This window comes from Treponema bryantii, assembly GCF_900111035.1.
Taxonomy (GTDB): Bacteria; Spirochaetota; Spirochaetia; order Treponematales; family Treponemataceae; genus Treponema_D; species Treponema_D bryantii_C.
On the sequence record NZ_FOFU01000002.1, the window covers coordinates 230,686 to 288,356 of the forward strand.

Annotated in this window: 56 protein-coding genes and 2 tRNA genes (2 of these 58 only partly in view); 17 read left to right on the plus strand and 41 right to left on the minus strand. The window is 40.2% G+C overall.

The features are described 5' to 3' along the window. From rpoC to BMY21_RS04375, 11 genes are all read right to left on the minus strand, one after another. Positions 1–3,162 carry the 5' portion of a DNA-directed RNA polymerase subunit beta' gene (gene rpoC, locus BMY21_RS04325; protein WP_074641257.1) on the minus strand. 1,143 nt of this gene lie to the left of the window's left edge, so the window shows 3,162 of its 4,305 coding nt (coding positions 1–3,162); it begins with the start codon at positions 3,160–3,162; its stop codon lies off the left edge, out of view. Then, positions 3,155–6,712, minus strand: coding sequence for a DNA-directed RNA polymerase subunit beta (gene rpoB / locus BMY21_RS04330; RefSeq protein ID WP_074641258.1), 3,558 nt, complete (start codon positions 6,710–6,712; stop codon positions 3,155–3,157). Before rpoB ends, rpoC begins: the two co-directional genes overlap by 8 nt. Before the next feature lie 172 nt (positions 6,713–6,884). Beyond that, a complete protein-coding gene (gene rplL / locus BMY21_RS04335; protein ID WP_074641260.1) occupies positions 6,885–7,265 on the minus strand; it encodes a 50S ribosomal protein L7/L12 in 381 nt (126 codons plus the stop codon). Positions 7,266–7,417: 152 nt separating this feature from the next. Beyond that, entirely contained in the window at positions 7,418–7,933 is a 516-nt protein-coding gene (rplJ, locus tag BMY21_RS04340) for a 50S ribosomal protein L10 (RefSeq protein ID WP_074641262.1), read from the minus strand. After that, the gene (rplA, locus tag BMY21_RS04345; RefSeq protein ID WP_074641264.1) at positions 7,933–8,610 is read right to left on the minus strand and encodes a 50S ribosomal protein L1; all 678 of its coding nucleotides are present in this window, start codon (positions 8,608–8,610) and stop codon (positions 7,933–7,935) included. The genes rplJ and rplA overlap by 1 nt, the downstream gene beginning before the upstream one ends. Position 8,611: 1 nt before the next feature. Next, on the minus strand, positions 8,612–9,043 hold the full coding sequence (gene rplK, locus BMY21_RS04350; RefSeq protein WP_074641266.1) for a 50S ribosomal protein L11: 432 nt from the start codon (positions 9,041–9,043) through the stop codon (positions 8,612–8,614). A 157-nt stretch (positions 9,044–9,200) separates the two neighbouring features. Beyond that, on the minus strand, positions 9,201–9,779 hold the full coding sequence (gene nusG, locus BMY21_RS04355; protein ID WP_074641267.1) for a transcription termination/antitermination protein NusG: 579 nt from the start codon (positions 9,777–9,779) through the stop codon (positions 9,201–9,203). Between the two features lie 12 nt (positions 9,780–9,791). Then, the gene (gene secE / locus BMY21_RS04360) at positions 9,792–9,974 is read right to left on the minus strand and encodes a preprotein translocase subunit SecE (protein ID WP_074641269.1); all 183 of its coding nucleotides are present in this window, start codon (positions 9,972–9,974) and stop codon (positions 9,792–9,794) included. A gap of 21 nt (positions 9,975–9,995) precedes the next feature. Beyond that, positions 9,996–10,068 (minus strand) — tRNA-Trp (locus BMY21_RS04365). A 39-nt stretch (positions 10,069–10,107) separates the two neighbouring features. Next, positions 10,108–10,284: a 50S ribosomal protein L33 gene (gene rpmG, locus BMY21_RS04370; RefSeq protein WP_074641270.1), complete on the minus strand. Its 177-nt coding sequence runs from the start codon at positions 10,282–10,284 to the stop codon at positions 10,108–10,110. A 45-nt stretch (positions 10,285–10,329) separates the two neighbouring features. Then, a tRNA-Thr gene (locus BMY21_RS04375) sits at positions 10,330–10,402 on the minus strand. Between the two features lie 222 nt (positions 10,403–10,624). On the opposite strand from BMY21_RS04375, the gene epsC reads away from it, so the two are divergent. The 3 genes from epsC (at position 10,625) to BMY21_RS04390 (ending at position 13,869) form a co-directional block, all read left to right on the plus strand. Beyond that, positions 10,625–11,494, plus strand: a complete 870-nt coding sequence (gene epsC / locus BMY21_RS04380) for a serine O-acetyltransferase EpsC (protein ID WP_074641272.1) — start codon at positions 10,625–10,627, stop codon at positions 11,492–11,494. 266 nt (positions 11,495–11,760) lie between these two features. Next, the gene (radA, locus tag BMY21_RS04385; RefSeq protein WP_074641274.1) at positions 11,761–13,107 is read left to right on the plus strand and encodes a DNA repair protein RadA; all 1,347 of its coding nucleotides are present in this window, start codon (positions 11,761–11,763) and stop codon (positions 13,105–13,107) included. A gap of 342 nt (positions 13,108–13,449) precedes the next feature. After that, complete coding sequence (locus BMY21_RS04390; protein WP_074641276.1) at positions 13,450–13,869, plus strand: Hsp20/alpha crystallin family protein; 420 nt, start codon at positions 13,450–13,452, stop codon at positions 13,867–13,869. A 55-nt stretch (positions 13,870–13,924) separates the two neighbouring features. On the opposite strand, the gene pgsA is transcribed toward BMY21_RS04390, so the two are convergent. Next, positions 13,925–14,521 (minus strand): CDP-diacylglycerol--glycerol-3-phosphate 3-phosphatidyltransferase, encoded by a 597-nt coding sequence (gene pgsA, locus BMY21_RS04395; protein ID WP_074641277.1) that lies wholly within the window; start codon positions 14,519–14,521, stop codon positions 13,925–13,927. Positions 14,522–14,599: 78 nt separating this feature from the next. After that, a complete protein-coding gene (locus BMY21_RS04400; protein ID WP_074641281.1) occupies positions 14,600–15,421 on the minus strand; it encodes a cytidylate kinase-like family protein in 822 nt (273 codons plus the stop codon). A gap of 125 nt (positions 15,422–15,546) precedes the next feature. On the opposite strand from BMY21_RS04400, the gene BMY21_RS04405 reads away from it, so the two are divergent. Beyond that, positions 15,547–16,116 (plus strand): NUDIX hydrolase, encoded by a 570-nt coding sequence (locus BMY21_RS04405; RefSeq protein ID WP_083379678.1) that lies wholly within the window; start codon positions 15,547–15,549, stop codon positions 16,114–16,116. Between the two features lie 44 nt (positions 16,117–16,160). Here BMY21_RS04405 and BMY21_RS04410 read toward each other — a convergent pair whose 3' ends face one another. Beyond that, positions 16,161–16,850, minus strand: coding sequence for a LysM peptidoglycan-binding domain-containing protein (locus BMY21_RS04410; RefSeq protein ID WP_074641283.1), 690 nt, complete (start codon positions 16,848–16,850; stop codon positions 16,161–16,163). Between the two features lie 2 nt (positions 16,851–16,852). Beyond that, the gene (locus BMY21_RS04415) at positions 16,853–17,857 is read right to left on the minus strand and encodes a hypothetical protein (RefSeq protein WP_074641285.1); all 1,005 of its coding nucleotides are present in this window, start codon (positions 17,855–17,857) and stop codon (positions 16,853–16,855) included. Between the two features lie 130 nt (positions 17,858–17,987). Here BMY21_RS04415 and BMY21_RS04420 point away from each other — a divergent pair, with 130 nt between their 5' ends. Then, complete coding sequence (locus BMY21_RS04420; RefSeq protein ID WP_074641287.1) at positions 17,988–18,215, plus strand: YdbC family protein; 228 nt, start codon at positions 17,988–17,990, stop codon at positions 18,213–18,215. Here BMY21_RS04420 and holA read toward each other — a convergent pair. The 4 genes from holA to hprK are packed head-to-tail and all read right to left on the minus strand — an operon-like array spanning position 18,193 to position 21,107. Then, positions 18,193–19,179 carry a DNA polymerase III subunit delta gene (gene holA, locus BMY21_RS04425; RefSeq protein WP_074641289.1) on the minus strand — a complete coding sequence of 329 codons (987 nt, stop codon included), beginning with the start codon at positions 19,177–19,179 and terminating at the stop codon, positions 18,193–18,195. The two genes, BMY21_RS04420 and holA, sit on opposite strands and share 23 nt — an antisense overlap. A gap of 21 nt (positions 19,180–19,200) precedes the next feature. Next, positions 19,201–19,812, minus strand: coding sequence for a transcriptional repressor LexA (lexA, locus tag BMY21_RS04430; RefSeq protein ID WP_074641291.1), 612 nt, complete (start codon positions 19,810–19,812; stop codon positions 19,201–19,203). 2 nt (positions 19,813–19,814) lie between these two features. Further along, positions 19,815–20,081: an HPr family phosphocarrier protein gene (locus BMY21_RS04435; RefSeq protein ID WP_074641293.1), complete on the minus strand. Its 267-nt coding sequence runs from the start codon at positions 20,079–20,081 to the stop codon at positions 19,815–19,817. A gap of 36 nt (positions 20,082–20,117) precedes the next feature. Continuing rightward, positions 20,118–21,107, minus strand: coding sequence for an HPr(Ser) kinase/phosphatase (gene hprK / locus BMY21_RS04440; protein WP_074641295.1), 990 nt, complete (start codon positions 21,105–21,107; stop codon positions 20,118–20,120). A gap of 185 nt (positions 21,108–21,292) precedes the next feature. Here hprK and BMY21_RS04445 point away from each other — a divergent pair, with 185 nt between their 5' ends. Then, positions 21,293–21,580: an HPF/RaiA family ribosome-associated protein gene (locus tag BMY21_RS04445; protein WP_074641296.1), complete on the plus strand. Its 288-nt coding sequence runs from the start codon at positions 21,293–21,295 to the stop codon at positions 21,578–21,580. Between the two features lie 41 nt (positions 21,581–21,621). Here the strand turns inward: BMY21_RS04445 and BMY21_RS04450 are convergent, their stop codons facing one another. Further along, on the minus strand, positions 21,622–23,067 hold the full coding sequence (locus tag BMY21_RS04450; RefSeq protein WP_177177712.1) for an RNA polymerase factor sigma-54: 1,446 nt from the start codon (positions 23,065–23,067) through the stop codon (positions 21,622–21,624). Between the two features lie 41 nt (positions 23,068–23,108). On the opposite strand from BMY21_RS04450, the gene BMY21_RS04455 reads away from it, so the two are divergent. Beyond that, positions 23,109–24,443, plus strand: coding sequence for a DUF1015 domain-containing protein (locus tag BMY21_RS04455; protein ID WP_074641299.1), 1,335 nt, complete (start codon positions 23,109–23,111; stop codon positions 24,441–24,443). A 118-nt stretch (positions 24,444–24,561) separates the two neighbouring features. On the opposite strand, the gene BMY21_RS15790 is transcribed toward BMY21_RS04455, so the two are convergent. From BMY21_RS15790 to BMY21_RS04525, 13 genes are all read right to left on the minus strand, one after another. Next, complete coding sequence (locus BMY21_RS15790) at positions 24,562–25,866, minus strand: hypothetical protein (RefSeq protein ID WP_177177713.1); 1,305 nt, start codon at positions 25,864–25,866, stop codon at positions 24,562–24,564. Between the two features lie 26 nt (positions 25,867–25,892). Beyond that, a complete protein-coding gene (locus BMY21_RS04470; protein WP_074641304.1) occupies positions 25,893–26,540 on the minus strand; it encodes a hypothetical protein in 648 nt (215 codons plus the stop codon). Between the two features lie 93 nt (positions 26,541–26,633). Further along, positions 26,634–27,503, minus strand: coding sequence for a glycoside hydrolase family 16 protein (locus tag BMY21_RS04475; protein WP_074641306.1), 870 nt, complete (start codon positions 27,501–27,503; stop codon positions 26,634–26,636). Positions 27,504–27,506: 3 nt separating this feature from the next. Further along, positions 27,507–30,647 carry a glycoside hydrolase 5 family protein gene (locus BMY21_RS04480; RefSeq protein ID WP_074641308.1) on the minus strand — a complete coding sequence of 1,047 codons (3,141 nt, stop codon included), beginning with the start codon at positions 30,645–30,647 and terminating at the stop codon, positions 27,507–27,509. Further along, on the minus strand, positions 30,640–31,431 hold the full coding sequence (locus BMY21_RS04485) for a sugar-binding protein (protein ID WP_177177714.1): 792 nt from the start codon (positions 31,429–31,431) through the stop codon (positions 30,640–30,642). Before BMY21_RS04485 ends, BMY21_RS04480 begins: the two co-directional genes overlap by 8 nt. A gap of 30 nt (positions 31,432–31,461) precedes the next feature. After that, positions 31,462–33,102: an extracellular solute-binding protein gene (locus BMY21_RS04490; RefSeq protein WP_074641311.1), complete on the minus strand. Its 1,641-nt coding sequence runs from the start codon at positions 33,100–33,102 to the stop codon at positions 31,462–31,464. 164 nt (positions 33,103–33,266) lie between these two features. Beyond that, entirely contained in the window at positions 33,267–34,409 is a 1,143-nt protein-coding gene (locus tag BMY21_RS04495) for a site-specific DNA-methyltransferase (RefSeq protein WP_074641313.1), read from the minus strand. Between the two features lie 138 nt (positions 34,410–34,547). Next, positions 34,548–35,825, minus strand: a complete 1,278-nt coding sequence (locus tag BMY21_RS04500) for an O-acetylhomoserine aminocarboxypropyltransferase/cysteine synthase family protein (RefSeq protein ID WP_074641315.1) — start codon at positions 35,823–35,825, stop codon at positions 34,548–34,550. Positions 35,826–35,870: 45 nt separating this feature from the next. Beyond that, positions 35,871–37,046: a phosphoribosylaminoimidazolecarboxamide formyltransferase gene (locus BMY21_RS04505; protein ID WP_074641316.1), complete on the minus strand. Its 1,176-nt coding sequence runs from the start codon at positions 37,044–37,046 to the stop codon at positions 35,871–35,873. Positions 37,047–37,164: 118 nt separating this feature from the next. Beyond that, positions 37,165–37,788, minus strand: a complete 624-nt coding sequence (locus BMY21_RS04510; RefSeq protein ID WP_074641318.1) for a DUF624 domain-containing protein — start codon at positions 37,786–37,788, stop codon at positions 37,165–37,167. A gap of 24 nt (positions 37,789–37,812) precedes the next feature. Next, a complete protein-coding gene (locus BMY21_RS04515) occupies positions 37,813–38,937 on the minus strand; it encodes a serine hydrolase domain-containing protein (protein WP_074641320.1) in 1,125 nt (374 codons plus the stop codon). Between the two features lie 109 nt (positions 38,938–39,046). Next, positions 39,047–39,778 carry an IMP cyclohydrolase gene (locus BMY21_RS04520; protein ID WP_074641322.1) on the minus strand — a complete coding sequence of 244 codons (732 nt, stop codon included), beginning with the start codon at positions 39,776–39,778 and terminating at the stop codon, positions 39,047–39,049. 15 nt (positions 39,779–39,793) lie between these two features. Beyond that, positions 39,794–40,684: a lysophospholipid acyltransferase family protein gene (locus BMY21_RS04525; protein ID WP_074641323.1), complete on the minus strand. Its 891-nt coding sequence runs from the start codon at positions 40,682–40,684 to the stop codon at positions 39,794–39,796. Positions 40,685–40,770: 86 nt separating this feature from the next. Here BMY21_RS04525 and BMY21_RS04530 point away from each other — a divergent pair, with 86 nt between their 5' ends. From BMY21_RS04530 to BMY21_RS04545, 4 genes are all read left to right on the plus strand, one after another. Then, on the plus strand, positions 40,771–42,441 hold the full coding sequence (locus BMY21_RS04530) for an endo-1,4-beta-xylanase (RefSeq protein WP_074641325.1): 1,671 nt from the start codon (positions 40,771–40,773) through the stop codon (positions 42,439–42,441). Positions 42,442–42,507: 66 nt separating this feature from the next. Then, positions 42,508–43,356: a hypothetical protein gene (locus BMY21_RS04535; RefSeq protein WP_074641327.1), complete on the plus strand. Its 849-nt coding sequence runs from the start codon at positions 42,508–42,510 to the stop codon at positions 43,354–43,356. A 61-nt stretch (positions 43,357–43,417) separates the two neighbouring features. After that, a complete protein-coding gene (locus BMY21_RS04540) occupies positions 43,418–44,575 on the plus strand; it encodes a THUMP domain-containing class I SAM-dependent RNA methyltransferase (RefSeq protein ID WP_074641329.1) in 1,158 nt (385 codons plus the stop codon). A gap of 12 nt (positions 44,576–44,587) precedes the next feature. Continuing rightward, positions 44,588–45,181: a TetR/AcrR family transcriptional regulator gene (locus BMY21_RS04545; protein ID WP_074641330.1), complete on the plus strand. Its 594-nt coding sequence runs from the start codon at positions 44,588–44,590 to the stop codon at positions 45,179–45,181. Positions 45,182–45,313: 132 nt separating this feature from the next. On the opposite strand, the gene pheS is transcribed toward BMY21_RS04545, so the two are convergent. The 8 genes from pheS to BMY21_RS04585 all read right to left on the minus strand — a co-directional run bounded on the left by pheS (position 45,314) and on the right by BMY21_RS04585 (position 53,292). Then, positions 45,314–46,870 carry a phenylalanine--tRNA ligase subunit alpha gene (pheS, locus tag BMY21_RS04550; RefSeq protein WP_074641332.1) on the minus strand — a complete coding sequence of 519 codons (1,557 nt, stop codon included), beginning with the start codon at positions 46,868–46,870 and terminating at the stop codon, positions 45,314–45,316. Between the two features lie 124 nt (positions 46,871–46,994). Next, entirely contained in the window at positions 46,995–47,408 is a 414-nt protein-coding gene (locus tag BMY21_RS04555; RefSeq protein ID WP_074641333.1) for a hypothetical protein, read from the minus strand. A 22-nt stretch (positions 47,409–47,430) separates the two neighbouring features. After that, positions 47,431–48,138, minus strand: coding sequence for a hypothetical protein (locus tag BMY21_RS04560; RefSeq protein ID WP_074641335.1), 708 nt, complete (start codon positions 48,136–48,138; stop codon positions 47,431–47,433). Next, positions 48,114–48,773, minus strand: a complete 660-nt coding sequence (locus tag BMY21_RS04565; RefSeq protein WP_074641336.1) for a rhomboid family intramembrane serine protease — start codon at positions 48,771–48,773, stop codon at positions 48,114–48,116. The genes BMY21_RS04560 and BMY21_RS04565 overlap by 25 nt, the downstream gene beginning before the upstream one ends. Continuing rightward, positions 48,760–49,881 (minus strand): diguanylate cyclase DgcA, encoded by a 1,122-nt coding sequence (gene dgcA, locus BMY21_RS04570; RefSeq protein ID WP_074641338.1) that lies wholly within the window; start codon positions 49,879–49,881, stop codon positions 48,760–48,762. The genes BMY21_RS04565 and dgcA overlap by 14 nt, the downstream gene beginning before the upstream one ends. After that, complete coding sequence (locus BMY21_RS04575; protein WP_074641339.1) at positions 49,874–51,463, minus strand: DUF5312 family protein; 1,590 nt, start codon at positions 51,461–51,463, stop codon at positions 49,874–49,876. Before BMY21_RS04575 ends, dgcA begins: the two co-directional genes overlap by 8 nt. 15 nt (positions 51,464–51,478) lie before the next feature. Then, on the minus strand, positions 51,479–52,516 hold the full coding sequence (dusB, locus tag BMY21_RS04580; RefSeq protein WP_177177715.1) for a tRNA dihydrouridine synthase DusB: 1,038 nt from the start codon (positions 52,514–52,516) through the stop codon (positions 51,479–51,481). Further along, entirely contained in the window at positions 52,516–53,292 is a 777-nt protein-coding gene (locus BMY21_RS04585) for a TatD family hydrolase (RefSeq protein WP_074641343.1), read from the minus strand. The genes dusB and BMY21_RS04585 overlap by 1 nt, the downstream gene beginning before the upstream one ends. A gap of 397 nt (positions 53,293–53,689) precedes the next feature. Here BMY21_RS04585 and BMY21_RS04590 point away from each other — a divergent pair, with 397 nt between their 5' ends. The 6 genes from BMY21_RS04590 to BMY21_RS04615 form a co-directional block, all read left to right on the plus strand. Continuing rightward, complete coding sequence (locus BMY21_RS04590; protein WP_074641344.1) at positions 53,690–54,715, plus strand: M23 family metallopeptidase; 1,026 nt, start codon at positions 53,690–53,692, stop codon at positions 54,713–54,715. Between the two features lie 6 nt (positions 54,716–54,721). Continuing rightward, complete coding sequence (locus tag BMY21_RS04595) at positions 54,722–55,132, plus strand: bactofilin family protein (protein ID WP_074641346.1); 411 nt, start codon at positions 54,722–54,724, stop codon at positions 55,130–55,132. Next, a complete protein-coding gene (locus BMY21_RS04600) occupies positions 55,133–55,726 on the plus strand; it encodes a DUF327 family protein (RefSeq protein WP_074641348.1) in 594 nt (197 codons plus the stop codon). 23 nt (positions 55,727–55,749) lie between these two features. Further along, positions 55,750–56,673 (plus strand): PSP1 domain-containing protein, encoded by a 924-nt coding sequence (locus BMY21_RS04605; RefSeq protein ID WP_074641349.1) that lies wholly within the window; start codon positions 55,750–55,752, stop codon positions 56,671–56,673. Between the two features lie 148 nt (positions 56,674–56,821). Further along, complete coding sequence (locus BMY21_RS04610) at positions 56,822–57,559, plus strand: hypothetical protein (RefSeq protein ID WP_074641351.1); 738 nt, start codon at positions 56,822–56,824, stop codon at positions 57,557–57,559. Positions 57,560–57,584: 25 nt separating this feature from the next. Then, positions 57,585–57,671, plus strand: partial view of a proline--tRNA ligase gene (locus tag BMY21_RS04615; RefSeq protein ID WP_074641353.1) — the 5' end (the start) only. Its footprint extends 1,725 nt past the window's final position; the window shows 87 of its 1,812 coding nt (coding positions 1–87); the start codon lies at positions 57,585–57,587; the stop codon falls past the right edge of the window.

Genomic DNA, 57,671 nt, shown 5'->3' on the forward strand with positions numbered 1-57,671 from the left:
AATTACTTCGCCCTTCTTAACCATAGCGCCAGCCTTTGTGAAGATTGTAGAACCGTTAGAGATTTCAATCTTCTGCTCTTTACTTGTGATGTAAATTACACCGTCGCCCTTAACAACCTTACCGTTAACACCGGCAATAACTTCCTTGCCCTTGTGCTTGAGGATTGGGTCACCACGCATAAGGCTCTTTCCATCTTCAATAAGAAGTTCATCTTCTGAAGTGAACTTAATCTTATCAAGGATACGGATAACAGTCATGAAACCTTTACGTGTAAAGAGCCACTTGTCATTCTTAACAACGTGTGTACCTTCAATATTCTTAATGAAAGCATCGAACTTAAGAACGATCTTGTTATCGTTTGTTGACATCTCAGCCGCACCACCCGAGTGGAAGGTACGAAGTGTAAGCTGTGTACCTGGCTGACCGATTGACTGAGCAGCGATAATACCAACTGCTTCACCAATTTCAACAATCTTATTACGTGCAAGGTTCTTACCATAACACTTAACACAAATACCGTGCTTAGCTTCACATGTAAGAACTGTGCGGAGCTTAACCTTTTCAACACCAGCAGCTTCGATCTTCTTAGCCATAGCTTCGTCGATGTACTGGTTTACGTCGCAGATCAATTCACCCTTAGCGTTTACAACACGCTCAATTGTATAGTGACCTTCAATACGCTTGCTGAGAGGAACCTTAATTTCATCTCCCTCTTTGATAGCTGTGTAGTCAATACCGTTGATTGTACAGCAGTCTTCTTCGTTGATTACTACATCCTGTGCAACATCAACAAGACGACGTGTCATGTAACCAGCATCGGCTGTCTTAAGCGCTGTATCCGAAAGACCCTTACGAGAAGCGTTAGTTGAAATAAAGTATTCAATAACGGAAAGTCCTTCGTAGAAGTTTGACTTAATAGGGAGCTCGATAATATCTCCGTTAGGCTTAGTCATCAAACCACGCATTGCGGCAAGCTGAGAAATCTGTCCACGAGAACCGCGGGCACCAGACTTAGCCATCATGTAGATTGTGTTAAAGCCCTGCTTATCTTTCTCAAGATTATCCATCATGAGGTTTGTAAGCTTTTCGTTAGTACGAGCCCAGATGTTTGTTACACGCTGATATCTTTCTTCTGCTGTAATAACACCCTTTCCATACTGGTTGATAATATCTTCAACATCCTTGTTAGCCTGTGCCATGATTTCTGGCTTTTCATCAGGAACGAGGATATCCTTCATACAAAGTGTTGCACCGTAGAATGTAGCGTTCTTGTAACCAACATCCTTGATTGCATCGTGCATCTGGATTGTGAGCCAGGAACCCTTTGTATGATATACATGTTCGATCATCTTCTTCAAAGACTTATCGAACATCTGGCGGTTTACATATTCAATTTCTGCAGGCATTGCTTCGTTGAAAGCAAGACGTCCTGCTGAAGTTTCAATAAGATCACCCTTCTTGAATGTCTGAGTTCCACCAAGGAATCCGTCATCACCCTTAACCTTAAGAGCATCAGCATCGAATGAATCCTTAGGAGCTGGAACCTTAATAAGAGCCTGCCATTCAATAGCACCAAGTTCAGCAGCCATACGTACTTCATCTGGTGTAGAGAAGCGCTTGCCTGTTCCCTTAGCATTAGGTTTGATAGCAGTCATATAGTAGATACCAAGTACCATGTCCTGAGATGGAGCAACGATTGTGTTACCGTTAGCTGGGTCAAGGAGGTTTCTGGCAGAAAGCATCAATGTCCAGCATTCCATCTGAGCAGCCTGTGTAAGTGGTACGTGAATAGCCATCTGGTCACCATCGAAGTCGGCGTTGAAAGCTTTACATGCGAGTGGGTGAAGCTTAAGAGCTTTTCCTTCTACAAGTACAGGTTCGAATGCCTGGATACCAAGACGGTGAAGTGTAGGCGCACGGTTCAACATAACTGGGTGCTCTTTAACTACTTCATCAAGAATTGCATATACTTCTGGAGACTCAGACTCTACGAGAGCCTTAGCCTTCTTAATATTAAATACTACGTCCTTGTCTACGAGCTTCTTCATAAGGAATGGCTTGAACAATTCAAGAGCCATCTTTGTAGGAAGACCGCACTGCCAGAGCTTCAATTCTGGTCCAACAACGATTACCGAACGTCCAGAGTAGTCAACACGCTTACCAAGAAGGTTCAAGCGGAAACGTCCCTGCTTACCTTTGAGCAGGTCAGAAATTGACTTAAGTGGGCGGTTTGAAGCACCCTTAACAGCACGCTTTCTCTTTGTGTTGTCGAACAATGCATCAACTGCTTCCTGAAGCATACGCTTTTCGTTGCGGATGATGATGTCTGGAGCAGAAAGCTGCTGAAGTCTCTTAAGACGGTTATTACGATTAATAACACGGCGGTAGAGGTCGTTCAAGTCAGATGTAGCGAAACGTCCACCATCGAGCTGTACCATTGGACGAAGCTCAGGAGGAATAACTGGAATTACGTCCAGAATCATCCATGAAACTTTGTTTCCAGAAGCGCGGAAGTTCTCAACGATTTCAATACGGCGGAGAAGTCTCTTGTCAGACTTAGCACCCTTTTCAATCATCTTTGCGCGGAGTTCTGCAGCAAGTTCATCGAGGTCAAGGCGTTCAAGCATAGTCTTGATAGCCTCAGCACCCATATCTGCTGTGAAAGCAGAACCTGCATAGTGCTCCAATGCTTCCTGATATTCTTCTTCTGTAAGGAGCTGTCCTTTCTTAAGGTCAGTATCTCCTGCATCAATTACGATATATTTTTCGTAGTACAAAACCGAACGGAGTGCTGCAACCTGGAGGTCGAGCAAAAGACCCATACGGCTTGGAACTGAACGATAGTACCAGATATGGCTTACAGGTGCTGCAAGCTCAATGTGTCCTGTACGTTCACGGCGAACCTTGAAGTGAGTAACTTCAACACCACAGCGGTCACAAATTACACCCTTATAACGGATAGACTTGAACTTACCGCAGTAACATTCCCATTCCTTAGTTGTACCGAAAATTCTTTCACAGAAAAGACCGTCTTTCTCTGGGCGGAGAGTTCTGTAGTTTATAGTCTCAGGCTTTTTTACCTCACCATAAGACCATGAACGAATAGTCTCTGGAGAAGCCAGTTTAATCTTTAAGCTGTCAAAATCCTGCACATCACGCATTTGCATCCTCCTTATCAAAACCGGAAGCATTCTTGTCAATCAGTTCCTGATCACGTTCTGTAAGAGCAATCTGCTTACCCTTAGCATCATAAATTGTGAAATCAAGAGCCAAACCACGGAGTTCCTGTACCAATACGTTGAATGATTCTGGAATTCCGATTGGAGATGAAGGGTCGCCCTTAACGATAGATTCGTAAATCTTAGAACGTCCGTTCATATCATCAGACTTAATAGTCATCATTTCCTGGAGTGTGTTAGCAGCACCGTAAGCTTCGAGTGCCCAAACCTCCATTTCTCCAAGACGCTGACCACCAAACTGTGCCTTACCACCAAGAGGCTGCTGTGTAACGAGAGAGTAAGGACCAGTAGAACGAGCATGCATCTTGTCATCAACAAGGTGATGAAGCTTCATATAATAGATAACACCAACGAAGATTGGGTTTACGAAAGGTTCACCTGTACGTCCGTCGTGTACAATCTGTTTACAGTCTGTAGAAATCTTAAGTCCTGTTCCGGCAACTGCCTTGTTAGCTTCTTCGAGCTTAGCTTCGATCATCTTCTGAGAAGGTGATTCGAATACTGGAACTTCAAAGAACTGGTTGAGGTACTTACCTGCAATACCAAGTTCAGACTCAAGAATCTGTCCGATGTTCATTCGGGAAGGTACACCAAGTGGGTTCAAACAAACGTCGAGTGGAGTACCATCTTCGAGATATGGCATATCTTCAACAGGGAGAATACGAGAAACAACACCCTTGTTTCCGTGGCGTCCGGCCATCTTATCACCTTCGCGAAGCTTACGCTTGTTAGCAATAAGAACCTTAACTACCTTATCTACACCTGGGAGCAGATCGTCACCTTCAAGGCGGCTCATCTGCTGAATATCAATTACAACACCTTCAATTCCGTGTGGAACGCGAAGTGAAGAATCACGAACTTCCTTAGCCTTCTCACCGAAAATTGAGTTCAAAAGCTTGAACTCTGGAGTTGTTTCTGTTTCAGATTTTGGAGTAACCTTACCAACAAGGATATCTCCAGAACGAACCTTAGCACCAATACGGATGATACCTTCTGAGTCGAGGTTAGCAAGAGCTTTCTCGGCTGTATTAGGAATATCACGTGTAATACGCTCTGGTCCGAGTTTTGTCTCACGGATTTCAATCTGGAACTCTTTAATATGGATAGAAGTGTACATATCTTCGCGAACAACGCGCTGAGAAATAAGTACAGCATCCTCATAGTTGTATCCGTTCCAAGGTACGAATCCTACGAGAATATTGCGTCCGAGAGCAAGCTCTCCGTTGAATGTTGCTGGTCCATCAGCAAGCACATCACCTGCTTTTACCTTTTCACCAACATTAACTGTAGGGCGCTGGTGGTTACATGTATCATTGTTAGTTCTCTGATACTTCAGGAGGCTGTATTCATCAACTGCCTTAGAACCATCAACTTTAACCTTAATCAATTCACTTGAAACGAAGATTACTTCACCATCATGCTTAGCCTTGATAAGAACACCAGAGTCATAAGCACACTTTCTTTCCATACCAGTACCAACGTGTGGTGGTTCTGGGAAGAGAAGAGGTACAGCCTGACGCTGCATGTTACAACCCATGAGCGCACGGTTAGCATCGTCATGCTCAAGGAATGGAATCAAAGAAGCAGATACAGAAATTACCTGACGTGGAGAAACGTCGATATACTGTACATCCTTTGGAGAACGCTGAGTATAGTTACCACGGTTACGGCAAGAAATTGTTTCAGTTGGGAAAGAACCATCTTTCTTCATACCTTCAACAACCTGACCAATGTAGTACTTATCCTCATCCATAGCAGAAAGGTATTCAACTTCGTTTGTAGCCTTTCCGTTTACTACCTTGCGGTATGGAGCTTCAAGGAATCCGTAATCATTGATGCGTGTGTACATAGCGAGAGATACGATAAGACCGATGTTCGGACCTTCAGGAGTCTCGATAGGACACATGCGTCCATAGTGTGAATAGTGTACGTCACGAACTTCGAAGCCGGCACGGTCACGAGAAAGACCACCAGGTCCGAGAGCGTTAAGACGACGTTTATGAGTAAGTTCAGCCAGAGGGTTAATCTGATCCATGAACTGTGAAAGCTGAGATGAACCAAAGAACTCTTTGATAGCAGCTACGATAGGTTTGATAGAAATCAAATCCTGTGGCTTCATTGTATCAGTTTCTTTGAGACTCATTCTTTCCTTAGCAATACGTTCCATTCTTGCAAATGCAGACTTAAGCTGATTTGTCATCAACTCGCCTACAGAACGGATACGGCGGTTTCCAAGGTGGTCGATATCGTCAATCTGTTCTTCACCAATGTAAACCTTGATAAGGAACTTCATTGTGTTGATGATATCATCCTTAATAAGAGTGAAGTCTTTTACATCATCTGAGTAATCAAACTTCTTGTTGAGTTTGTAACGACCAACACGACCGAGGTCATAGCGGCGCTCAGAGAAGAACAATGAGTTGAGGTCTTTTTCAGCCTGCTCAACTGTCATTGGCTCACCTGGCTGAAGGATTGCATATACAGCAGCGAGACAATCTTCTTTAGTTGGTTCGTTATCTACAGAACCTTCTTTTACAAACTTAACTTCCTCACGTTCGAAACAGTTGATAATCATCTGTGAATCGAGAGAAGTATTCTTTTCATCACCATTAGAATTGCTGCGTGTATCGAAACGGATTACGCAGATTTCTTCGATTTTGTTTGCAACGAGGTCATCGATATCATGTGGATGAAGCTTTGTTCCGGCATTGAAAAGTCTCTTTTCGTTACCTTCTTCATCTTTAATAAGAACTGCAGAAGCAAGAACCTTGTCTACAAGTTCATCACCCTTTACAACTTTTACATCTTCTACATCGTAGAAGCAGCGGATGATTTCTTCACGTGTTGAATAACCAAGTGCGCGAAGGAATACTGTACCAAGAATCTTCTTTTTGCGGTCAATCTTTGCAAAAATAAGCTCTTTTTTCTGGTCAATTTCAAATTCAAGCCAAGATCCGCGGTACGGAATAATACGGCTTGAGTAAACACCCTTGTCATGGCAGAAAATTACGCCAGGCGAACGGTGAATTTGGGAAACAACTACGCGTTCAGCTCCATTGATAACAAATGTACCACGGTCTGTCATAAGCGGAATGTCGCCCATATAGATATCTTTCTGGAGGATTGCTCCAGTCTGAAGGAAATTCAAATTGATACGGGCTTTTAAAGGAACCGAATAAGTAAGTCCCTTCTGCTTGCACTGCAACTCGGTGAACTTCTGGTTCTCCCAGTCGAGCTCATAAAACTCATACTCCAATGACATATCGCCGTTAGGACTTTCGATAGGGAATGTTGAAGTAAATACGTCCTGAAGTCCCTGATTAAGAACTTCTTTCTGCTCTTTCAAGGCTCCTGCCTGAAGGAAATCATCATACGATTTTGTCTGGATTGCGATAAGATCAGGAACATCCATAGCGTGCTGGATGGCCTTTCCATAATTCTGACGGTTGATTGTTCGAGTCTTTGCGAACATCAGATCCCCCTGATGATATTGTGTTTCGGTTTGTTAACTGCTACATGCTGGAAACTCCGCACAGCACAGAAAACACCGATATAAAAAAATGCCATAAATACGACTAAAGGGGATACCCGACACTTTTACATGCCAGACATCCCCTATAGATAGATTGTCAGATTATTCTGACTTATTTCTTGCTAGCCTTTCCACCAGCTTCTTCGATCTTCTTGATCATTTCGTCAGCGTCAGCCTTGCTTACGCCTTCTTTAAGAGCCTTTGGAGCACCTTCTACGAGTGCCTTAGCTTCACCAAGTCCGAGACCTGTGATTTCACGAACAGCCTTGATTACTGGAATCTTCTTTGCTGCGTCGAATGATTCGAGAGTTACTGTGAACTCTGTCTGCTCTTCAGCACCACCAGCTGCTGCACCTGCTGCAGGACCTGCTGCTACTGCTACTGCTGCTGTTACGCCGAATTTTTCTTCCATTGCTTTTACGAGTTCTGAAACTTCAAGAACTGACATAGATGCGATTGCATCAAGAATCTGATCATTTGTGAGAGCTGCCATATTGTCTTCTCCACTATAAATTAGTTATATTTTCCACCTTTCAGGTGGCCGCAGTTTTAGCTCAACTGAGCCGTTCTGCATTTTACACACGACAGTCGACAGCTATGAAGCCTGAAGTGTGTTATTGTTTGTTGTTTTGAAAGTCAAACTAATTAGTTTGCACCTTCTGCTGCTTTCTTGTCTGCATAAGCCTTCAATGTAGCGGCAAGCTTCTGAGCTGGACCGTTCATTGCAGACATAAGCATAGCGTAAAGCTGCTTCTTTCCAGGAACCTTTGAGTAAGCCTCAATCTTAGCCTGGTCATAGATTTCATTAGCGATGCTAGCACCCTTTACTGCGAGAGCTGGAGCATCTTTTGCAAAGTCGAAAAGAACCTTTGCAACTTCGTTAGAATCTTCTTTAGCCATTGCTACTACAGTAGGGCCTTTGAGATAGTCAGCAACATTTTCTACTTTCATATCTTCAAAAGCGATACGTGCGAAGTTGTTCTTTACAACTTTAAGCACAGCATTCTTCTCACGAAGTTTATCACGAAGAGCAGTAATCTGCTCTACTGTAAGACCGCGATAGTCAGCGAAAATGAAGTCGCTGTAATCAGCAAATGTCTTTTTTGCTTCTTCAATAGCCTGAGCCTTAGCTGGCTGAATTTTCTTTGCTCTTACTGCCATTATTCGCCTTCCTTATAGTCAACCCATACGCCTGGGCCCATAGATGAACTTACAGAAACAGACTTAACAAAACCAGCAGCTGCACCAGCAGGCTTCTTCTTGCTTACTTCAGAAAGAAGAGTATTTACGTTTGCAACAAGCTTATCTGTATCCATAGAACACTTACCAACAGCAATGTGTACGATACCAGTCTTATCAGCACGGAACTCTGTACGACCCTTCTTGAGTTCTGCAACAGCCTGAGCTACGTTAGGAGTTACAGTACCAGTTTTAGGGTTAGGCATCAAACCTTTGCGTCCAAGAACCATACCAAGACGACCTACGTCTTTCATCATATCAGGTGTAGCAACAGCAACGTCGAAGTCCAACCAGCCGTCCTTTACCTTTTCGATATATTCTTCACCTGCGAAAGCAGCACCAGCATCAAGAGCTTCCTTTACCTTGTCTCCCTTACAGAAAACAAGAACTTTCTTTTCACCCTTGAACTGATTTGGGAATACCAATGTATCACGTACAGTAGCATTTTTCTCAAGACGAAGTACTACGTGAGCTTCTACAGTCTCATCGAAGTTAGCAAACTTCATGTCCTGAACCATTTTACAAGCTGAAGCTACATCATATTTCTTTGAAAGATCATACTTTGCAGCAGCTGCGTTATATTTCTTTCCATGTTTCATATTACTGCTCCACCTCTACACCCATACTGCGAGCAGTACCGGCAATGATTTTCTTTGCTGCTTCGATATCGTTAGCATTGATATCTGGCATCTTTGTCTTAGCGATTTCTTCCAGGTCTTTCTTAGAAAGAGTAGCAACCTTGTTACGAAGAGGGTTTCCTGAACCCTTGTCGAGTTTACAAGCTTTCTTAATAAGAACTGCTGCTGGAGGAGTTTTAAGAATGAATGTGTAAGATTTGTCCTGATATACTGTAATTACTACAGGGATTACAAGACCTTTTTCCATTGACTTAGTTCGATCGTTGAATTCCTGAACGAACTTTGGAGCTGAAACTCCGTGAGGTCCAAGAGCTGGTCCAATTGGAGGAGCTGGTGTTGCTGCTCCTGCAGGACACTGCAATTTGATCACGGCAGTTACTTTCTTTGTAGCCATTTTATTTCTCCCAATGTTGGTGTGAAAGCTTCATATAGAAGTCTTTCTAACGAAATGCCTATGTCCAACGGACTTGCATCTCTCCCAAAAACAGGATCAAACGGTTTGTACTTGGGATACAAACCCCTGAATTTGCTAAATATAAATTATAAAGAACTTAGGCTTTTTCAGCCTGAAGGAAGCTTACTTCTACTGGAGTTGGGCGACCAAAAATCTGAACCTCAACACTAAGCTTCTCTTTTTCCATATTGATTTCTTTTACAGTACCTGTGAATGATGCGAAAGGACCGTCGGCAATCTTAACTACATCGCCAACATTGAATGACTGACGTACACGAACCTGCTTATCACCCTTGATAACACCAGACTTCTGAAGAAGATTCATAGCCTCATCTTTTGTGATTGGCATTGGACGATTCTGACGGCTTACATTTCCAACAAAACCAGTTACACCCTGAATCTTGTACAATTTAGCACAAGTATCTTTCCAGCCAATTTCTGGAAGATCCATTTCAAGCATAATGTAACCAGGAAGAAATTTATTAGAACGAGTTCTTTTTTTACCGTCTTTGATTTCTACAACTTCTTCAACAGGAACCCTTACATCAATTACAACTTCAGGGTCAATTCCCGCATTCTTATCTGTTGGATATTTTTCAAGAAGTGATTTTATTGTACGTTCAATCTTTCCTTCATATCCAGTATAGGTATGAAGAATATACCAGCTTTTAGACATCCCTTTACCGTCCTATTTCATTACAATACGGAACAGCTGAGAAAAACCAAGATCAAGTAAACCAAGTATTACAGCTACTACAATTGTAGAGATGATAACAACTTTAATTGAAGAAATGACATCATCTTTAGTAGGCCATACAACCTTCTTCAACTCTGCTCTGCTTTCTTTAAAAAACTGAATTACCTTAGCCATAACACCTTTCCTTTATAAAATCAGGGCAGGTAGGATTTGAACCCACGACAGGCGGTTTTGGAGACCGCTGCTCTACCAGCTGAACTACTGCCCTATATATCTAAACCGACCGAAGCCGGATAAATATCAAAAATTATTTTGCTTTTGTTTCTTTGTGAAGAATGCTCTTCTTGCACCATGGACAATACTTATTCTTCTCAAGTTTGCCTGTGATGTTCTTACGGTTCTTGTAAGTAGTATAATTCTTTCTCTTACATTCTGTGCACTGCAAAGCGATAATTTCAACAGCACCTTTCTTCTTGCTTCCCATATTTAACTCCTAAATATATTCGCTCAAAAAATTTTCAATTTCAAAAGCCCACGTGCAGAATCGGACTGCAGACCTCCACATTACCGATGTGGTGCTCTACCAACTGAGCTACGGGGGCATCATGCAGTATTCCACACTAACTCATAGAAAACATGCGTTCTACGAATATAAACTAAGAAATAATTTTAGTCAATAAAATTCTTCATGAATTTATGAAATTTCACCTGAATTTTTCATAAATTTTATAACTTTTATTTCTATAAACCTATAGAATATATAGATAGAATATTTATATATTCTATGATATTATTTATCATCATTTAAAACAATGGGGTTTTCTATGAATATTGATATGCTGATAGATGGAATTCTGGATTCCTATGACAGATACGGACTCATCAACAGAAACCATACCGAAGATTTTCCAAACAGACAGAATGTAGTTTCGATTCTTTCTGATATTCAGACTGTAATTTTTCCAGGCTTTAAAACTGCAGAAGATATTGATTCAGTAAATATCCGTTACATTACAGGACAGAAAGTAAACAATATAATCGCTAATCTGACACGCGAAATTCAGAAGGCATTGATTTATACAAAGGCCCAGACCTGCACACATGACGAAATCAATAATATTGCAGAATCACATTGTTTTAAGCTGGCTGAAAAAACAGCTATTGCATTAATAGAAGAAATACCAGAAATCCGCCGCAAGATTCAGCTTGATGTAAAAGCAGCCTTTAATGGCGATCCTGCTGCTAAAAGCAACGAAGAAGTTGTTCTTTCTTATCCTGGTCTCGAAGCAATTCTTGTATACCGTATTGCGCATTTCCTTTATGAAAACGGTGTTCCTATTATTCCTCGAATTATGAGTGAACACGTTCATGGCAAGACTGGTATTGATATTCATCCAGGTGCAACAATCGGTGAATCATTCTTTATTGATCATGGAACTGGTGTTGTTATTGGTGAAACCTGTATTATTGGAACAAACGTTAAGATTTATCAGGGGGTAACACTTGGTGCTTTAAGTGTTAAAAAGAATCTTCAGAACAAGAAGAGACACCCTACTATAGAAGATGATGTAACAATTTACGCAAATGCAACAATTCTCGGTGGTGAAACTATTATTAACCGCGGTTCAACCATTGGCGGTAACACCTGGGTTACAGAAAGCGTGGCAGCCGGATCAGTAATTACACAAGGATAGGTAGACCTAAAAATTGCTTTCGCAATTTTTTTAACGGTCTGCTATTGAACAACGCCCGCCAGCGGGCTTACACAGGTTAAAAAAACAAGGTTCCCAGACAGTAACACTAAAAGGGAACCTTGCCGTCCAGCGTTGCTGGACATCGGAGAGAGTTTATCAGCTTATTTACAAGCTGACTTTAATATAATACCATCTTATTCAGATGTCAATAGTTTTGTGAAAATTTCACAAAAATTCCTTAAAAAAATCCGACCGAATGAGGTACTATGGCAAAAAAAAGTGGATCTGTAAGCTACAGATGTTCTAACTGCGGTTATACACAACCAAGATGGCTTGGCCGCTGCCCGGAATGCGGAGAATGGAATTCTCTTGAAGAAATCATAATCGACAAAAACAATGTTACACCCGCAGGACGTGGCAGTGAAGCAGTTGAAAAGCAAAAGCCTGTCGGTCTTGCGTCGGTAAAAGCACAGGAAAACAGCCGTCTTTCTACAGGAATAGACGAATTTGACCGTGTTTTAGGAGGCGGAGCCACAAAACGTTCTGCAATCCTGCTTGGAGGAGAACCTGGAATCGGAAAATCTACTCTGCTTTTACAGACAGCAGCCAGTGTTGCACAGTCTGGAGCAGTAGTTTTGTATATAAGCGGCGAGGAATCAGCTGCACAGATAAAAGAAAGAGCTGACCGACTGGAACTTTCCTGCAATGGAATCAGTATTTTATGTACTTCCCGCCTGGAAGACTCTTTAGATGCCTTAGATTCACTTAATCCAGCCTTTGTTATTATAGATTCTATACAAACAATATACAGCGCAGAAGCCGGAATTATACCTGGTACCGTTAATCAGCTTAAATATTGTGCAAATGAGTTCATTTCCTGGGCAAAAGAACGTGATACAGTGCTTATTATGACAGCTCATGTGACAAAAGAAGGTACAATCGCCGGTCCAAAGTCACTTGAACACATGGTTGATACTGTAATTTCGTTCGAACGCAATGCAGATGACATAAGATTCCTTCATGCACAGAAGAATCGCTTTGGTTCTGTAGATGAAATAGGTATTTTCAGCATGAGTGAAAAAGGATTAACACCTGTTTTAAATCCCGCATCTCTCTTTTTAACCCAGAGAAAAGAAAATCAGCCTGCCGGAGTAGCCTGTACACCAGTTTTTGAAGGCAGCAGAGTCTTTTTAGTAGAGATTCAGGCCCTTACAGTACCTGCAAAAGCCAGTGTTTCACGTATTTACAGTGAAAAAATTGATTCCGGACGAGTTGCAAGGGTTGCTGCCGTCATCGAAAAACGATGCGGACTGTGTTTTTCCGATCAGGATATATATGTAAACGTTGCCGGTGGCATAAAATTAAGCGAAAGTGCCATAGATGCAGCCTTAGCAGCAGCACTTTATTCTGCCAGAACTGATATTCCGGTAAAAAACGGCACCGCAGTATTCGGGGAATTAAGCCTCGCAGGTGAAATCCGCCCGGTAAATAAAGCAAAACAACGTATCAAAGCCGCAGAAAGCCTTGGTTTCAACCAGATTTTATCCCCACAGGACGGCAATAACCAGGGAATTGCGGACATAAAAACACTCATTAAGACTATTTTCCGCTAAAAGCGTGCACTTTTAACCTAAAGTGTGTCATTTTATTTATAGAAACTGCGTAATTATGACACACTTAATTATCATAAAATAAACGTAAACTTGGCTTCCGGTCACGTATTTGGGTACAAAAAACGCGCCATAAGGCGCTACACGTTGTGAGTTGTAGAGAAACTATAAACTGCCGCTATCGCGGCAGCAACTCACAAAGTGTTTTTTGCACCCAAATCCGCTCCCTTGCGCCAGATTCGCTGTTATTTTAAATCAATCCTGTATACTTGGCACGATATTTGCTATATATAAAAGTGTAAGCTAAACACTTACAAACAAATCTAAATACAAAGAGGTATAGATATGAACGAACTTTCATTTATTGATTCACTTTTTAATGACATGATGGGTAACACTCCAAGTGTTATGTATTGTACAAATACTCCACGTGTTGACGTAAAAGAAGAAGATAACGCCTACACTCTGGAAATGGAATTGCCTGGCCGTTCTGAAAAAGACGTAAATATCGAGCTTGACCACGACAATCTTACTATTGCCTCTAAGGTTGAAGAGACAAAAGAAACTAAAGAGGACAAGAAAGATAAAAAGACTAAGTACATTCTTAAGGAAAGACGAAGTTCAAGTTTTGAACGCCGCTTTACACTTCCTACAGATGTTGATGCCGAGTCTATCAAAGCAAACTTTAAGAACGGTATTTTGACTATCAACATGGCTAAAAAAGCAATTGCAGCTCCTAAAAAGATTGCAATTGAAGCCTGCTAAAGAACAAAAGGCATAAACAAAAAGCGCGGTGGATAACACCGCGCTTTTTGTTTTATCATATATCTTTTAAGATTTTTCCGAAATGAATCAAATAATCTATAAATGATGCATAACTTAAGATTACACAGATTCCAAAAAGGACATAAACTCCAATTTTAAGACCACCCCAGAATTCTGGAACTATATCCATACGAAGCATAAGTTCAAGAAGAATTCCGTAGAACTCAGCAATTATATAAACCACTGTCTTAAGCTTTCCGCCTTTTCGCGCTGCAATTGCAGTTCCCTGTTTTGCTGCAACCATTCTTAAAAAGTTCTGAGAGAACTCACGAAGCATGATTAAAACAAAAAACAAAACCGGCATATATGAAATACCGCTTTTTACAGAATGCATGAGACATACAAAAGCAGTCAGATGAAGCACAACATCAGCAAACGGATCAAAAAGTTTACCGAAGTCACTTACTTCATTATGCTTGCGGGCATAGTGTCCATCAAGGTAGTCTGTAAATTCCGCAAAGACAAGACAAGGAATAGCAATCAACAAAGAGAACTTTGTACCGCAGCCTGTCCAAATCGGGATGAAATATAATAAGAAGAAAATAGGTGCAAAAATAATGCGAGTAAAAGTAAACTTGTTAGATAGTTTCATACAAATATTATCTAATTTATAGAAAAGAAAGTCAAGTTAGAAGGACTTACTGCAGTCTATAAGAGTCGCTCGATAATCCTACTGGAAAGTCTTGAAATCATGAATAATGCTTACTGCGGACTTTGCATCGTAGCCTGGCATCTCTTCGCGTATCAGCTGCAAAGCCTGTTCTACAACTGCCGGAGAATCAGATACTCCATGAAGAACAACTGTATTTCCCTGAATTGTAGCATGCATGAACTCAATATTAAGTTTTCTTTCCATTGAAAGCTTATTTACAACAGTCTGAGCCTTCAAAAGATCATCAATAATCTTATTCCCCTCTTCTTCCTGCTTAATAGTAACCTTCTTTTCTACGAGCTCAGCTATAACATCAACAGCAAGTTCAAGGCTCAAAAGACCGGTATTAAGAACTGCATGATAATTTACAGGATCATTGATATCTACGTTATAAAAACTTGAATGAAAACCAGCTCTGTTTGCATCACTTTCCTGAATACGCTGAAGAGCCTGTTTTTCATCCCAGTTAAATTCTTTACGTAGACGATCGATACGGGTTGCTTCATCAGCTATAAGACGCACAGAAATATTATTCGGTACATTCTGAAGCACAGCAAAAGCACCACGTCCTATAATCACCACATTCTTCTTCTCTGCGGCTTCCAGGATTGCATATTGAGCATAATTCAGATATTCATCGCGGTCTTTTGTAAGAGATGCAAAGAATCCGGGTTTACGCTCGTCAAACTTCGGCATTTTGTTCTCAGAAAAGCCAAGTTCAACAATTCTCTTTTCAATTTCTTTTCTTGTGATGAACTTATAGCCGAGTCTTTTTGCAAGCTCGCCGGCTACTTCATCACCCAATGCTGCTACCTGTCTTGAAATTGTAATTACTGCCATAAGTTCACCTCTCGAAATAAAAATTTGATTAAAAACAGGCTGTTGATATTTCAATAATCTGTTTATAACCCTATAATATGATAAAACGAGAATTTGAATCTGTCAAAAAGTAACGGAGATTTTTTATGAAAAATTATTTTCTGCCTGAAGACGAAAAACTTAAATGGAAAGAAGGCCCTTCCGAACCACTTTTAAAAACCGTTGTCTGTACTGTTACAAAACGACATAACGTTTCTTCTGATGGAACAGAAGGTGATTACATCATAATGGATGCTCCTGACTGGGTAATTGTAATTCCAGAACACAATGATAAGTTTCTTATGGTAAAACAGTGGCGTCATGGTGAATCTGCATTAAGCGTTGAATTCCCAGGTGGCGTAATTGATAAAGGAGAAGAACCTGAACAGGCTGCCCGCCGAGAACTGGAAGAAGAAACAGGTTTTAAGGCAGGAATGCTTATTAAACTCGGTTCAGTAAATCCAAATCCGGCTCTTTTTAAGAATCATGTTCATTTCTACCTCGCTCAGGATTTAAAGGCTACAGGAAAACAGAATCTTGATGATGATGAATTTATAAACTGTATGGAATTATCTAAAGAAGAAGTTCTTGAAGGAATGGGTACTGAGCAGTTCCCACATGCCATTATGGGAATGGCGTTGAGCCTTTATATTAAGCATAACGGCGGAAAGATATAGATATAAAAAAAGACCCTCGGATCAAGTCCGAGGGTATCTGAAAATTACTTACCGTAAGTTTCGTATTCCTTCTTAGGATCGTAAGTACCTTTACGGTATTCACCAGTAAGGCTTGGAATCTTCATCTTCATACCTGGATGGATAAGGTTTGGATCCTCAGGCTTTGGCATGTTGTTTTTGTTTGCCTGATAAAGATTTTCCCAAAGCAACGGGTTGTTGTAAACATAAGGACGACCAGAAATATTCCAGTAACAGTCTTTTGTTTCTGCCCAAGGTTTTACAATGTAGAACTCTGGAAGTGGAGTAACTTCTCTGATTCCATCAAGAGCGGCAAGTGAAGCCTTTGCATAAGCATTTGCCTTTTCAAAATCTTCACCTTCGAAAGAAGTTTCTGCCTTTTCAAGATTATCTTTTGCTGAAGTATAAGCCATTGGGAATGTGTTTGGAGCATCAATCTTTTCTGCCCATGCAATCTGATTCTTTGCAAGCTTAATATTGTTTTCTGCTTCACCACGAGCCATCATCATTCTGATATAAGCTTCAGAAAGAGCGGCATTTTCTTCTGCTTTCTTTGAATACTCTACAGCATCATCATACTGTCCTGCATCAAGTGCAATTTCAGCCTTCTTTGTATACTCATCTGCAAGCTTCTGGAATGTATTATTCTTGTAACTAACTGCAAATACAGAAGCTGCAAGTAATGCTATTACTAAAATCGAAATAATCTTTTTCATAATTACTTAGCCTCCGATTCATCAATATCATCCTCAAGTTCTTCAGCAATATCAGCCTCGGCCTTTTCTGGATCTTCATAATCATCAGCTTCAAGAAGAACAGCATCTTCATCTTCGATACCTTCAACTTTTTCTGTGATTGGAGCCTTAACATCTGCTTCTTCAGCAAACTTCTCACTTTCTGCTACACGCTTTTTAGCTTCTTCAATTGCAGCCTGTGCAGCAGCACGCTTAGCAGCTACATCTTCATAAAGATATGTAAACTTTGTTTTTGCATCTTTATATTTGTCAACAGCTTTCTTTGCATTCTGCATTGCATAGAGTGAATCACCAGTCTGAATAAGATCTGCTGCTTCTTTATACTCTGCTTTGCGGGCAACACCAGCTTTAACGCTATCAGCCTTTTTCTTTGCTTCCATTGCAGCATCGCGTTCTTCTTTTGCAAGCTTCTTATAAGCTACGTTGATAACTGTATTAAAATCTTTAAGTGCATTTTCTGCTTCTGCAAAAACTGACTTATCAAAATCATCTGAATCTGCTTCAAAAGCAGCTTCTACCTTATTGAGGCTGCTAACACCTCTATCGTAGTTATTCTGTGCATAAGAAGCAAAACCGCTTTCGTCAATTTCTTTCTTTGCATCAACTGCCTTGCTGTAATTTGCAAGAAGGTTATATCTGTCAATGATTGACTGTGCAGCCTTTTCCGGATTGTCACTGTCTTTAAGACCAGAAAGAAGGTAATCGAGCTTACTCATCTGCTCCGGACAATTTCTATCAGCACCTGCTTCAATAGCAACTTTTCTCGCATCATTGATTTGTTCCATAAGCTGAGCAAGTTTAGCAGCTTTTGTAAGACTCTCATCTACAACATTTTCTGATACATCTTCTATAGCTTCCTTTACCTCGGGAGCTGCTGGCTTCTGTTCTTCAGCAGCAGGTTTTGAACCGCAGGAAATAAAGAACAAAAGAGTGAAAATAGAAAGAAGAATTATACTAACTTTCTTCATATTTTACCTCACAATAGTTATTTTATTATATTTTACTATAATTACGCCAATCTTACAACGATAATTAAAGTATACAGAATTATAACAACTCAATGTAAAAAAAATTACAATTTTTTTTAAGGAGGCAGTCATGGCAGATGATTTCTCTTTTAAGATTGAAAAAAATCTTGGAACTGTTGCCGAAGGAAAAGGCGGCTGGAATCTTGAACTGAACCTTGTATCATGGGGTGGCAGACCTGCTAAATATGATTTACGCAGCTGGTCCCCTGACCACCAGAAAATGGGAAAAGGTTCTACCTTTACAGCAGAAGAGCTGAAGGCATTAAAAGAACTGCTTAGTACTCTTGCGATAGAGTAGACAACTGAGCTCCATTTTTAATAACTATTTCATAAAGCATTTTCTGAAGAAGAACATCTTCCATTTGAGAACCACCGGAACGAATCTCCATATCTGTTGAGGCAAGCACTGCAAGAATTGCCGCAGACTGTCCCATTGTCCACACCTTAGCTGCACTCCTGTACTGTTTCTGAAGCATTGCTTGCGGAATTGCCTGCTCTCCGCGTTTATGCCAGTCCTGAAGTTTTCTAAAGCATGAAGCGAGTCCTGCAATAATCATTACAGAAGAATTTTCTTTTGAAAGTCTGATTTTCTGAAGAATCTGAAGGCCTTTTTCAAGACGAACAGGCGCAGCATCGGCGCTGTTGGCCAGCTCACGGAAAAGGCTGAAAGCGTTTTCTTCACGGCTGTGAGTTAGAACAGAGTCTACATCCGCCTCGGTGATTTCGTGGTCTTTTGGGAAAAGAACGAAGAATCTTGAGCACTCGGCAGCGAGAGACTGCGTATTATTTTCTATTAACTCTAAAATCAGTTTGGCCGCGCCCTGCTGTATACGGTATCCGTTTTTGCTGAAATAACTTGTTACCCAAGGCAGCTTATCGCTCTCAAACATTTCCCAGAACTTTTTGCGGTTTGCAGTTGGAATAAGTTTTTCGAGTTTTGAATCTACACTGATTTCATCTGATACAAGAATCAGAATTGCAGATGGCTCTGGATTTTTCAGCCAGTCCGAAATCATCTGAATCTCATCTTTCTTCTTTATAAGTTCTGCATTCTTACAGACAACACAAACACCATCAGAAAACAAAGTGCCGCTCTGAAGAATTGTCATAACTTCACTGAAAGGAGTTTCGAGAAGATAGAATGAATGCTCGTCTATTACACCGAACTGTTTTTTATGAGCGGCTTTTACAGCGTCAACTGCTTCGTTGCGCTTACCGAACTCCGGACCAGTGTAAAGATAAATAGGACCTGCTGCTGCCATATAATTCTGCTGCCTGATATTTTAGTAAGTTCTTACGATATTTGACAGAATTCCAACAATACGAACGTCTGTACAATAAATAGCCTGGAAATCTGGATTTTCCGGCTGAAGACGAATTCTTGCAGACTCTTTATAATAACGTTTAAGGGTAATAGCATCATCTATTACAGCCACAATAATCTGTCCGTCAACAGCAGTTGAAGCCTGCTCTACTACAGCAAGATCACCATCAAGAATTCCGGCATTTATCATACTCTGGCCGCGAACTCTAAGAGCAAAATAACTTTTACCCGGGCGAACAAAAGGTTCTGTAAGATTTACATATCCATCAAGATTTTCTTCACTTAAAAGAGGTTTACCTGCAGCAACGTTTCCCAAAAGAGGAACTTTGCTGATAAAAGTCTGAGGTTCTTTTTCACGACAATCAGAAAGCACACGAATTGAGCGGGCTTTTTTCTGACTCTGAGAAAGGAAGCCTTTTTTCTGGAGGGCAAGAATATGATCCTGAACTGCACGAAGAGAAATACCAAAATGTTCACTTATATCGCGTACAGTTGGTGGAAATGAGTTTTCTTCAGTGTAAGAGGAAATATAGTTTAAAACTTCCTTCTGACGATCTGTAATTCCTCTCATTATTAGTCCTCCTCAAAACGACTGTTAAACAACTCCTCAATAACCGAGGCTGCTTCAGATTCATCGGGACCAACAACCTGCATTGTAAGCTGAGTATTATAACCAGCCCCCATAGCTATTACACCCATAATTGATTTTGCATTTACAGTTGCTCCATCTCGGGTGAGGGTAATTTCGCTTTCAAACTTGTTTGAAGTCTGTGCAATAATTGCCGCAGGTCTTGCGTGAATTCCTGCTCTGTTCTGAACTGTTAAAATCTTCTCGATCATTTGAATTTCCTTGGCAGCCTCTCTGCCGCATTTATTTTAGTAAGAATCGTCATTACCGTTGTAAACAGTCTGCGCTTCTCCTGTCTCAATCCACTTAAGAACGTTCTGATTGAAGTCCTTTGCAGAGTTATATCCCATATTCTTAAGACGCTCGTTCATAGCGGCAGCCTCAATAATAATAGGAAGGTTTCGACCCGGACGAACCGGAATCTCAAGTACAGGAACCTTAACTCCAAGCAGTTCCTTATATTTCTGTTCTGTACCAAGACGGTCATAAGCCTTGGCAGAGTTCCAGTCTTCAAGCTGAACAATAAGCTGAACTTCCTTCTGGTCGCGGATGGCACCAACTCCATAAAGCTGGGAAATATTGATGATACCCAGACCTCGGATTTCCATATGGTGGCTGATAACTGTATTTGCACCGCGTCCCAGAATAATATTTCCGTTTACACAGCGGATTTCAATAATATCATCAGCAACAAGACGGTGTCCGCGTTCTACAAGCTCAAGGGCTGTTTCACTTTTACCAACACCGGAATGTCCAGAAAGCAGAATACCGATACCGTAAACTTCTACAAGAACTCCATGCAAAGTCTGTCGCGGCGCAAACTGATTTGCAAATACACGAATTATACGATTTGAAAACTCTGTAGATGTAAGACTTGTCTGAAGCAGTGGACAATAACTTTCTTCTGCAATACGACGAAAATCTTCTGTTGGCTCCAGATTGTACGTAAAGATACAGCACGGCATCTGAGAGCGGAAAAAGTTTCTTATTGAATCTGTATTTTTTTCTTTATGAAGTTTCTGTAGATAGGCTGTTTCACCGCGTCCGAAAACCTGAACACGATTACTGGCAAAAGATTCATAAAAGCCCGAAAGAGCAAGACCAGGGCGGTTAAGTTCAGGAACTGTAATAGCACGTGGTAAACCACGGCGCCCTGCGATACACTTAAGATCAAGAGCATCATGTCCCGAAAGTTCGAGGTCAAGCAAATCCAGAACTGTGAATTTCTTATCTGCCATATATTTTTACTATACACACTTTAAGATATTTTAGCAATACCAAAAAGAAATTTAAAAATCTGAATTTGTTTTTTCAGAAAACCCGTGTTACTATAAAGGTGATGAGAATTCATCTGCCTGCGTATGCGGGATCTAAAAATACTTACAGCTGGAGTAAAGAAATTTACTTCCTCGAGGAGACTACTATGACACCATCAATTAATGCAGTAGGTTTTACACTTGAACAGAAGCAGTCTGACATGATTGAATCAAAACTTAAGAGAATTGCTTACGGTGATGATTTGATTGTTGATTTACTTATGAAAATCAAGCATGACAAGACCTATGTTTTCGATACTACAGTAAACTTTAAATGGGGCACTTCAGCTCATGTTTCTGGAGAAGATTTTGACTTTGGTGCAGCATTGAACAAGATGATGGATGTACTCGATAACAAAATCAAGAAGGAAAAAGATAAGGTTCAGCAGAAATAAACTGCGGTTTGCGGTGGTTTCAACAAACTAAACCACCGTATTTACCGTTTATACGAATTTTTTAGTCCAAGTTGGGCGCGATATTTTGCCACGGTACGACGGGCAATTTTCGCGCCCTTCTGATTTAACAGCTCTGTAAGTTTCTGGTCTGAAAGATTTTCATTTTCAGGTTTAGCAAGTATCGCCTGCATTTTTTGTTTGATTCTTTCAGATGAGATTTTTTTGCTGCCGTCGCGGTTATTTACTCCAGAAGTAAAAAAATAACTTGCGGGAAAGAGGCCCCATTCTGTCTGAATATATTTACTGCCGTTTTTGGCTGACATTCGGGACACGGTGGATTCATGAATCTCAAGTTCTTTTGCTATCTGCCGCCTTGTAAGCACGCTGAGATGTCCCGGCCCCTTCAGGAAAAAGTTTTTCTGCGCTTGGACTATTGCACAGCCCTGCATGACAATTGTAGATTCGCGGAACTGTAAAGAAGAAATCAAAGCCTGTGCTTTTGCAACATTCACCTTATCCATCTTAAAATCTGGAGAAATTCTGATTTCCGGCAAAGCACCCGAAGCATATTTTATCTGAAAATGAAAATCTGAATTGAGGGAAACAAGGCCTCTCGAAAAATCATCATCAGAGGCACCCGGTTCTTTTGTAACTGTAAGGACTACGTCTGGACGGCCCGTATCCACTGTGGCAACTGAATTATATCCCTGGGCTGGATGTGGATTCAGGGAAAGGATAAATTTCAGCGCGGACGCGGCGGCATCTTCATCCAACGGGAGATTGTCGAGCGCGGACTGTCCCGCGAAGGCTTTTTTATGCCAGGCTTCCTTAAAATCAATTAACTTGCGGCTGATTTTTGAAGCATTGGGCGGATTAAGAAAATCAAGATGCCCATCAAGAATAAAAAGAGCAAGTTGATTCGGATTTTCGGAAAGTCTTGCCTGAACTAAAAGACTTTCTTCTGGAGTACGGCAGCAGGTACCAATCGGGTCCAGTGCCTGAACTATATTAAGACATTTTTCAAGCACAGCTTTTCTATTATTAACAATTGTTGCAGGTATTAAAGTTTCAGGAGAAAGCATTGAACCATAAAAGCCGTTCTTATCCAGATTATAAATAAGCTTTGTACACAATTCCAATTCATCATCAGAAATTTTCATTGCATTTAACTGATGAAGAAGATGAGACTGTAAGGTTTCTCCATAGTCTTCCTGATTTTCAAGTATCTGCTGATATTTATCTGAAGTTTCAGAATTGCCATATCTCGAAGAATATTCTGCTGCCGGGAGATTAGAAAAAACAGGTTCCCTTACAATTTCAAGAGCAGGATTCTCACTTACCGCTTTATATATTTCATCTCGAAGTGTTTCATTTCCCATTGCAAGATAGTTCAGAGCTGTAATCTGAACCTGGGAGAGACGTTGAATTTGCTTTTGTTCCTGGCGGAGTGTAAGAGATTGAGTAACACTCATAATCAAAATCTTCATTATTATAGCATAAAATTGATTCAAACTGTATACTTGCATTTATGAAAAAGATAGAAGACTTTGGACTTTCCATTCCGGAAATCCTTTTACCAAAAAACATTGATGTTTCGAGCTGGTCTGTAATTGCCTGCGATCAGTATACTCAGGATTTAGACTACTGGAAGAAGGCAGAAGCTTGTGCCGCAGGTAAGCCTTCCACACTCAACCTGATTTTACCTGAAGTTTATCTGAACTCTCCTGATAAACCAGAGAGAATTGAAAAAATCAGAAAAACAATGAAAGAATACATTGACGGTGGAATATTTGATACAGCTAAAAACTGTTTAATATATATTGAAAGAAAAACTGCTTTTGGCCGCATCAGAAAAGGTCTTGTTGCTCAAATTGACCTTGAAACCTATGAGTGGAAGCCATTCAGCAAAGCAAATATCCGCGCCACAGAAGCAACAATCGTTGAACGAATTCCTCCTCGTATGGAGATTCGCCGCGGAGCACCTCTTGAATTACCACACATTATGCTTCTGGTTGATGATAAGGATGATTTACTGGTTGGCGGAACTGGAAATAAAGTAAAATCAAAGGCTCCTTTGTATGACGGTTCACTTATGTGCAACGGCGGATCTATTACAGGCTGGGCTGTAGAAAGTGAAAATGAAATTGCAGATGTAACAGAAGCTGTTTCTAAAATCGCAGATAAAAACCGTGCTGCAGATGGTTCTACCTTCCTTTTTGCTGTTGGAGATGGAAATCACTCTCTGGCTACTGCAAAAGCTGTCTGGGATGAATATAAAGAAAAACTTACAGCTCAGGGTGCTGATGAAGCTGCTTTGAAAGCATGTTCAGTACGCTACGCTCTGGTTGAAATTGTAAATATTTATGACACAGGTCTTACATTTGAACCAATTCATAGAGTTATTTTTGGAGCTGATGTTGAAGGTTTGATTTCTCATCTCGCAGAAAAACTTGGTGGAACTGTAAGTGAAGTTTCAGGAGCAGCTGAACTTGATGCTGCTGTAAAAGCTTCTTGGGCAGACTTTGGTTTTGCATATAGAGAAGGCGGAAACGGAAAGCAGAAATACGTTCTTCTTAAGACCGGAATTAAAGAACTTGCTGTTGCCCGACTTCAACCAGAAATTGATGCATTCCTTAAAGGAGCCTCAGGTTCTGAAAAACCAGAAATTGACTACATCCACGGAAGTGATGAAACCCTTAAACTTGGTGAACGCGAAAACGCAGTAGGAATTCTTCTTCCTCCAATTGCAAAAGATTCCTTCTTTGAAACAATCAACGGTCGTGGCCCACTCCCAAGAAAAAGTTTCAGTATGGGTGAAGCAGACGAAAAACGCTTCTATCTTGAATGCCGAAAATTATTCTAGTTAAATAAAAAAGGATTGTCTGAAAAGGTGGCTTGAATGTTCGACGAACTAATCAAGCCACCTTTTTTATTTAACAGACAATCCCCAAAATAGGAGTATTTTTTCTATATATGTAGATTTATTCTGCAGCTGTTACAGTAAAATCTGAGATTGTGAAAGTACAGCTTCCAAGAGATGTTTCACCTTCAGCATGCTGTCCAAGCTGGATTGCAAGTTTTCCGCTTACATTCTCAAGAGTAATAGCCTTAGCTGTATCAGCTTCAAGTGTATAAACTACATCATTAACAGTAATCGCACCTGCAACTGATGAAGTAACCTTGAATGAAAGATTAGATGTCTTAGAAAGTCCATACCAAATCTGTGTTCCAAACCAGCAAGCTCCTGTAACAGTCTGTGTCAAAGATACACTTGTTTCTGTTGCAGTCATATCTGACAATACAACATTTGAGCCACACCAGTTCTGATCTGCCCAGATACTGAAGTAATCTGCAGGAGGATTTGCACCTTCAGTAGTTGTTGTTGGATTCCAATATTTTGCATAATCTTTTGAAACTGATACTATGATTGAAATAGCTTCAGAAACAATATCACCTGATTTTGCAACAACTGTAATTGTTTCAGCAGCATTACCACCTGTCAAAACATTTCCAGAAATAGTAGAAACAGGATTTTCAGAAGTGATTTCAAAAACGGCATCCTCAATCTCAAATCCATACTGATCAAAAGCTGACAATTTTACAGTTTCACCTGCAGAAATTGTTGTTGTAGAAGTTTTGATTTCTACTTTATTTACAGTATAATCTGTTAATTTTTCAACTTTTACTTCAGAAATCTTAAGGATTGTATCTGCAGCATTTCCACGAAGCGCAAGAACAATACTTGAAGTTTCATCATAGTTGTCTGCTACAATTCCATAAATATCAAATACTGTTGCTTCATTTGCGGGAAGATTTTTCTGTGTATCAATTCCAGAATAAAGCACACCATTAAACTGATTCTTAACAAACATAGTTGTAATTTCTTTATCAGCTTCAAGTGTAATTGATGTATGAATTTTATCACCTGCAGCAACTCCAGCAGCCTTGTTTGGGTTAGCAATAAAAATCTGATTACCCCATTCTGAATCATTTGCATTTGCCACACTTACTGTATATACACCATCTTTATAAGTTACAGCATTGTTTGCATCTGAGAAAGTGATAGTAAATTCGCCATTCTCAACAGGTTTTGGATCTGGATCAGGTGTTGGGTCTGGATTAGGATCCGGATTAGGATCTGGATTTGGATCAGGGTCAGGATCTGGTGTTGGGTCTGGATCAGGATTTACGATCTCAGGATCTGTTGGATTCTCTGCCGGTGCACAGCTTGTGAAGAGAAGAGATGCAGCCATTACTGCAGCTCCAAAAATTTTAAGTTTTTTCATTTCTTGCTCCTTATATTTTTTTTATTTTATTGGACATATTTGAGAGATAAACTCTCGTTCTCCGAATCAAAATATGTAACATCTTTGAATGCAAGCCATTCTTCAGAAGATACGCCATCACTTCCAAAAGCAAAGATAGCCCATGCATTACTTACGCCTTTCTGTGTAAGAGTTATTGTCTGCCAGCTTGTAGTAACATTGATGTTTTGTTTTACTAAAGAATCATTTTTGTTCTGATTTGAATAACCAGCCCAAATTGTCATATTATTACTTGCCTTTACCTTAAAAGTAACCTTTGAAACTTTTGACATGTCATAATAAATACAGTCTTTTGGTGAAGCTGCATTATCCTGTACAATTGCACCACCAAACCATGCTCCTGGAATTACAACACATTTCATTCCATTTTCAGAATCATACGATGCGTCAAAGCCCTGCCATACCTGTAAATCAATTGGATTATGAGTACGGTCTGAAAATAAGGCGCCCCAGGAATCTCCAATAGTATCTGAAGTTCCAGAATTACCTGGATTACCGTTATTTACACCAGGGATTGTAGGATTGTTTGCATTTCGCCCTTTAAGTTCTGCTTCTGTCAGAAGATCACAACCTGTAAATGAAAGTAACATTGAAATCATACCAACTGCTATCATGATCTTTTCAATTTTTTTCATAAAAGCCTCCTGTACTTTTTTCTTTCTTAATTGTTATTCTGAAATTTACAAAATGAAAGTCCTGTAAATTTCAGAATGGTGTTTTATTTTCTGTTATTGATATACACGAACGTAATCAACAAGGAATTCTGCTTCACCGTTAAGATTGTTTACGTACGCATCACCGCCAAGAGTTCCACCAATTGCCAGATTCAAAATAATGTAAAATTTCTGATTATACGGCCAATTGGCTTCTGTACCATCATTGTTATAACTTCCCACAGCAACATCATCGTAATAGGCAGTTATTCTATCTTCAGTCCATTTAATTCCAAATGTATGCCATTCAGATGAAAGATTATTATCATAGATTTTTGTTCCAATACTCTGACCACTTCCACCTGAATGTCCTTCAGCATGAAGCGTACTGAATATTTTATGATTACCAATTGCAGGAGCATTTTCCATAATGTCTATCTCACCACACTTTGGCCAATCACTACGATTTTCCGGCATCATCCAGAAAGCTGGCCATGCACCAGGACGATCGGTTACCTTAAGACGTGCCTCAATATAACCATACTTCCAGGTCTGTTTAGAATTGATACGGGCACTTCTCCATTCTGATCCGTTATGATAGGCTTTGATTTTTAGAACTCCATCGCCTACGATTGCTGTTTCGGCCTTGGTTGAGTTATCAACATAATTCTGCTGTTCTGCATTTCCCCAACCATTGTTACCATGACCAGTCTGATACTTCCATTTTGATGTATCCGGAACTCCGGTATAATCAAATTCATCCTGCCACACACAAGTCAGACCGTCTTTTTTCAGAACATCCTTGCCGTTTTCATCTTTTCCAACTTCAGTCTTAACTTTTTCGTCTGCTTCTTTCGGTGGAAGGAAAATGCAAGATGTACTCATAATTGCTGCTACTCCTGAAAGCAGCAGCAGTCTAATAACAAAAGAATGCTGCTTTTTCATATTTTAAAGTCCTATATTTACGTAAGTTGTGATTTCAACATAAGCTGAACCATCTACTACAGCTCCATTAGGCAATGCGTTGTATGCATCTGAGCTGTATTTTCCGAACTTGCGGCCAATAATTGAAAGACCAATTCTGTTCTTTGCATCAAGGAAAGAAGGATTATCTCCAAAGCCGTAAGCAATATCAAAACTGAACTGCAATGGGAAAGTCTGGTTAAAGTTTCTCCACCAGCTTTCTGGTCCCCATGTATTGAATGACCACTTTGTAGAACCAATCCAGTGATTGTAACGAACTGCAAGTCCTGCATTTACAAACTTAACTAACTCCGGATAATCACCCTGATAAGCTCCTGTAAGGGCACCAAGGCATCCACCATCAGCAGTTGCAATAATACGAAGTCCTGGAAGTGGATTTGTTACGATTCTTGTTCCAACCTGCCAGAGATTTCTCTGCTCAGGAAGTGCACCACCGTTATACCAGATCATATTGCTATACTTTGCAGTTGTTTCATTTGTAACTGATGTCCATGTATTGCTCTTGAAAGGGAGATTATCTGTCTTTCCGGCGTAAAGGGTATACATTCCGGTAAGAGAGAATGCAAACTTTGCACCTTCAATATCATCACCATTCCATTCGTGGAACCAGGTTGCTCCTTCAGGGTCATAAGTAAGAACTGCTTCAACTTCAATTGCCTGACGGTTTCCAAGACCTACGATAAATGGAGAACCTGTAAGAAGGTCACGGCCCTTTGGCTGCTGAAGTGGAACGCGAGCTCTGACAACCGGCTTGAATACAAAATCACCATATCCAACATCAACTCCAACCTGAGCTTCAAATCTGTTCCCAGCACCTGAATCTGCTGTAAAGAAACTTCCTCTAACTTCTGCAGGATTTGTATCTGCTACAAGACCGCGGTAGATTGCGTTTCCGTAGATGTACATATGCTGGAACATACTTGTACCGAGCTGAACATAACCGCCAAGTGTATCAAGATAAGTAATCTTAGAAGTATTACCATTCTGATCGATATATTTTGCGCCAACTTTTTCACTACCAGCATGGAGAACACCGAGTTTGAGAGTTACCCATGGATCAAGAACTGCTGCTGCATAAATTGAAGCTTTTCTTCCGGCACCGTATGCGTTATATGGATCCAGAGCAGGACTTGATTTAGCACCAAACTCTTCTGCATAAACAAGGCCGATTGTGAAGTCCGGAACAAACAGAGATTCTGTAGGGAACCAGCGGAAGTAGTTTGCCTGAACCTGAGGCTTTGCACTTCCCCAGATTTCTGGTCCACCAATTACTGTAAGTCCTTCAAGGAGATTCTTTCCTACAAACTCAAGAGCAATCGGAGCCTTTGAACCATAAGTGTCATAACCGATAATATCAAAAGCTTCTTTTGAAATATTAAAAATATCACCTGTGTTTTCAAAACTTGCATGTCCAACATGGTAATAACCATTTATGTCAAAAAGATTTCCAGAATAATTAAGTGATGCCGAATAGAAATCTACATACTTAAGTTCTGCTTCTGGCTGTGTAGTAGAATAATCTGGTCCATCCTTGTAGTAAGAAGCCCATCTGTCTCCAAGATTTGTATAAGGAGAATCTGTCCAGGCTTTGATTACAGCTGTACCAGAAAGATTTTCCATTGGCTTTACAGTCAGGCCGAGGGTTGTTTCTGCAGTAACAGTTGTCTTAACATTCTCACCCTTTGCATTCTGATATTCAAAAGATTCTTTTAAGTGACCATTATCTTTAATAGCACCCCAGACTCTGTTTACATACATTGGAGTTGTTACCTGAACGGTTGCATCAAGAGTATCAATCTGAACGAGTTTATTTTCATTTATCATTTCTTTGATTGATTTCTCATTTCCCTGTGCAAGATACATTGAGGTATTCAATGATGCAAAAGTTTTATTTATATCAGATTCTGAAGATTTATAAAGTGAAAGCTTCCAGATGTCCTGAAGAAGGTAATATGAAGCACGTGGAATTCTCTTGTTGATTCCACGATCTGTGAGCTTGCTCTGAGCACAGATACCAAACCATTCCTCATCCATGTTGTTGAGGCCATCGCGATAGTCTAATTCATAACCAGAGTTTGACCAGGTACCTGTGTCATTATGAAGTTCAAGATCTTTGTTCTGATAGTGTTTCCACCATTCATCCATCCATTCAAATACAAAACCACCGATTACATTCTGTGAACGGCCCTTTCCATAGCCCTGCTGATAGATTTCTTTCCACTGGCTCATAAGATAAGCCATCTGAGCATACTGATCTTCCTGATGAGTGATTTCGTTGTAAGCATCTGCTCCGGCTTCTGTGAACATAATTGGCTTGTCGAGAACTTCTGCAACATTTTCGTAGAATGAATCGTAGAAGCGGAATCCACGATAAGCGTTTACACCAAGAATATCCAGAGAAGGACAAAGTTTCTTAATCAGTTCGAGATACTGAGTATCACCATTTACAATTCCTACCGGGTGGAATGGGTCGATGTCTTTACAGGCAGCCATTGCCTCTTCAAGAAGACTGTAGAGGTAACCTGCTTTTACAGTATTCTGTTCACCAACAGGAAGGTTTTCAATTTCTGAACCTGACCACACAAGTCCGTAGTTACTTTCGTTTCCGAACATGTACATAAGAACACCGTTTACTGCACGATACTTTTCAGCTGTCTCGACTGCCATTTCAACAAGAGTTTCGCGTGTGTACAAATCAGAATAATCTGTATTGGCATACCAGGTGCCGTTTACTGTTACACCATAACGTCCAAGAAGATTATTTACGATTGTGTAAATGCCGTACTTTGTATAAATGTACTCTACCCATTTTGGAGGAATGTCACTGAAACAGCGGATTGCATTTACACCCATTGCTTTAAGCATTGGCATATCTGTATCAATCATGCGCTCAATGAACTCGTCACTCTTTGACCACAAATCATAAGTATGTGTTTCTCCGATTGGAGTATATGACCATACGATTCCCTTTACTTCAATTTCCTTACGGTCTTCCATAAGGCGCCAGCCGTTTGCATCTTTTTTTACTGTGATGAACTGAGCAAAAATTGAAATATTGAGGAATAATAAAATGCCTGTGAAAACGGCAAAACGTTTTTTATTCATTTTCAGCCTCCGCTAAATCAACTACAATGCCGTCTCCCCAGGAACTTGCATCTACGTAGGTATTATCTTTGCTGCTATTCCAGTGAATGAGACGAGAACGTTCTTTTCCGTCGTCTGCATCGTTAATCTGGAAGTCACCACGAACCTTCTGCTTTGGCTTTAATTTTTTAATACTCAATAGAGAGAATGGAACAGCTGCTTCAATCTTGTAACCATGTTCGCTGTAAACAATTGCAGCCTTAATACTTCCGTTCATTGAAACATCGTTCAAACTTACATCGTAAGCAGATTTATTTGTTTTGCTCTGTGGAACAATTCTTACACGGTGATCTGTACTCTTGTAGAAGGTATGATAGCTTGTATCTGTACCAAAAAAGAATTCAATTGAATCATCGCGCCAGCCCTGTGGAGCAGGAAATTTATTTTCCTGTGGCTGATCATCTATGATGTCTGCAAAAACATAGAGATATGAATCATCTGCTCTAACCTTAAACAGACCATCTGTATTTTCAGGATTGAACATTCCACCGTAAACCATTCGGCGAACACGGATTCCATCCAGTCCATCCCATTCATTAAATTCACCATCTATTACTGGAGATTTAGAACCTGAGTAATAAACCTTGAAATTCTTTTCCTGTTCACCTGCATCTGCAAATGCTTCCTCAGGAGGATAATATGGTGCATCAACAATCTTCTTTGCATTTATTGCAAGACATGATGTAAACATTGTCAAAAGAATGCCGATTCCCATTTTTGGAAAAAAATATTTTGTTTTTTTCATTTTTTTTGCCATCCTTTTTTTAGTTTGTTTTTACATTCCAAGTTTTGCCTTGTTTTCATTCATCAGCTTTGTCTGAGCTGCAATTACCTTGTCTACGCCTTTGTCTTTCTTGTACTTGTTGAACTGTGCTACAAGTGAATCAAACTCAGCATCTGATTTTGCACGGATAAGCTGTGGAAGAACCTTACCCCAGCGTCTCTGAATATCTTCACAGATGAGCTGTTCTTCTGAACCAACCGGAAGAGTAAGTCCATCGTATGCAGCAAATGACTGAACATAAGGACGTGTCCAAAGCTGTGGCTGTCCGAGAGAAGGAGCATATTCAACTCCCCACTGTGCCTGCCATGCTGTATCCATAAGCATCCAGTAGGTATACATGATTCCAACATCAGTTTCCTGCTTGTTCTTATCTGTTGAATCAAGCTTTTTCATTTCTGGTGTAAGCTCAGGAATTCCTTTGCTGTTGATTACGTATGTCTTGTCTTTGATACCGAAGTTTGTATCCATCTGACCTTCTTCACTGATGAGGTAAGAAAGGAACTGAATTGCACGAGCCTTATCTTTACAGTTCTTAGAAATCAAAGTTACAGTCCATCCTGCAATTCCGCCTCCTGCGAGAGTTGGATTATCGCCACGGCTGTTCTTTGGGCCATCAACAGCGATATAAACAGAGTTTGGATCTCTTGAATAAAGTGCATGCTGTGCAGCCTGCATATCCCAGTTCTGATAGAGCATACAGAAATAACGTCCCTGTGCTGCTTTCTCTTCAATCTGGCTTCTCTTGTCTACGAACATATCTGTTGCAATTAAACCTTCAGAATGTGCCTGACGAAGTGTCTTCATCCATCGCAGATATTCAGGATCATCTGTAAGTCCAAGATCAGCGTTTACGAACTTCCCGTTTTTCTCTGGAGGAATTGCAAGGAAGTGAGCAAGATAGCCCTGAAGCTGTGAACAACCTGTATCACCGAATTCATTTGTTGTGAAAGGAATAAGTGGCTGACCATTTACTGAAGGGAACTTTGCCTTTGCTGCACGGAGAGCTTTTAAGAATCCCTCTGGAGTTGACATATCCGGCTTACCGATTGCTTCATACATATCTTTTCTTACAAGGAAGGTTTCGTTTGATGTGAGTTTTCCGGCATATTTTTTATAGTCTGCCGGTGTATAAGATGAGTTTGGATAACCGTAAACATGACCATCTGCCTGTCTGTACCAGCCAAGCTTATCTGTATTTGTTACCCTGAAGAAATAAGGATCATATTTTTTTGCAAGCTCATCGAGAGGTTCAACAAGACCTGCATCAATCATCATAGGAACCTGTCCTTCCCACCAGCCGATTGTAATAAGGTCTGGAAGTGCATCACCTGCGATCATTGAGTTGAGTTTTTCTGATTCGTTACCTGCAGGTACAACGAAGTTAATGTCTACACCAGTTTTTTCTGTGATGTACTTTGAAACCATAGAATCGCCCCAGTGACGAGCGAACCAGCTAAAGTTAATGTACCAGTCGAATTTTATTGGTTTGTCTGCGTTTAATTTCCAGCCAGCAGTACTTGCTGTTCCAGGTACTGTGCCTTTTGATTTTGCCTGCTTTTTTGGTTTAGCATAAACTGAAGAAGCCAATACCATAAGCACTAATGCGAATGCAATAAGTTTTGTTTTTTTCATACCTTACTCCTAAACTGAAGCCAAAGGCGACTTCGATTTTATTACAGAGTGAAGTATAGGTTTGAAAAACTGTGATTGAAAGTCAGAAAAATTTCGAAATGGTTTTCTTTTTTCGGTTGAACCGAAAAAATTGGAGTTTGACTTAGGGAAAATCTTTTATCTTTTTATTTCAGACGATGAATCTCAATATTGATTTTATAAAGTTCGGCAACCTTAAGACATCTTTTTTTGCACAAATCTGAAATTCCATTTTCATCTTTTTGCACAAGAATACAACGGCGGGATGCATTTTCCTGCTGATTAAGTTCGCATACGGCTTCAAAAGTTGTACCGCTTCCTGCAAAAAAATCCATGATTAAAGCATCTTTTGGCTGCCGTGTTATAGCGATTAAATGTTTAATCAGATTTACCGGTTTAGGATTATCAAACGCACCTTTTTCACCAAGCAGATTGTCTAAATGATGTTGTGCGGCTCTTGTACTATCGGTGCAATCTATTATATTACGAGGAATTACCTCAGTTGTATCTTCATTAAAAATTTTTACTCGAGGCACTTTATCGTAAGCTGGTGCAGAGCCCCAGAAAATTCTATTGTCGGCAATAAGCTCTTTCATGTGAGCTTCATCTGTCTGCCATTGACGGGTCCAGACTTTTCCACTCGGAGAAACTATCGAATAGTAGTTTTTATGATTAGGATTTGAGCGGGTTTCAGTAAAGGAAATGCTACCTGAAAACCAGTTACCGCGCGGGTCGTCGTCTACATTTTTTGTTGCCCAGCCGGTGGCTTCGACTTCACGGAAGGCATGAAGTTTTCGTTTATCACGGGCATAACAAAGGGTATGCTGCTGTAAGGTTCGCGACCAGGTATCTTTTTTACCTTTGCCATGCAGCCACATAAAATCATTTACAAAATTTTCTTCCCCAAAAATCTGGTCGCAGAGAAGTTTGAGAGTATATAATTCACTCTGGTCTATTGCAATAAAGATACAGCCGGTGTCGGCAAGTAAAGGTCGAGCCGCAACAAGACGTCGCTGCATAAAACTTAGCCACGCCGAATGCCTGTCCTCCCCGGAAGCAAAATCATCATTATAAGTAAAATCGTTCCCGGTATTATAAGGCGGATCTATATAAATCAGATTGATTTTGCCGGAGAATTCATCCGCCATTTTTTTCAGGACAGGATAATTATCTCCTTCAATAAAAAGATGAGAATCTGTTATAAGTGGAGGGTCAAACTGAGTTTTTTGTAAAAGGGAATTGTCATCATAAGGCTCTGGAAAATCTGTCCAACTCAGTTTTATAGGCATAGTTAATTATATGATTTCTTAGATTAGTGGGTCAAGGTAATTTAGCAAGGGCGTTGCGGGGGCGGCGATTGAGCCCCCGCAGAGAGGGTAGCCCGCAATGAAGTGCGGGCGCAGGGGGAGACATCCCCCTCCCATTAATTAAATAGCTGCGAGGCCAAGTTTGATATCTTCGATGATATCTTCTACGTTTTCGAGACCACAGCTGAAGCGAACCATACCACCATCGATTCCAGCTGCTACGAGCTGTTCATCTGTAAGCTGGCGGTGAGTTGCAGAAGCCGGATGAAGAACGCAGGTGCGGATATCTGCAACATGAACTTCATCACAAGCCAGTTTAAGAGCATCCATAAAGCGAACTGCAGCTGCACGGCCACCCTTAATGCTGATAGAAATTACACCACAAGTTCCGTTTGGAAGATACTTCTGAGCACGCTCATAGTATTTATCTCCAGGAAGACCAGGGTAAATTACCTTTGCAATTTTGTCTGATGATTTGAAGAACTCAGCAACCTTGCGTGCATTTTCACAATAACGCTGCATACGAACAGGAAGAGTTTCAATTCCCATATTCAGATAGAATGCGCTCTGTGCTGCAGGGTAACAACCAAAGTCGCGCATAAGCTGTGTGCGGGCTTTTACAATATAAGCAGCCTTGCCAAAATCACCAACATAGCGAAGTCCATGATAACTTTCATCTGGCTCAACCATATCAGCAAACTTGCCTGTAGCCTTGTAAGCTTTTTCCCAGTCGAAGTTTCCTGAATCTACGATACAGCCGCCGCCCTGTACAGCGTGACCATCCATATATTTTGTAGTTGAGTGAACTACGATATCTGCACCCCACTCAAACGGACGGCACAAATATGGAGTTGCAAAAGTATTATCTACGATAAGAGGAAGATTATTGTCATGAGCAGCCTTTGCCCAAACATCAAAATCAAAAACTGTAAGTGCTGGGTTTGCAATTGTTTCACCAAAAATACATTTTGTATTAGGTTTAATAGCCTTACAGATTTCTTCATAGCTTGCATCAACATCTACCCAGATACATTCAATTCCAAGCTTTTTAAGAGTAAAACCAAAGAGATTGATTGTTCCACCATAAATTGAAGAAGAAGCAATAAAGCTGTCTCCAGCACAACAGAGGTTCAACACAGAAAGCAATGAAGCTGCCTGTCCGCTGCTTGTGAGCATACAACCAACACCACCTTCAAGATCTGCAATTTTCTTTTCAACTGCATCACAGGTTGGGTTAGCAAAGCGTGAATACATAAATTCAGTAGGCTTGTCAAAAAGAGCAGCAACGTGATCGCAGCTGTCAAAACGGTAAGTTGTACTCTGTACAATTGGGATAGTTCCAGGACCACCATTTTCTGGTTTATAACCTGAATGCAAAACTTTTGTTTCAATTTTCATAGTTTATTTTCCTTATAAAAAGGGCAGGCCTAGCCTGCCATAATATTAATGATGGAACAAACGGATTCCGTTGAATGCCATAACCATGTTGTAGTCATCAGCAGCCTTAATAACAAGGTCATCACGAACGCTTCCGCCCGGCTGAACTACACATGTAACACCAGACTTTCTTGCACGCTCAATGTTGTCTCCGAATGGGAAGAACGCATCAGAACCAACTGCAACGTTTGTATTCTTTGCAATCCATTCTGCTTTTTCTTCGCGAGTGAAAACTTCCGGCTTTACCTTAAAGAAGTTCTGCCATTTGCCTTCAGCAAGAACATCCATATATTCTTCACCAATGTAAACGTCGATTGTATTATCGCGGTCTGCACGTTTAATTCCGTCTACGAACTGAAGTCCGAGTACCTTTGGAGACTGACGCAGCCACCAGTTATCAGCCTTCTGACCAGCAAGACGAGTACAGTGAACACGGCTCTGCTGTCCAGCCCCTATACCAATTGCCTGTCCGTCCTTTACGAAACAAACCGAGTTAGACTGAGTATATTTAAGAACGATGAGAGAAATTACAAGATTGCGCTTGTCATCTTCGCTGAGATTCTTGTTCTTAGTTACGATGTTTGAAAGAGCTGACTGCTCGTCAATCTTAAGAAAGTTGTGGCCCTGTTCAAAAGTAACACCGAAAACCTGTTTTCGTTCAAGGTCAGCTGGAACGTAATTAGGGTCAATCTGAATTACACAGTAGTTACCGTTCTTCTTAGCCTTAAGAATCTCGAGAGCCTTCTCGCTGTATCCCGGTGCGATAATACCATCAGAAACTTCCTTCTTGATAAGAAGAGCAGTTGCTTCATCACACTCGTCACTCAAAGAAATAAAATCGCCGAAAGAGCTCATGCGGTCTGCACCACGAGCGCGGGCATAAGCACAGGCAAGCGGAGTAAGTTCAACATTGTCAGTAAAATAAATCTGCTTAAGAGTGTCTGAAAGAGGAAGTCCAACAGCAGCACCAGCAGGTGAAACGTGCTTAAAAGAAGTAGCTGCAGGAAGTCCAGTTGCTTCCTTCAATTCCTTAACAAGCTGCCAGCCATTGAGAGCATCCAGCAGGTTGATGTATCCAGGTCTTCCGTTTACAACAGTGATAGGAAGATCGCCGCTTTCCATGTAAACCCTTGCAGGTTTCTGATTCGGATTACATCCGTATTTCAATTCAAGTTCTTTCATAGAGAAACATAATATAGAAAAATGGATAAAAATTCAAATGAGGGGAAAGCCTTCCCCTGGCTCGCACTTTGTTGCTCGCCACCCCTTCCAGCGGGGGTCTCCCCCGCAACGCCCCCGGCTAATCCTCGGTAGACTCAGAAGACTCCGTACTCTCAGGATTCTCTATTTTTACAAAAATATTTTTTGCAGGAACGCTGATAGTATAAAAAATCAAAGCCGGCAGAATCAAAATTCCTGCGAAATACACCTTAAACGTAAGTGCAAGCACCAGCAATTCTACAATAACTATTCCAAGAGCTTTAATACTTGAATTAGCATACTGCGCAAAAAGAGCTATTGAGTTTCTGAGAGTATTTATAAAAGTGTTTGAATAACGTGCAATCAAAGGATAAGAATAAAAATTCAAAACAAGAACAACAAGAAAATAAACAGCCAGTAAACCAATCTTAATCAGATTCAAACCATCATCCCAGGCAAGATAAACAAAAAATCCGCCAAGACCAAATGTAATCACAGTAAACAGTAAAATCAAAAAACCCTGAATTAAATCCTGTCGGAACGCTTTAAAAAAGCGGCGGGTAATTCCCCTGAATGACTGAACTTCTTCATCATCATCTGCAAGACGAAGCGTTACTGCAAACGCAGCACAAGTTGAAGCACCAGCCGTAAGAACAGGAATACAGCATAACAACCAGAGAATATTTACCCATAACAGGCTTACAAATTTCTTTATTAAATCCATTTTATCACCTTTTACTAACTAACGTTAGTTATTATTTTCTTCATACAATTTATAAAGATTTCTTGCAACAGAAGTTGCATTTATCTTTGCGACAGGACAATTACACAAAACAATCACAGATACTTTTCCATCAAAATAATAGCCATCGTAAGAATTGAAAACATTTGTTACGCCGGCATGGAAAATTGAATCGTCGTGTCGGTAAACTCCATAGCCATAAGATTCAGAATCAATCATTTTCTGAAAAGTCTTTTTCTTTACAACTTTACCACTTGTAAAAAGCACATTCCATTTAAAGAGGTCTGTAACATTTGAATTTACATCTCCACAGCCAAGGGCAAGAGCGGCGGGAATGCTGTAATATCGGCCTTTATAATCATAACCGCGGGTATCTGTTTTTTGAAACTCAAGGTTTGAATGATTCATTCCGCAGCGGGTAAAAATATTTTTCTGTATATATTCGCTGTAAGACATTCCACTCACCTGCTCAATTATTGAGGCAAGAAGATAATAATTTGTGTTGCAGTAAAAATATGTACTGTCCGGTTCGGCAAGAAGCGGTGCTTCGCTCAGATATGTGAGAACAAGATTTTTATCCACCGGCTTGCAGGCCATCTGATTTACTTCGATATGACGGTAAATATTTTTAGGAAAGAACTCATCTGCAGAATTGATATGATCTGTAAGCCCTGACCGCATATTCAAAAGCATTTCAATTGTAATTTTGTCACCGGCTTCGAAGTCAGAAAAGAACTTAGAAATCTTGTCGTCCACCGCCAGCTTTTTCTTTTCCACCAGCTGCATCACCGCGGCGGCCGTCATCTGCTTACTTATAGACCCGGCCTCAAAAGTACTGTTAATGCCTATCGGCACCTTCTCGGGGGCCGCCGCCTTCACATCGCAAACACCGTACCCTTTTGCAAACACTATTTTGTCGCCGCGCCCAATAAGCACCGCGCCCTGGAACCCCGACTCTGTAAGATAAGAATCCGCCGCACCAGCAAATTCCCTGTACTTTGGATTTATAACTTCTGAATCATTCCACGACTGTTTTTTAATGTTTGAGCAGGAAGCAAGCCATAAAGCAGACGTTAAAATAAAAAGAGAGACACCAACGAAAAAAACGTGAGTTCGCGTTTGTTTTTCCATCGTGTCTCCTTAAAAGTCGGCAAGCACAGCTTGCCTCTGAGCCATTCTTTCGATAATCCTAAAACGAGTCTTTCGGCTCGTTTTTTTACGGATTTTCGATTTCAGGCTATTACAGATTCTTATTCAAAATACGCTCTTCGTACTTACCAGTTTCAAGATCAATAAATCGTACAAAAAGTGAAACCTTATTCTCTTCGTTCAAAGAACTCCAGATTGTATTTGTAAGAGTTTCAATGTCGCCTTCAATCTTGAGTTTTACCGGTTCACCCTCAAAACTTGGAAGAGGATTTCCATCACCCATATAAGTGTGAATATAATGTCCCTCACCCTTCTGAGGATTATCGTAAGTGTAAGTAAAGCGAAGAGTATTATCGCCGTTACCACAGTCACTCTTAAGAATAGAAAGTGAGTAAGCATAAGCACCGTTTACTCCGCCTTCAAGATCAAGCAAAGAAGAAATACGTGGAGTATAGTTTGGAGCATCGTGCTCGTACTTACGGCTGCGAAGAGACTGTTCAAAAGTCTTTCCTTCTTTCAAACCATCAAAAATTGTATCTGTCTGGTCCCCGTTTGTTACGATTGTCTTTTTTCCAAGCTCACGAACTGCAGCATAAATGATAAGACTTGGGTCACCAGCAATCAAAGACTCATCAAAAGCTTTTGTGCGAACAACCTCAGTTCCATTTTCGTTTTCTGTAACAAAAATACGGTTGCGGCTTCCTGCACTGCGGCCCATTGTCCAGTAAGCAGAAACTGCATATTTTCCATCAGCTGATAAACCAGCAATAATTCCTCTTCCAGGGTAAGTTGTAGAAGACAATTCGTTTTTAATTTCTTTCATTTTTTGCTCCAGTATTTATTCAGCATCACCGTGCTGCTTTTCTAAATATTCCATAACTGCATCAACAGTCTTCTGTTTTGGATCTGCTTCATCTGCAGGTAACTTTGCGAGAATATTGTTTCGGAATTCCTTACAGTCAATTACAGGACTGGCAGTAAATGTACATTTACCAGTTTCAAGAATATCAGCAAGCATATCCTCAGGGTTCTCAGGATTTATGCGCAGACAATTTCCATTTATTGAAACAAGAATCATCTTGTCAAAAAGACGGAGGTAACTGTCAATTTCACGAAGACCGCGTTTTGTTTCCGGCTGTCCAGGACGATAACGTGTACCACTAGGGAATACCAGGATCATCTGACCACGTTTTTTGCAGGCATCCATAGCACGCATAGCAGCAAAGTTAATTTTTCTGGCTCTCTGCTCTTCTGCAGCCTTTTCTTCTTCGGAAATTTCCTTTCCTTCTACGGCATTCAATGAACGTGTAGGATAAATTACAACACGAGTAAAGCCTTCTGTAAATGCACGTACACCGGCACTTGCTTCATTAAGCTTCATTCCTGCTACAGCTACAATTCTGGAAGACATATCCTTTGCCCAGTCTTCGCCGTTCTTTTCAAGAAGATAAAGAATTCCAGGTAAATCAAGATTTGTGTAGTGCTCCATAAGAATAAGGCCAGATTTTCCTTCGTTTACAACTGAATCATAGAAGGCCTTAAAATTTTCAATGTTTCCCAAACCTGATTCAGAATTGAATGCTTCATCCAAAAGCTTCCACATGTAAGGTCTGAGTTGAAGATTTGCTTCTTCATAAACTTTTGTTTCATCAATTTTCGCAGCAGCGTGCGAAAGCTTAGACATTTCAGCAAATACACTGCCGAATTTGTCTTTCAACATAATTCCCATAATGCTTCCTTGAAAACAATAGTTATAAAAATAATAGTTAAAATCCATTATAGATTATTTATTACTTAGATACAATAATAACCTATATGATGAAACGAACTCTTTTGACCATTGCAGCAGCACTGCTTCTTATTACAGGCTGCAGCTCAAAAAACAAAACTCCACAGACTATTGAAAATTCAGATGGTTCTGTGAGCATTACCCGGATTGATGAAGATGGAAAAGCGATTCTCTTCAATAGGAAGTTTGGCAAAGATAAAAATGTCACACAGGTAAGACTTCACGATACTTCCCGTGCAAATCCTGTTTCAATAGATTTATCTCCTTATGAAGGAAAAGATATTGAAATCCAGCTTTCCTGCGAAATGTTCATTGATGATAACACTACTAAAAAAACTCAGGTGATATGGATGATCAATGAACTGGAAGAAAACTTCCCAAAACTTTTTGACAGAAAGGTAGATAACGGAAAATGGTTCAGCGTAAATAAACATCTTACACTCCATCTTTCCGGAAAAAGACAGCTGTATGTTTCCGGGGGCACACTCAACAAGGAAGCAACTGTATACATTAAAAACTTCAAACTTCGTCTCAATGGAGAAGGTCTTACAAAAGGTGCTCCTCAACCGGAAGTCTGGACAGAAGTTACTGGTGTAAAAGATGTTCTGAAAGATTATTTTGATTATTTTGGCTTCTGTGTTTCCTATAATAACACCTTCAAGGAACCTCTTTTACAGAAGGGGCTTCCACTGCATGCAAGTGTAATTACTATGGAAAACGAATTTAAACCTGATTTTATATTCGGATGGAATAAACCCAATAAACTTACAGAATTCCGTGGAGAAGATGGAAATCTCTACGAAGTTCCAGCAGACATTCCAACCTTTAAGCAGATGGACAGCATTCTTTCTGACATGAAAAAACTCGGCTTAAAGCTCCGTGGCCACACTCTTGTATGGCACAGTCAGACTCCGGCCTGGTTCTTCCAGAAAAACTTTGGTCGTAACGGGGAAACTGCCCTTGTGAATCCAGATGAAATGAATGCCCGCATGGAATGGTATATAAAAACAGTTCTTCAGCATGTTGCAGAATGGGAAAAGAAAAACAACAATGGTGAACATATGATTCTCGCATGGGATGTTGTAAATGAAGCAGCCTCAGACAATGCTACAGACGCAAATTTCCTTCGTGATGCAGGTTCAAGCAACTGGTTTGCAGTATATAAAAACGAAACCTTTATTGTAAATGCTTTCCGTTATGCAAATAAATATGCTCCAAAAGATGTAAAACTTGTTTACAACGACTACGGCTGTGCATCCACAAACAAAAACAGAGCAATCTGCAAAATCATTGATGCAATTCAGGCAGCACCAGATGCACGTATTGATGCAGCCGGGATGCAGACACATGTCGGCATAAATGATTCTGCCGCAAACTTTGAAAAAGCCGTTCAAAACTTCCTTGCAAAAGGAATCAATGTTCAGATTACAGAAATGGATGTTGCAAATGGCAGTGCATCATACAATGCAATGCGCCTTAAAGACTTCTATAAAACCTGGTTTACAATGTTCATTAAGAACCGTAAACAGCCTGGAAAAAATGGTATAGAAGGAGTTACTCTCTGGGGTGTACGCGACGAATGGACCTGGCTTAACGGCATGCATAAGGGCCATACTCAATATCCTCTTTTATTTAAGGATAAAGAATTCCACTGTAAACCTGCTTACTACGGTGTAATCGAAGCTGCAAACGAATAAATCCACCGCCATATTCCATTAAAGAAGTTCCTTTTTTCTGCCGATATTAAAATGAGGTATTGTATTATGAAAAAGGGAACTTCTATATTTTTATTTCTTATCACTTTTCTCGGAATAACTCTTTTTTCCTGTAAATTAGAATTTGACGATACAAATTTGTATGATAAGCCTGGTGTTGATTTATCAGATAAGCAGGTTACACTTATTATTCCTAAAGTAAACTCAAAAACTAAATATTTGAATGTATACAGAAGAGACAAAGAAAATGATGTTGTTACAACAATTGCTCTTCTAAATCATCCTCTTGCACTTTTAAATGATAATAAGAATTATCGTTTTATTGATAAACTTATTAAAGATGGACATTCTTATGATTATCGAGTCCGTTACAATATAGACGGAGAATATTATTATACAAAATGGTCAGACGTTATAGAAATAAAAGCCTCTGAATTTGATTCTTGCTATTATGAATCTGATAATTTAACTTTCAGAACAACTGGTGTCAGCCTGAAATACAACAAAGATAAGCAGACTATAGAAATAAACGGAACAATTGTTGAACCTGACTTTCCTGAATATATAACAGACAGTTACTACCCAATGTTGATTATTCAAAGCGAAACTGCTACTCAAACCTTCGCGCTTCCTTCAATTGCAAGCGGAACAACACTACCACTCTTAGGACTTCTTCCTCCTGAATTTCTGGACACTGAATTAACCATCAACGGTATTGTTGGACAAAAAATGATTTTTGATGATGATTCTAAACCTATAGAAGACAGACTGATTAAAGAAGTTATCTGGACTGAACCAACAGCAATCAAAGTTACAGGTGTCGGAAGCTCACAAAAAATTGTAGTGCCATCACAATTAGGAACAGACGGTTTCGACTACTCCGCATCAATATACTAATCACGCCGCTGCGCAAAATGACAATTGAACAAAAATTGTAAAAATGGTAATTTAGACCAGTATGAATACTCTGGTCGCATTATGCGCAGTTGGTGCCGAGCGAATTCTCGGCAACGAAATTAAACATTTAGGTTATAAACTCAATGGAAACGCACCGGGAAGAGTTTCTTTTTTTGGTGATGACGATGCTTTATTCAAAGCAAATCTTTGTCTGAGAACAGCAGACCGTGTTTACCTTCAGCTTGCAGAATATGATGCTCTTGATTTTGATGCACTTTACGATGGAACTTACGCTGTAAACTGGCAGGATTTTTTACGAAAGGATTCACGTGTCATTGTAGACAAGGTGCGTTCTTACAAGAGTAAACTCAACTCTGAACACTCTATTCAGGGAATTGTTCACAAAGCTATCTATTCAAAACTCGGAGATGTATGGCACATGGCTTCTATGCCGGAAACCGGTGAAGAAAGCAATGTCCGTGTTTATGTTGATGAAAATAAAGTTCTGGTTCTTCTGGACCTTTCGGGACTTCCTCTTCACAAGCGTGGTTATCGTGTAGATGGTGGTATTGCACCTCTCCGCGAAACACTTGCCGCTACTCTCCTTCAGGAAATGATGTGGCGTCGTAAAACACCGCTTCATGATCCGTTCTGCGGTTCAGGTACAATTGCAATTGAAGCAACTCTTTATGCTTTCAACGTAGCACCGGGTTTTGGCCGCCGCTTTGCTCTTGAAAATCTTCCTATCTATAACGAAAAACGTGCTCAGGAAATTAAAGCAGAAGAAGCAGCAAAAATCCGAACAGATGTAGAAGTTCGTATAACAGGTTCTGATATTGATAACTCTGCCGTTGAACGCGCTAAGAAAAATGCCGAATATGCCTGCGTAATGGCCGGCCGCGCACTTAAATCAATTGATATCAGTGCACATATCCCTCGCCCGGATTTTATTCAGTCTGATTTTGCAGATTTAGCAGCACCTTATGATTCTGGACTTCTTCTCTGTAACCCACCTTACGGTGAACGCCTAGGTGATGAAGAACAGGCTCGTGAATTATATAAGAATATGAGCAGTCTCTGGACAGACTTTGAAGGCTGGGACATTGGCGTAATTACATCTAATCCAGACTTCCAGGAAAGTTTTGGACATAAGACCTCGGCAATTAAAAAGCTGAAAGCTGGAAATCTGGATACTTCATTCTACATTTATAAGCGATAAGGAGAAAGCGAAATGGCAATTGTGGTAGAACACGACAAACGTAAACAGGAAATTTTACAGAAATCTCTTGACGTGTTTATTGAAGAAGGTTACGAAGATGCAACCTTCCAGAAAATTGCCGATCGCTGCGGTATCACAAGTACCACCCTTTATATTTATTTTAAGAATAAACATGAAATCTTTTTGGGCAGTATAAAAGAGCTTCTTTCAGAACTGGAAATTGCACTTAAAAAGATTATGGCAGATTCAGCTCTGTCTGCAGAAGATGCACTTCGAAAAATTCTTTCAACACTTGCAGATTCAATCGAAAGCAATAAAAAACTTTTCAGTGTTCTTTTGAATTACCTTATGCAGCTTAAAAAATCCGGTGTAGACACAAGCGAACGTGTTCGCCGCCGTGTTATCCGCCTGCGACATCTTTTGACTACAATCCTCATTAAGGGAATTCAGAATAAAGAGTTTAAGGAACTTAACGTAAAAGATGTAAACGATACACTTTACGGCCTGCTTGAATCCGCAATCTTCCGCATTGCCGTTCTGAATAAAGACGACGTTACAGATGTTCGGGCTGCACTGAACACTACAGTTGATTTATTCAAAGCTTAAAATAACGTTAAATAAAATAAGGCCGTCATTGCGAGCGCAGCGAAGCAATCCATATTATATAGATTGCCACGTCGCTGTCGCTCCTCGCAATGACGGCCTTTTTGTCATCCCGAACTTGTTTCGGGATCTATTCTAGAACTTAGCTTTTCTAAGTCTTACTTTCTCGATATCCTCACAGAAGAGTTCGCGGAGGTCGTTAAGGCCAAGTGCCATAAGAGCCATACGGTCAATACCGATACCCCATGCAAGAACAGGACAATCAAGACCCATAGCGCGAGTAACTTCTGGACGGAAGATACCAGAACCACCGAGTTCGAACCAGCCCAATACAGGGTGCTTGATATGAACTTCGATTGAAGGCTCTGTGAACGGGAAGTAACCTGGAACATATTTTACTTCTTCTGCTCCGGCAATTTCTGTTGCGAACATCTTGAGCATACCAAGAAGGTCGCGGAGAGTTACGTCGTTTCCGGCAATAATACCTTCAGTCTGATAGAAGTCAGAAAGGTGAGTTGCATCTACCTTATCGTAGCGGAAACAGCGTGCAATACCAAAGTATTTGCCTGGAACTTCAGCCTTGTGAAGCTGGTGTGCAGAAAGTACAGTTCCCTGTGAGCGGAGAATAAGGCGGCGTGTGAACTCGTTATCGAATGTGTAGTTCCATCCACGGCTACCAGTGTTTCCACCAGTTTCGTGAGCAGCCTTTACATTGCTCAAATATGGTTCTTCAATAAACTTTGCGTGTGTAGGATTCTTAATGCGGTATACATCGTGAATATCGCGTGCAGCATGGAACTGTGGCATGAACAAAGCATCACCGTTCCAGAATTCAGTTTCTACAAGCGGACCATCGAACTCCTGGAAACCAAGAGAACAAAGTTTGTCTTTTACAGACTCAAGGAACTGAACATATGGGTTTGTGCGGCCAGGAATGATACGTGCAGGTGGAACTGCAATGTTGTAACCACGGAATGTACCGTTTTTCCATTCGCCAGAAGAAAGCATCTTAGGTGTAATTTCACCAATTTCGTTACCTGTAACACCGGCACTCTTAAGGGCATCGCGAACAGCTTCAAAACCGCTCTGAAGCTTGTAGAATACAGTTTCGCGTTCAATCATCTTGAAAGGAGAATCTGCAGCACCGCGCTTTTTAGCAAGACCTTCCATAGCAGAAGCTTCAGCAGCGCTTAAATCATCTTTATTAAGAAGGCCACCTTCAGCAGCGATAGCCTTTTTTACAAGGTCCATAGTTGCTTTAATGCGCTCTGGAAGAGCAGCTCCAGTATATTCAACCTTCTTTTCTGCATTCATTTTAAGAACGCCGTCTTTTACAAGAGGACCAAAAGCAGAACCGACATCTTTCTGCTCAAGACCAATTCCTGCAGCAATTTCCGGCATTGTGTGAGCCCCCTTATCTTTAAGGAAGTTTACCATGCGCTCTTCTACAGTACCAGTTTCTGCGAGCTTGCGGCCCATCTCTGTAATTTCAAAAAATGTATGTGGTGTACGGCGGATTTCTTTAAGAAGTTCCTTTCCAGAAAGCCATGAGAATGCCTGATTTGCATGACCTTCCTTGTATTCCAGTTCCTTCTGGAGTTTTTCTGATGTAAGCTCATCCTGTCCTGAATACTTTAACAAAACCTTAATTTCAAGCGGATGAAGATTTTTTATGATGTTTGTTACTTCCATATAGCAGACCGTTAAGAAAAATTGCGAAAGCAATTTTTTAGGTCTACCTCCTTTAAAAAATTAAAAGCCGACAGAGCATTCTGTCGGCTTCAGTTTATCATATTTCAAAGAAATACTGAATAGGTTAGCGTGTTAATTTAATATGAGATGCATAGAGAGTCTTACGCTGTTTTCTATCATCCTTGTAAGACTTAATCTTATCTTTCTCCATATATCTATAATTATAATACTTATTCTCTTTTATAAAATCCTGAAGACAAGCCATTACTGTATTCATAGCTTCTCCCTTATCAAAAGTTACATAGAGAGTATCATAATAAATACGAAGTTCATCATGCATAGGCTGATATTCAATTTTTACCGTAGCATTTTTGTCTGTACAATGCTGATTTTCAGGCACAATGATCTGTGTCGTAAGTTTTTCGTTTTCAAATCTGTCTCTTTCGAACGGATCATCCGGATTATCACCAATAGTCTCAGCAAAAATAGAGCCCATAAGAACCGCAAAAACTGCAAGTATTGATAAAATCTTCTTCATATATAAACTCCTGTTGATGTGTTTAATAAACACTATACTCAATTATTTTACCGCATTCTAGGAAAAAATCAAGATTTATTACATAACGTCCTGAATCTATACCCAGAGTGGGAAACTTACGGATTAAAACAGAACCAGTTATCTCTTTTGGTTTGTTTTTTATTGTTTTTCTATAATGATTTCTTATAGCAGCCTTCAAAGACTCACGGGCAGCCTCCTCTATGCCCTCAAAACCTTTTTCAACTGAACCATAACCTATTCCCGCAATAACAGGATTCTGAATAGATGCCCACAGATTGTAGCTTTGTACCTGAGAATCTGTTCGGGTATATTCTACCCAGCAGTTCAGGTTATTGTTTGAAATCCACGGAGATGCATAAGTAATGCCATCGCGAATCACATCTGCAGGAACTATTTCTGTAATTTCCAGATACTCTTCTACCCCTCTCGCCTTATCATAAGGTACATAAACGAAATTCCAGCCATAGACCATTCCGTTTACTATAAAAGGAGCCATTTTCCGCATCTGAGAAATCGGAAAATCAAACTGGCCTTCATCCTTATCACTGGAAAGTTCCAGTCCCGGATATGCATCCAGTTCTGCCCACAACGGCAGACGGATATTACGCACAACAGAAGGAGTCTGCGCAAAAAGGCGGCTTGTACACAGCAGGCATAAAACAAATACAGCGAGAAATCCTTTATTTACCTTTTGTACGTTTCTTTCCATATTTTTACAGGATGAATTCCCATTCTGATTACAAAATAAAGCCAGGCAGCAAAGAATCCGAACAGATGAGTCATATGAGCAACATTCGATCCATTACCAAAAAACTGGCTTCCCAATTCAATCAGTGCATAAATGAATACAAGAACTGGAGCTGGAACAGGAATCAGCCCCCAGATAAAAATCACAGAACGTGGGAAGAACACCGCATAAGCAAAGAGCACAGCATAAACCGCGCCACTTGCTCCAAGCAGAAATACCATAGTCTGCCCTGTGAATCTGTACACAAGGAATGAAAAAAAGCCGCTCAAAGCGCCACAAATCAGATAGAAAAGCAAAAATTCCCGGCTGCCGACCGCTTTTTCAAACCCCAGTCCAAACACAAGCAGAGCAAGCATATTAAAGAACACATGCTGAATATTCTGATGCACAAACATGTAAGTAAAAAACTGCCAGTACATATGATACTGCTCTACCAGTATTGGATTCATAGCACCATAGTAATGAACATATTCAGCGATGTTTGGATACACAAAACGTATACCAAAAACACAAAAATTTATAAGAATGAGTAAAAGAGCATACCGTCTGTATGTATACGGAAATGGTCTTCGTAGAAAAAACTTATTTTTTGGCATTTGCAGATTTAAGCGAAGACTTTAACTTTGGATCAAAGTAAGTTACGCGGTTCCTTCCGTTATTTTTTGACATATAGAGCCCCTGGTCAGCCTGATTTACAAACTCATTTGGCGAACTCACCAGATTTGTCTGAGCATCAAAAACAGAAACTCCACCAGAAATTGTTACATGAAGATGCTGATCATTATATACAAAATCATGTTCATTTATTGTTGAACGGATTCTTTCGGCTACAGCCATAGCCTCATCTTTACCCGCTTCAAGCAAAAGGGCTGTAAATTCCTCTCCACCATATCGGCTTGCAACATCAGATTCGCGAAGATTTTTGCGGATAAGATCAGCTACACTTTTCAGAACAAAATCCCCACATTCATGACCGTAGGTATCATTAAATTTCTTAAAGAAATCAATATCAAACATAATTACAGCAATATGCTGATTATTAAGAAAAGCTGCATCTATAGCTTCGGTTAACAGATTGAAGAAATAATACTTAAGCTTAAGATGAGTCATCATATCTGTAGATGACATTTCCAGCAGAGCAGCATTATTGATTGCAACCGACGCCAGACTGGCAATCGACATAATCTGATTTAACTCATATTCAGAATAAGAAGCATCATCTTCAATAGCAATACGTTCCTGCAGAACGAGCATACCGTTAAGGTGATTTTTCTGAATAAGAGGAACTATAAGAGTTGGATTCAATGTTTCAAGAATTTTAAGATGCTCGCAGTTTGGACAGATTTTCTTAAGTTCTTCAAATGTAAGAGGACGTTTTTCTGAATTAAGAATAGCAGCAACCGCAGTGTTTACCGGAATCATTGTCTTCTTATCAGAAAGAAAATCCTTTGAGGTTTCAAGAATAAAGTTTTCATTAGTAATTAAATCACGAACAAAGATTTCAGCTCCAAGAACATGCATCTGAGCCATACAGATATAAACAATAGATTCAAGAAGGTTACTGAAATCAAGATTCTGGCAGAAAGATTTTGCAATATCAAGGAGCTGTTCAAGGTCATAAATTTTCTTCTCGTACTGAATAGTCTGTTCCAGTACCTGTTGCTGAGACGAATCTTTACTATCGCTGAACTTCTTCCTATTCATGCTTTATATCACCACTATTTATAATAACATAATTTTTCATAATTTCAAAAAATATATTCCAGTTGGCATAGTTGGTCTCAAGGAAGTTTGTATTATCCCTGTTTCGTGAAGACATCATCAAAACCTTAAGATTTGAAATTATTTCGCTTGAAGGCTTTTTAGCATCTGCAAGGAGCTCTCCAAGCTGACGGCTCAACGAATTGAGATTTGTACACAATGACTGTAAAACTTTATGCGCATCATCATTGATAGACTGAACCATCTTTTCGAGCTTTTTGAAAAAGTCCTTATCTTTTTTGCTATCCTTTATATAGCTTTCAAGAACGGCAATACTATGTTTTTTATCCTGACCAAAGGATTCCTCAAATTCTTTGATTTCCTTATCAGCATTAATGGCAGCAAATACAATTGAAGAAAAGTTTGATTTATAGGCAGGATTATTAAAGAAACCTTCAATTACAATATCATTAAGAAGGGCTTTTGATCCTTCCGGAAGATAGAACTTGATGAAGGTTTTAAGAATTCGCATTGGAAGAATCCATTTAAATGACATAGAAACTTCTGTCTGCAGGAGATTGTTATAAGCCTGACTGTATGAACCAACCTCTTCTAGAGGAATATCCGGAAACAGAGAAGATACTTCATCAGAAATTGTTTCATCCTGAATTTCAGTCTTAATTCTCTGCTCATCAGAATCAAAACGCGCCTGAAGCATATTTGCAAAATCCTGACGCGGAGAACCTGTATATTTTGCAACTCCCGGCTCATAAGAAAGATCCTGACGACAAAGTCTTATAAGTGACTTAAGTTTATCAGGATTGATAACTCGTGTAAGAATATAGTTGATTTTCTTAAGATTTCCGAGGTAATTCTTCTTTTCATTTTCTTCCAGATCTGCACCCTTACGAAGCTGAGCAAGGGCAATTACAGCTTCTGCAGTTGAAGTTGAAATCTGAAGTCCACTAGCCTGATAATAAAGATCTTCCAGAAGGTTTTGTGCAGTTGCAAGGGAGATTTCTTTATAAGACGGCTTATACATTAAATCTGCAGGAATAAAGTTAGTATCAAAGGCCTGAAGGAACGGAGTATAGTTATAACGGCAGAATTCTACAAGCTGTCTAAGCTGAAGAAGGTCTGCATCCATCTTTTTAAAACCATCTGTATTAAGCGCCTTTATAAGCCGTTCAAGTTCCTTTCTCTGATGGATATAAATTCTGTCCGGATTCTGATCCTCTGCGAGAACATCTGCCTTTCGGTTTTCAAAGGAAAGAGATTCCAATACTTCCTGATCTTCAAGAGGATACCCCGTAACAATAAGCTGAGCTTCAAAACGACGCTGTCGCTGAATATTATTAGGACTTACTGTAACAGAAAAAAGATTGTCTAATGGACGTGTATTCTTGTAAAGCGCAAAAATGGCTTCTCCAAAGTTTGGAAGGAGCATACTGTTTCTGCAAATTGCTGGCTGAAAATCTCTGACTTCCTGTTCCAGTTTTTTCATCTGCTGCTTTTTCTGGACTTCAGGCGAGGAACGTTTAAATATTGATTCGAATAATTCGGAAAGAGTTTTTATAAATCCCATTTTTACGCAAATATTTTAACCCAGATTTATAAAATTAGCAAATATATCTTTGTAGTCAGCTACAGTTGCGGCGTGAACAATACGAGCACGAAGAGCCGCACCGCCGGAAATCCCTTTTGAATAAGCAGCAAAGCGTTTGCGCATCTCAAGACAAGCATGCTGTTCGCTTGTTTCTGCAACAAGACGCTCCAGTTCGGCAAATCCAGTTCTTACACGTTCCTCGGGAGGAACCGGCTCATAGCTTCCTTTCGTCAGCAAATCTGTGGCATCCCGGAAAATAAAAGGGTTTCCCATTGCCCCGCGCGCAAACATCACCGCGTCGGCACCAGTCTGAGCAAGCATAAGCCGCGCATCTTCCGGCTTAAAGAGGTCTCCACTACCAAACACAGGAATATGACGGCCTTTTCCCTCACGTGTTTCCCAGTCTTTTACCAGTTCCACGAGTTCTTTCATTATATTCCAATCCGAATGCCCCTCGTACCCTTGCGCGCGGGTCCGCGGGTGAATCGTAATCGCACTAACACCAGCCTCAAGCGCTGCAGTTGCCGCCTCGCGCCAGGTCATCTGTTTAGACTCCCAGCCAGAACGGATTTTTACAGTAACAGGAATGCCACCGTCTTCCGGGCGGCCACCCGCAGCCTTCACAACTGCCTCAGCCACCTTAAACAAGCGGTCCGGATCGCGTGTAAGTGCCGAACCTGCGCCAGTTTTAATAATTTTAGGCACAGGACAACCGCAGTTTATGTCTATAACCTCGCAGTGAGTTTTCTCGAGAACAATATGCGCTGCTTCTTCCATGATTTCCGGCTCGCCACCGAAAATCTGAACCGAATATGACTTTTCGTTGCAGGCACGTCGCATGAGGATTTCTGTTTTCAGATTCTTGCGTACCAGAGCTTCTGCACTTACCATTTCGGTATAGGTAAAGCACGCTCCGTTTTCTATGCAGACAGAACGAAACGCCGCGTCACTGTAGCCAGCAACCGGCGCTAAAAAGAGATTTCCTTTTAATTCTACGTTTCCGATTTTTACCGGATGATAAAGATTTTCCATTATTCTGGAAGATTGAAAGCTTTACAGCTGTTCTTCCACAACTGCTCGCTGAGAGCCTCAAGATCCATTTCGAGCATTTCTGCAAGGAAGCGTGCTGTAGATGGAAGATAAGCAGGCATAGTTCGCTTTTTCTCGCGGAACTCTGCCGGAATCATAAACGGACTTTCAGTTTCAATCAAAATGCGGTCTACAGGAATGTTCATAACTGTTTCGTGAAGGTTGCGGGCATTGCGGTATGTAAGGTTTCCTGCAAAACTGAACCAGATATTCTTATCAAGACACTTCTTTGCAAAAGCAGCATCCTCAGAATAACAGTGCAAAATAGCACCAGCATCAGGCATACGTTCTGTAAGAACATCATACAAATCGCGGCCTGCATCACGGTTATGAATAATTACAGGCAGATTATGAGCCTGTGCAATCTCAAGCTGGGTAATAAAAAGTTCAATCTGACTTCTCTTATCACCAAACTGTTTAAAATAGTCCAGACCTGTCTCGCCTACTGCAACAACATTAGGCAAAGAGAGACTTTTTTCGATTGTATTTATCCAGTCATGTCCAGGATTTGTAACTTCAGATGGAGCGACTCCTACAGCGTGGTAAATTCCCGAAATAGACTTCAAATTCGGATAAACCTTATTAAAATCATAGAGACTATTATTGATGCTGACAATGCGGGCAACTCCTGCCTGCTTTGCCTGTTGTATTACGCGCAATTGCTCAATAGGATCATCGTAAATCAGCCCGATGTGAGCGTGAGTATCAAAAAACTTCATGGCTTTTGCTTCCTAAAGATGAGATATAATAATATAAAGATAACATAGTAATGTGTAAACGTCAAATTTAAATAAAAATGATGGTTTGGTATTCCCATTATATAGAGTCTGAGAATTATGATGCTTAAATGCGGAGTGGGAAAATCCATTGGGCTGCATCGAGGAGTTTTGGCGCTTAGCCATCGAAAACAATCCGAGGATTTTTCGAAGAAAAACCGCAGGATTGTTAACACAAAAAACTAGCTCGCCCGCAGCCCAATGGGTTTTCCCACGGGAGCATTTATGCATCATCATACTCGGGGTATTCACCGATAATATAAGTATAATCTCTCATCTTTCATCAGATGCGAGTGTGCGTTTGACTTAATTTATCCTAATATGGTATAATTTTACGAATATGTCGAAGACTCAGAAAGCTTTGAAGAAATTTGAAAAGCAGGTTGCCTCAAACGTTAGCCATGGCTTTGGTGCATTTACACACAAAGTCGGCCGCTTTTTCGTGCGCATTTTTAAAGTTTTTGACAGCAAGCTTACCATCATGATTGTTCCTCACTCACAGAGTAAGGTTATCAACTTCCAGACAAATGTGTTTGCACTTCTGCTTGGAGTTCTTGTTACAATCGGGGTTCTTGCTTCCTTCTTCTATTATAACAGACGTTCTATTTCAGCAAACATGGAAATCTCTTCTCTCGTAGAGCAGAATCGTGCAACTCTTGCAAGTCTCGATGAACTCCGTGATGAGAATGCAAATCTGTTCCAGGCTGCAAAACGTTTCCAGTCATCTCTTTCACAGAGTCTTTCTTTACTTGGTATTGATCAGGTAAAAAATAATTCAGAAACTTCAGCTTCTAACGGCGACCTTTCTGCCCTCTTCAGTTCTACAGAAGTTACTCAGGGCTCTCTTAAAGAAGTTGCCGATGTAAAGGAGCTCACATCATATCTTGAAGATGCTGTAAAGCCTATTGAACAGATTGGAAAGATGCTTAAAACTCAGCAGAACCTCTTTACAGAAATTCCAAGTATTTGTCCTGTAAAAAATCCTAACTACCATATCTCTATGGCATTCGGACCAAATATCCATCCGCTCAACGGTAACTGGTATATTCACAAAGGTCTTGACTTCTCTACCTGGCGTTCCGGTGATGCAGTTCTTGCAACTGCTTCTGGTCAGGTTGTTACAGTTGGATTTGATAACAGTTTTGGTAACTATATCATCATCAAACATAATCACGGTATGTATACACGCTATGCTCACTTGAATTCTTTCCGTGTAAAGAAGGGTGAAACAGTTAGCCAGGGACAGACAATCGGAACTATCGGTAATACTGGTGTTTCAACTGGACCGCACCTCCATTATGAGGTACATATCGGTTCTGACGTAGTAGATCCTGCTAAGTATATCAACATCAATTTTTCAAAATAGGTTCCTATGGCTTTACGAACAGATGACATTTCAATCAACACAATAATCGGAAAAGGCTCAGCAATTTCCGGCAATATGAAAGTCAATGGCTTTATTCGTGTTGATGGAGATATCGACGGCAGCCTTGAAACTGACGGAAATGTTATTGTTGGTGAAAATGCCAGAATCCGCGGAAACCTTACTGCTAAATCTGTAATTATTGGTGGAATCATAAAAGGAAATATAAAGGCTAATGAAAGCGTTAAGATTCTTGCTGAAGCCGCTGTAATTGGTGATATTATTTCCCGAAAGGTTCAGGTGGATGGCTCGGCTATCATTCACGGCCACTGCATTTCCATTAAAGATGAAGCCGAATTCGGAAAAACCTCTGGTGAATATCTTCAGTCGAAGGCTATTAAAGAAAAGGTTAATTTATAAATGGCAGAAATTGATTCTCTCGGATCAAACTATTACTACTCTGGCGTTCAGAACGCCTCCAATGAAGCAATAAAACGTAATACTAAAAAAGAAGAAGTCCGCAAAACTGGGAACGCCAAGAAGCTTGATTTTGGTAAATTACTGAAAGGTGAAGAAGTTGAGGAGCCGCAGTTTATTGCCGAAGGCCTGCCGCTGGAAGTTCAGGCGATGTCTATTGATGATGCCGCCGTTTACCTTGCAGATGCTGTAGGAACTGCCGGAAACGATTTTTCAGACAATCAGACACAGGAAAACCTTGAAAGATTTAAGACTGCCGTAAGTCAGTTTATCCGTTTTGTTGTCGTAAATAATTTTAATGTGAATAATCTCAATTCTCCTAAAAAAAGAAGACCAGCTCAGCCCCCAAGGCTTTTTGTTTTTTCTGATTATACTCTTCCTAAAGGAAAACCAAGACAAAAGGTAAGCGTTGAAATCATCAATCAGAAACTGGACGCCCTTGCGCGCGAAACACTTTCCAATCAATCTGATAATCTTAAGATTCTTGCACAGGTAAATGAAATAAAAGGTCTGATTGTAGACTTGATGAGTTCATAATTCGTGAGGTATACTGAATTATTATGAGTGATATTTTTGAAACAGATATAGATAACGAGAACGAAAATCTTTCGTCTCTTGAAGATACAGACGTTACTGAAACTTCTTCCGAAAATCTTGTTTTTGATTTTCCCCTTTATCATATAAAATTGGACTACTCTTCTGAAACCCTTTATGCAAAGGCACCTGAAGGTAAGGTTCAGATTTCTGCCGGTGATTTTGTAATCGTTCCAACCCGCTATGGAAAAGATATGGCAAGAGTTCTTGGAACTGCTAAAAAACCATTGGGAATTAAACAGTCAGATATAGTAACAATTGACCGCAAGGCCTCTGAAGCAGACCTTAAACGCCGTCAGGAACTTATTCATAAAGAAAAAGAAGCCTTCCCTATTTTTAAGGAAAAAGTTGCTAATCATAAGCTTGATATGAAGCTTGTTGAAACTCACTTTCTTTTTGATGAGCAGAAGGCACTGTTCTTCTTCAGTTCAGACAGCCGTGTAGACTTCCGTGAACTTGTAAAAGACCTTGTTTCTGTTTTCAAAATGAGAATTGAACTTCGTCAGATTGGTGTCCGCGATGAATCACGTATTACAGGTGGACTTGGAGTTTGCGGCCGTCCGTTCTGCTGTCATGGGGTTTCAGATAAACTCCGTCCTGTATCAATCAAAATGGCTAAAGACCAGAACCTCTCTTTGAACTCAATGAAGATTTCAGGTCAGTGTGGCCGTCTTCTCTGCTGTCTTTCTTACGAATACGACTGGTACAACGAAGCCCGCAAGAGTCTTCCTAACGAAGGTGTACGCCTTACTTATGATGGAACAGACTTCCGCATTACAGAAGTAAATCCTCTAACCTCTATGGTAAAAATGCTTGGAGATGACGGCCGTCTCCTTGAAGTAAACGCAAAACGCTTCTACCGAGACGGAAACCGCTGGAAGATTAATTAGCCTGCAATCGAAAATCCTTTAAAAAACGAGCTGTAACAGCAGGTCATTTTAAGATTATCGAAAGAATTTCTCAGAGGCAAGCTGTGATTGCCGACTTGTAATAGTTTAACTTGAATTTCCACAATTATGATTTATAATATAATGTACTATGATTTACATTAAGAAGTGGACAGATTATTACGAAGACTTTTTCCCTATTGAACCGAATCAGCTGGAATTTTTCTCAGCTATGGGGGATGAGTTTCCTGTACCCGCTAAATTCCTCGGAGTGGAATGTGGACCAGCTTTACTTACTGAACAATTGCAGGAGAAATATGATATTACCCTGACAGATTCCTTCACAGAATTTGTTAATATTGTAAACACACGTCAGGCAAACAAAGAAAATCCTGCACACATTTTTAATCTCAACCCGGCAGATCTTGCACGTTATCTCGGCAAGAATTTCTTTAACATCATTACATGTCTCTGCTATCGCGTTATTTTCATGAAGGACAGAACTTTAATCAAAAAATTCCTTTTTGATTCTAGAATGCTCCTTTCTGAAGGCGGCTATCTTGTGCTTGATATTTTGAACTTTTCTAAATATGACTTTTCTGAAACAAAGGTTGAACTGCCTGCAAAAAAGTCACAAAGAGCAACATTGTATTCATCTGTAATAAAAAATTCAGATCAGGCTTCATACAAGTTGTTCCAGCATGTAGTGACTGCAAGCGGCAAGGTAATCGATGAAGTAAAAGATGAACTTGTATGCCCTATCAGCATGGAAACTATCCGTTCTTATGCAAAAGAAGTAGGCTATTCATCATGTGAATTCTATAACGATTACAAACGCACTCCTTATACCACTGACTCAGACAAGGTTATCTGCGTGTTGAAGAAATAACGTACTTTCATTAAAATAGTACGTTATGAAAGCTACAAAAACAATTATCTCAACACTACGCGAAGCTCCAAATGACGCAGTTATCGCAAGCCATCAGCTTATGATGCGCTCT

What these genes read in the sequence shown, in the direction of transcription:
- BMY21_RS04610 (WP_074641351.1), top strand. Translation starts at nt 56,822, where the DNA reads ATGATTTACATTAAGAAGTGGACAGATTATTACGAAGACTTTTTCCCT.
- hprK (WP_074641295.1), bottom strand. Translation starts at nt 21,107, where the DNA reads ATGGCAGATAAGAAATTCACAGTTCTGGATTTGCTTGACCTCGAACTT.
- BMY21_RS04605 (WP_074641349.1), top strand. Translation starts at nt 55,750, where the DNA reads ATGAGTGATATTTTTGAAACAGATATAGATAACGAGAACGAAAATCTT.
- BMY21_RS04420 (WP_074641287.1), top strand. Translation starts at nt 17,988, where the DNA reads ATGGCAGATGATTTCTCTTTTAAGATTGAAAAAAATCTTGGAACTGTT.
- BMY21_RS04400 (WP_074641281.1), bottom strand. Translation starts at nt 15,421, where the DNA reads ATGGCAGTAATTACAATTTCAAGACAGGTAGCAGCATTGGGTGATGAA.
- rpoB (WP_074641258.1), bottom strand. Translation starts at nt 6,712, where the DNA reads ATGTTCGCAAAGACTCGAACAATCAACCGTCAGAATTATGGAAAGGCC.
- BMY21_RS04450 (WP_177177712.1), bottom strand. Translation starts at nt 23,067, where the DNA reads ATGAAGATTTTGATTATGAGTGTTACTCAATCTCTTACACTCCGCCAG.
- BMY21_RS04560 (WP_074641335.1), bottom strand. Translation starts at nt 48,138, where the DNA reads ATGGAAAGAAACGTACAAAAGGTAAATAAAGGATTTCTCGCTGTATTT.
- holA (WP_074641289.1), bottom strand. Translation starts at nt 19,179, where the DNA reads ATGGCAGCAGCAGGTCCTATTTATCTTTACACTGGTCCGGAGTTCGGT.
- nusG (WP_074641267.1), bottom strand. Translation starts at nt 9,779, where the DNA reads ATGTCTAAAAGCTGGTATATTCTTCATACCTATACTGGATATGAAGGA.
- BMY21_RS04555 (WP_074641333.1), bottom strand. Translation starts at nt 47,408, where the DNA reads ATGAAGAAGATTTTATCAATACTTGCAGTTTTTGCGGTTCTTATGGGC.
- pheS (WP_074641332.1), bottom strand. Translation starts at nt 46,870, where the DNA reads ATGGAAGTAACAAACATCATAAAAAATCTTCATCCGCTTGAAATTAAG.
- BMY21_RS04585 (WP_074641343.1), bottom strand. Translation starts at nt 53,292, where the DNA reads ATGAAGTTTTTTGATACTCACGCTCACATCGGGCTGATTTACGATGAT.
- BMY21_RS04565 (WP_074641336.1), bottom strand. Translation starts at nt 48,773, where the DNA reads ATGCCAAAAAATAAGTTTTTTCTACGAAGACCATTTCCGTATACATAC.
- BMY21_RS04545 (WP_074641330.1), top strand. Translation starts at nt 44,588, where the DNA reads ATGGCAATTGTGGTAGAACACGACAAACGTAAACAGGAAATTTTACAG.
- BMY21_RS04595 (WP_074641346.1), top strand. Translation starts at nt 54,722, where the DNA reads ATGGCTTTACGAACAGATGACATTTCAATCAACACAATAATCGGAAAA.
- lexA (WP_074641291.1), bottom strand. Translation starts at nt 19,812, where the DNA reads ATGAGAGGAATTACAGATCGTCAGAAGGAAGTTTTAAACTATATTTCC.
- BMY21_RS04505 (WP_074641316.1), bottom strand. Translation starts at nt 37,046, where the DNA reads ATGAAAGAACTTGAATTGAAATACGGATGTAATCCGAATCAGAAACCT.
- BMY21_RS04540 (WP_074641329.1), top strand. Translation starts at nt 43,418, where the DNA reads ATGAATACTCTGGTCGCATTATGCGCAGTTGGTGCCGAGCGAATTCTC.
- dusB (WP_177177715.1), bottom strand. Translation starts at nt 52,516, where the DNA reads ATGGAAAATCTTTATCATCCGGTAAAAATCGGAAACGTAGAATTAAAA.
- BMY21_RS04485 (WP_177177714.1), bottom strand. Translation starts at nt 31,431, where the DNA reads ATGAAAAAAACAAAATATTTTTTTCCAAAAATGGGAATCGGCATTCTT.
- rplK (WP_074641266.1), bottom strand. Translation starts at nt 9,043, where the DNA reads ATGGCTACAAAGAAAGTAACTGCCGTGATCAAATTGCAGTGTCCTGCA.
- BMY21_RS04590 (WP_074641344.1), top strand. Translation starts at nt 53,690, where the DNA reads ATGTCGAAGACTCAGAAAGCTTTGAAGAAATTTGAAAAGCAGGTTGCC.
- BMY21_RS04535 (WP_074641327.1), top strand. Translation starts at nt 42,508, where the DNA reads ATGAAAAAGGGAACTTCTATATTTTTATTTCTTATCACTTTTCTCGGA.
- BMY21_RS04470 (WP_074641304.1), bottom strand. Translation starts at nt 26,540, where the DNA reads ATGAAAAAAATTGAAAAGATCATGATAGCAGTTGGTATGATTTCAATG.
- BMY21_RS04415 (WP_074641285.1), bottom strand. Translation starts at nt 17,857, where the DNA reads ATGAAGAAAGTTAGTATAATTCTTCTTTCTATTTTCACTCTTTTGTTC.
- BMY21_RS04515 (WP_074641320.1), bottom strand. Translation starts at nt 38,937, where the DNA reads ATGGAAAAACAAACGCGAACTCACGTTTTTTTCGTTGGTGTCTCTCTT.
- rplJ (WP_074641262.1), bottom strand. Translation starts at nt 7,933, where the DNA reads ATGGCAGTAAGAGCAAAGAAAATTCAGCCAGCTAAGGCTCAGGCTATT.
- BMY21_RS04475 (WP_074641306.1), bottom strand. Translation starts at nt 27,503, where the DNA reads ATGAAAAAGCAGCATTCTTTTGTTATTAGACTGCTGCTGCTTTCAGGA.
- rplA (WP_074641264.1), bottom strand. Translation starts at nt 8,610, where the DNA reads ATGAAACATGGAAAGAAATATAACGCAGCTGCTGCAAAGTATGATCTT.
- BMY21_RS04455 (WP_074641299.1), top strand. Translation starts at nt 23,109, where the DNA reads ATGAAAAAGATAGAAGACTTTGGACTTTCCATTCCGGAAATCCTTTTA.
- BMY21_RS04405 (WP_083379678.1), top strand. Translation starts at nt 15,547, where the DNA reads ATGAAAAATTATTTTCTGCCTGAAGACGAAAAACTTAAATGGAAAGAA.
- BMY21_RS04435 (WP_074641293.1), bottom strand. Translation starts at nt 20,081, where the DNA reads ATGATCGAGAAGATTTTAACAGTTCAGAACAGAGCAGGAATTCACGCA.
- BMY21_RS04530 (WP_074641325.1), top strand. Translation starts at nt 40,771, where the DNA reads ATGATGAAACGAACTCTTTTGACCATTGCAGCAGCACTGCTTCTTATT.
- radA (WP_074641274.1), top strand. Translation starts at nt 11,761, where the DNA reads ATGGCAAAAAAAAGTGGATCTGTAAGCTACAGATGTTCTAACTGCGGT.
- BMY21_RS04490 (WP_074641311.1), bottom strand. Translation starts at nt 33,102, where the DNA reads ATGAAAAAAACAAAACTTATTGCATTCGCATTAGTGCTTATGGTATTG.
- rpmG (WP_074641270.1), bottom strand. Translation starts at nt 10,284, where the DNA reads ATGGGAAGCAAGAAGAAAGGTGCTGTTGAAATTATCGCTTTGCAGTGC.
- pgsA (WP_074641277.1), bottom strand. Translation starts at nt 14,521, where the DNA reads ATGAAACTATCTAACAAGTTTACTTTTACTCGCATTATTTTTGCACCT.
- secE (WP_074641269.1), bottom strand. Translation starts at nt 9,974, where the DNA reads ATGGCTAAGGTAATTCAGTTTTTTAAAGAAAGCAGAGCAGAGTTGAAG.
- epsC (WP_074641272.1), top strand. Translation starts at nt 10,625, where the DNA reads ATGAATATTGATATGCTGATAGATGGAATTCTGGATTCCTATGACAGA.
- BMY21_RS04600 (WP_074641348.1), top strand. Translation starts at nt 55,133, where the DNA reads ATGGCAGAAATTGATTCTCTCGGATCAAACTATTACTACTCTGGCGTT.
- BMY21_RS04510 (WP_074641318.1), bottom strand. Translation starts at nt 37,788, where the DNA reads ATGGATTTAATAAAGAAATTTGTAAGCCTGTTATGGGTAAATATTCTC.
- BMY21_RS04495 (WP_074641313.1), bottom strand. Translation starts at nt 34,409, where the DNA reads ATGCCTATAAAACTGAGTTGGACAGATTTTCCAGAGCCTTATGATGAC.
- BMY21_RS04575 (WP_074641339.1), bottom strand. Translation starts at nt 51,463, where the DNA reads ATGGGATTTATAAAAACTCTTTCCGAATTATTCGAATCAATATTTAAA.
- BMY21_RS04525 (WP_074641323.1), bottom strand. Translation starts at nt 40,684, where the DNA reads ATGGGAATTATGTTGAAAGACAAATTCGGCAGTGTATTTGCTGAAATG.
- BMY21_RS04500 (WP_074641315.1), bottom strand. Translation starts at nt 35,825, where the DNA reads ATGAAAATTGAAACAAAAGTTTTGCATTCAGGTTATAAACCAGAAAAT.
- rplL (WP_074641260.1), bottom strand. Translation starts at nt 7,265, where the DNA reads ATGGCAGCTCTCACAAATGATCAGATTCTTGATGCAATCGCATCTATG.
- dgcA (WP_074641338.1), bottom strand. Translation starts at nt 49,881, where the DNA reads ATGAATAGGAAGAAGTTCAGCGATAGTAAAGATTCGTCTCAGCAACAG.
- BMY21_RS04445 (WP_074641296.1), top strand. Translation starts at nt 21,293, where the DNA reads ATGACACCATCAATTAATGCAGTAGGTTTTACACTTGAACAGAAGCAG.
- BMY21_RS04520 (WP_074641322.1), bottom strand. Translation starts at nt 39,778, where the DNA reads ATGAAAGAAATTAAAAACGAATTGTCTTCTACAACTTACCCTGGAAGA.
- BMY21_RS04480 (WP_074641308.1), bottom strand. Translation starts at nt 30,647, where the DNA reads ATGAATAAAAAACGTTTTGCCGTTTTCACAGGCATTTTATTATTCCTC.
- BMY21_RS04390 (WP_074641276.1), top strand. Translation starts at nt 13,450, where the DNA reads ATGAACGAACTTTCATTTATTGATTCACTTTTTAATGACATGATGGGT.
- BMY21_RS04410 (WP_074641283.1), bottom strand. Translation starts at nt 16,850, where the DNA reads ATGAAAAAGATTATTTCGATTTTAGTAATAGCATTACTTGCAGCTTCT.
- BMY21_RS15790 (WP_177177713.1), bottom strand. Translation starts at nt 25,866, where the DNA reads ATGAAAAAACTTAAAATTTTTGGAGCTGCAGTAATGGCTGCATCTCTT.